This window comes from Aquimarina sp. AU119 (assembly GCF_900312735.1).
Taxonomy (GTDB): domain Bacteria; phylum Bacteroidota; class Bacteroidia; order Flavobacteriales; family Flavobacteriaceae; genus Aquimarina; species Aquimarina algiphila.
Map to the genome: position 1 here is coordinate 57,672 of NZ_OMPF01000031.1, position 52,251 is coordinate 109,922.

Annotated in this window: 40 protein-coding genes and 1 riboswitch (1 of these 41 cut by a window edge); of the genes, 16 read left to right on the forward strand and 24 right to left on the reverse strand. The window is 33.3% G+C overall.

Annotated elements, in window-relative coordinates:
• On the reverse strand, positions 1-194 hold the 5' portion of the coding sequence (locus DK442_RS24480) for an ammonium transporter (RefSeq protein ID WP_109438549.1). 1,090 nt of this gene lie to the left of the window's left edge; the window shows 194 of its 1,284 coding nt (coding positions 1-194); it begins with the start codon at positions 192-194; its stop codon lies beyond the left edge, outside the window.
• Positions 195-239: 45 nt separating this feature from the next.
• Positions 240-578, reverse strand: coding sequence for a P-II family nitrogen regulator (locus DK442_RS24485; protein WP_109438550.1), 339 nt, complete (start codon positions 576-578; stop codon positions 240-242).
• 495 nt (positions 579-1,073) lie between these two features.
• On the opposite strand from DK442_RS24485, the gene gltB reads away from it, so the two are divergent.
• The gene (gene gltB / locus DK442_RS24490; RefSeq protein ID WP_109438551.1) at positions 1,074-5,573 is read left to right on the forward strand and encodes a glutamate synthase large subunit; all 4,500 of its coding nucleotides are present in this window, start codon (positions 1,074-1,076) and stop codon (positions 5,571-5,573) included.
• A 13-nt stretch (positions 5,574-5,586) separates the two neighbouring features.
• The gene (locus DK442_RS24495; protein ID WP_109438552.1) at positions 5,587-7,050 is read left to right on the forward strand and encodes a glutamate synthase subunit beta; all 1,464 of its coding nucleotides are present in this window, start codon (positions 5,587-5,589) and stop codon (positions 7,048-7,050) included.
• A 207-nt stretch (positions 7,051-7,257) separates the two neighbouring features.
• Here DK442_RS24495 and DK442_RS24500 read toward each other — a convergent pair whose 3' ends face one another.
• From DK442_RS24500 to DK442_RS24585, 18 genes are all read right to left on the reverse strand, one after another.
• Complete coding sequence (locus DK442_RS24500; protein ID WP_109438553.1) at positions 7,258-8,724, reverse strand: S41 family peptidase; 1,467 nt, start codon at positions 8,722-8,724, stop codon at positions 7,258-7,260.
• A 201-nt stretch (positions 8,725-8,925) separates the two neighbouring features.
• The gene (locus tag DK442_RS24505) at positions 8,926-11,694 is read right to left on the reverse strand and encodes a M56 family metallopeptidase (protein ID WP_109438554.1); all 2,769 of its coding nucleotides are present in this window, start codon (positions 11,692-11,694) and stop codon (positions 8,926-8,928) included.
• Complete coding sequence (locus DK442_RS24510; RefSeq protein ID WP_109438555.1) at positions 11,694-12,053, reverse strand: BlaI/MecI/CopY family transcriptional regulator; 360 nt, start codon at positions 12,051-12,053, stop codon at positions 11,694-11,696. The genes DK442_RS24505 and DK442_RS24510 overlap by 1 nt, the downstream gene beginning before the upstream one ends.
• A 207-nt stretch (positions 12,054-12,260) precedes the next feature.
• The gene (locus tag DK442_RS24515; RefSeq protein WP_109438556.1) at positions 12,261-13,499 is read right to left on the reverse strand and encodes a glycosyl hydrolase family 18 protein; all 1,239 of its coding nucleotides are present in this window, start codon (positions 13,497-13,499) and stop codon (positions 12,261-12,263) included.
• Between the two features lie 211 nt (positions 13,500-13,710).
• Entirely contained in the window at positions 13,711-14,646 is a 936-nt protein-coding gene (locus DK442_RS24520) for a threonine/serine dehydratase (protein ID WP_109438557.1), read from the reverse strand.
• Positions 14,647-14,727: 81 nt separating this feature from the next.
• A complete protein-coding gene (locus DK442_RS24525) occupies positions 14,728-15,369 on the reverse strand; it encodes a fused MFS/spermidine synthase (RefSeq protein WP_109438558.1) in 642 nt (213 codons plus the stop codon).
• Positions 15,370-15,426: 57 nt separating this feature from the next.
• Positions 15,427-16,386, reverse strand: a complete 960-nt coding sequence (locus DK442_RS24530; protein WP_109438559.1) for an aldo/keto reductase — start codon at positions 16,384-16,386, stop codon at positions 15,427-15,429.
• Between the two features lie 17 nt (positions 16,387-16,403).
• Positions 16,404-17,252 carry an alpha/beta fold hydrolase gene (locus DK442_RS24535; RefSeq protein WP_109438560.1) on the reverse strand — a complete coding sequence of 283 codons (849 nt, stop codon included), beginning with the start codon at positions 17,250-17,252 and terminating at the stop codon, positions 16,404-16,406.
• Positions 17,253-17,254: 2 nt separating this feature from the next.
• Positions 17,255-18,775, reverse strand: a complete 1,521-nt coding sequence (locus DK442_RS24540) for a M20/M25/M40 family metallo-hydrolase (protein ID WP_109438561.1) — start codon at positions 18,773-18,775, stop codon at positions 17,255-17,257.
• A 204-nt stretch (positions 18,776-18,979) separates the two neighbouring features.
• Positions 18,980-20,098 carry a DNA polymerase III subunit beta gene (gene dnaN, locus DK442_RS24545; RefSeq protein ID WP_109438562.1) on the reverse strand — a complete coding sequence of 373 codons (1,119 nt, stop codon included), beginning with the start codon at positions 20,096-20,098 and terminating at the stop codon, positions 18,980-18,982.
• A 124-nt stretch (positions 20,099-20,222) separates the two neighbouring features.
• Positions 20,223-20,798 carry a DUF1572 family protein gene (locus DK442_RS24550; protein WP_109438563.1) on the reverse strand — a complete coding sequence of 192 codons (576 nt, stop codon included), beginning with the start codon at positions 20,796-20,798 and terminating at the stop codon, positions 20,223-20,225.
• A gap of 117 nt (positions 20,799-20,915) precedes the next feature.
• On the reverse strand, positions 20,916-21,947 hold the full coding sequence (locus DK442_RS24555) for an iron ABC transporter permease (protein ID WP_109438564.1): 1,032 nt from the start codon (positions 21,945-21,947) through the stop codon (positions 20,916-20,918).
• Entirely contained in the window at positions 21,948-23,087 is a 1,140-nt protein-coding gene (locus DK442_RS24560; protein ID WP_109438565.1) for an ABC transporter substrate-binding protein, read from the reverse strand. It lies immediately after the preceding gene.
• Positions 23,088-23,219: 132 nt separating this feature from the next.
• Positions 23,220-23,738, reverse strand: coding sequence for an alpha-ribazole phosphatase (gene cobC, locus DK442_RS24565; RefSeq protein ID WP_109438566.1), 519 nt, complete (start codon positions 23,736-23,738; stop codon positions 23,220-23,222).
• Positions 23,720-24,484 (reverse strand): adenosylcobinamide-GDP ribazoletransferase, encoded by a 765-nt coding sequence (locus DK442_RS24570; RefSeq protein WP_109438567.1) that lies wholly within the window; start codon positions 24,482-24,484, stop codon positions 23,720-23,722. The genes cobC and DK442_RS24570 overlap by 19 nt, the downstream gene beginning before the upstream one ends.
• Positions 24,485-24,518: 34 nt before the next feature.
• Positions 24,519-24,842 (reverse strand): hypothetical protein, encoded by a 324-nt coding sequence (locus DK442_RS24575; RefSeq protein WP_109438568.1) that lies wholly within the window; start codon positions 24,840-24,842, stop codon positions 24,519-24,521.
• Positions 24,843-24,909: 67 nt separating this feature from the next.
• A complete protein-coding gene (gene cobT, locus DK442_RS24580; RefSeq protein ID WP_109438569.1) occupies positions 24,910-25,947 on the reverse strand; it encodes a nicotinate-nucleotide--dimethylbenzimidazole phosphoribosyltransferase in 1,038 nt (345 codons plus the stop codon).
• A 12-nt stretch (positions 25,948-25,959) separates the two neighbouring features.
• Positions 25,960-26,472 carry a bifunctional adenosylcobinamide kinase/adenosylcobinamide-phosphate guanylyltransferase gene (locus DK442_RS24585; RefSeq protein WP_109438570.1) on the reverse strand — a complete coding sequence of 171 codons (513 nt, stop codon included), beginning with the start codon at positions 26,470-26,472 and terminating at the stop codon, positions 25,960-25,962.
• 84 nt (positions 26,473-26,556) lie between these two features.
• Positions 26,557-26,853: riboswitch (cobalamin riboswitch) on the forward strand.
• Positions 26,854-26,933: 80 nt separating this feature from the next.
• Between DK442_RS24585 and DK442_RS24590 the strand changes: the two genes are divergently transcribed.
• The gene (locus DK442_RS24590) at positions 26,934-28,856 is read left to right on the forward strand and encodes a TonB-dependent siderophore receptor (protein ID WP_109438571.1); all 1,923 of its coding nucleotides are present in this window, start codon (positions 26,934-26,936) and stop codon (positions 28,854-28,856) included.
• 72 nt (positions 28,857-28,928) lie between these two features.
• Here DK442_RS24590 and DK442_RS24595 read toward each other — a convergent pair whose 3' ends face one another.
• Positions 28,929-30,341, reverse strand: coding sequence for a S41 family peptidase (locus tag DK442_RS24595; RefSeq protein WP_109438572.1), 1,413 nt, complete (start codon positions 30,339-30,341; stop codon positions 28,929-28,931).
• Positions 30,342-30,570: 229 nt separating this feature from the next.
• On the opposite strand from DK442_RS24595, the gene DK442_RS24600 reads away from it, so the two are divergent.
• The 4 genes from DK442_RS24600 (at position 30,571) to DK442_RS24615 (ending at position 32,745) form a co-directional block, all read left to right on the forward strand.
• Positions 30,571-31,080, forward strand: a complete 510-nt coding sequence (locus DK442_RS24600; RefSeq protein ID WP_109438573.1) for an RNA polymerase sigma factor — start codon at positions 30,571-30,573, stop codon at positions 31,078-31,080.
• Positions 31,067-31,504 (forward strand): hypothetical protein, encoded by a 438-nt coding sequence (locus tag DK442_RS24605; RefSeq protein WP_109438574.1) that lies wholly within the window; start codon positions 31,067-31,069, stop codon positions 31,502-31,504. Before DK442_RS24600 ends, DK442_RS24605 begins: the two co-directional genes overlap by 14 nt.
• A 51-nt stretch (positions 31,505-31,555) precedes the next feature.
• Entirely contained in the window at positions 31,556-32,092 is a 537-nt protein-coding gene (locus DK442_RS24610) for a DUF4252 domain-containing protein (protein WP_109438575.1), read from the forward strand.
• Between the two features lie 101 nt (positions 32,093-32,193).
• Positions 32,194-32,745 carry a DUF4252 domain-containing protein gene (locus tag DK442_RS24615; protein ID WP_160114340.1) on the forward strand — a complete coding sequence of 184 codons (552 nt, stop codon included), beginning with the start codon at positions 32,194-32,196 and terminating at the stop codon, positions 32,743-32,745.
• A gap of 77 nt (positions 32,746-32,822) precedes the next feature.
• Here DK442_RS24615 and purB read toward each other — a convergent pair whose 3' ends face one another.
• The gene (purB, locus tag DK442_RS24620) at positions 32,823-34,166 is read right to left on the reverse strand and encodes an adenylosuccinate lyase (protein ID WP_109438577.1); all 1,344 of its coding nucleotides are present in this window, start codon (positions 34,164-34,166) and stop codon (positions 32,823-32,825) included.
• 231 nt (positions 34,167-34,397) lie between these two features.
• Positions 34,398-34,952 (reverse strand): adenylosuccinate lyase, encoded by a 555-nt coding sequence (locus DK442_RS24625; RefSeq protein WP_109438578.1) that lies wholly within the window; start codon positions 34,950-34,952, stop codon positions 34,398-34,400.
• A 179-nt stretch (positions 34,953-35,131) separates the two neighbouring features.
• Here DK442_RS24625 and DK442_RS24630 point away from each other — a divergent pair, with 179 nt between their 5' ends.
• A complete protein-coding gene (locus tag DK442_RS24630; protein WP_109438579.1) occupies positions 35,132-35,668 on the forward strand; it encodes a heme-binding domain-containing protein in 537 nt (178 codons plus the stop codon).
• A 112-nt stretch (positions 35,669-35,780) separates the two neighbouring features.
• Here DK442_RS24630 and DK442_RS24635 read toward each other — a convergent pair whose 3' ends face one another.
• On the reverse strand, positions 35,781-36,464 hold the full coding sequence (locus DK442_RS24635) for an NAD-dependent deacylase (RefSeq protein ID WP_109438580.1): 684 nt from the start codon (positions 36,462-36,464) through the stop codon (positions 35,781-35,783).
• Positions 36,465-36,851: 387 nt separating this feature from the next.
• On the opposite strand from DK442_RS24635, the gene DK442_RS24640 reads away from it, so the two are divergent.
• The 8 genes from DK442_RS24640 to DK442_RS24665 all read left to right on the forward strand — a co-directional run.
• Complete coding sequence (locus DK442_RS24640) at positions 36,852-37,589, forward strand: LytTR family DNA-binding domain-containing protein (protein WP_109438581.1); 738 nt, start codon at positions 36,852-36,854, stop codon at positions 37,587-37,589.
• Positions 37,590-38,018: 429 nt separating this feature from the next.
• Entirely contained in the window at positions 38,019-38,177 is a 159-nt protein-coding gene (locus DK442_RS28380; protein ID WP_160114341.1) for a hypothetical protein, read from the forward strand.
• A 74-nt stretch (positions 38,178-38,251) separates the two neighbouring features.
• Positions 38,252-38,413: a hypothetical protein gene (locus tag DK442_RS28385; RefSeq protein WP_160114342.1), complete on the forward strand. Its 162-nt coding sequence runs from the start codon at positions 38,252-38,254 to the stop codon at positions 38,411-38,413.
• A 157-nt stretch (positions 38,414-38,570) separates the two neighbouring features.
• The gene (locus DK442_RS24645) at positions 38,571-40,613 is read left to right on the forward strand and encodes a sensor histidine kinase (RefSeq protein WP_109438582.1); all 2,043 of its coding nucleotides are present in this window, start codon (positions 38,571-38,573) and stop codon (positions 40,611-40,613) included.
• A gap of 96 nt (positions 40,614-40,709) precedes the next feature.
• Positions 40,710-41,381: a response regulator gene (locus DK442_RS24650; RefSeq protein ID WP_109438583.1), complete on the forward strand. Its 672-nt coding sequence runs from the start codon at positions 40,710-40,712 to the stop codon at positions 41,379-41,381.
• 813 nt (positions 41,382-42,194) lie between these two features.
• Positions 42,195-45,281, forward strand: a complete 3,087-nt coding sequence (locus DK442_RS24655; protein ID WP_109438584.1) for a sulfatase-like hydrolase/transferase — start codon at positions 42,195-42,197, stop codon at positions 45,279-45,281.
• A gap of 832 nt (positions 45,282-46,113) precedes the next feature.
• A complete protein-coding gene (locus DK442_RS24660; protein ID WP_109438585.1) occupies positions 46,114-46,572 on the forward strand; it encodes a hypothetical protein in 459 nt (152 codons plus the stop codon).
• Between the two features lie 10 nt (positions 46,573-46,582).
• A partial coding sequence (locus DK442_RS24665) for a choice-of-anchor L domain-containing protein (RefSeq protein ID WP_200825170.1) occupies positions 46,583-52,251 on the forward strand: 5,669 nt, incomplete at its 3' end.

A 52,251-nucleotide genomic window follows, 5' to 3' on the forward strand; every position in this document is an offset into this window, starting at 1 on the left:
ATAAAATTCTTCATTATTATATTACCAGCGTTTTTAGATCTGGTAAACCCCGTTTCAACTAAGGTAAACCCAGCTTGCATAAAGAATACCAAAATAGCAGCAATGATAATCCATAATATGCCAAGGTCAGCATTGATTCCTTCAACTGCGGCTTCTACTGCTTTTTGAACCTCTTGTTGTTGTATATCGTTCATAAAATTTTATTTTAATTTTTAAGTTGATTATTTTTAAAAGTAAAATTAGGATAAGGTTACCCCACCTTTTTCTGAAGTACGAATTCTGTAGGCTTCATTAACTTCAGAAACAAAGATTTTTCCATCTCCAACTTCTCCGGTTTTTGCCGCTTCTAATATGGTAGCTATTGTTATTTCTTCAAAGTCATCATTTACTATAATAGATAAATATCGTCTTTGGATATCGGTGGTACTATAAGATACACCTCTATAAACGCTTCCTTTTTGCTCGTTTCCTACACCAGTTACATCCCAATAAGAGAAGAATGTGACCCCTTTATCATGAAGAGCTTCTTTTACAACTCTGTATTTGGATCTTCTGATGATTGCTTCTATTTTCTTCATAAAGAATAAAAGTTAAAATTAATGTTAAATCTTTTTCAAAAATATGTGAATTTATTTTTTACATCCAAATTTTGTGGGGTAAACACGTAATTTTTATCATTTTGTGATATTTACCCCCTAAAAAATTAGGGGTACGTATTTTTTTTGAAAAAAAATAGTGATTTGATACCTTGCTGAAAATGATTTTTTACGAAAACGTTTTCATTGTAATTTATTGATAATTAGGTAAGTATGATTTTTTGTAAAACATTGTTTTTATTGGTTTTTCACAAAAAACGCATTATCAAATTCGTAATAAGAAGTCCTTATTTTGTGATTATTTTATCCAATATGGTTTTTTTTTAGTGAGCTCAAAAAAGTGAAGCCGAATGATTCCTTTTTCTTTTCCGTTCCTTAATGATTTGTTAATTTCATCAACTTGAAACATTGTAATCATCTCAATTTTGTAATGGATACTAAATTAATGATGAATTCATAATTAGATCGGAAAACAGTATGAAGAAACAAGGAATGTATTTACCAGAATTTGAGCACGACGCATGTGGTGCAGGATTCATATGCAGTTTAGAAGGAAAAAAGTCAAATGATATTATTCATAAAGCATTAGAGATTCTTGAAAAATTAGAACATCGAGGTGCGGTAAGTGCTGATGGAAAAACTGGAGACGGAGCGGGTATATTGATTGATATTCCTCATGACTTTTTTGTAGAGCATTGTGATTTTGAATTGCCCCAAGCAGGGGAATATGCAGTAAGTAATGTTTTTCTTCCTAAAAAAGAAAACCAACGACAATTCTGCATCGATACATTTGAGAAAAATATAGCAGATCAAGGATTAGTATTATTAGGTTGGAGAGATGTGCCTGTTGATCATATTCATTTGGGTGAGATTGCAGCAACAACAGAACCTTATATTAAACAATTATTTATAGGTAAAGAAAAAAAGGACCAGAGCTATTTTGATTTTAACTTAAAACTATTTACTGCCAGAAAAATTACTGAACATACTATATATAGTTCTAGACTTTCTGAAAATAAATTCTTTTATCTACCAAGTTTATCTACAAAGACTTTAATATTTAAAGGATTATTAATGCCAGAAGATATTAAGTTGTACTATACGGATCTTATGGATCCAAAAGTAGTAACAAGATTAGCTTTGGTACATCAACGATTCTCAACTAATACTTTTCCTACTTGGGATCTAGCACAACCTTTCAGGTATATGTGCCATAATGGAGAGATCAATACGTTAAGGGGTAATGTTACCAGAATGCGTTCTAGAGAGGAATTATTAAAGAGCGATTGGTTTGGAGAAGACATCAAAAAAATACTTCCTGTAGTATTAAAAGGTAAATCAGATTCAGCTTCTATGGATATGGTGGTAGAATTGTTATTAATGACAGGAAGATCACTTCCAGAAGTCATGATGATGATGGTGCCAGAAGCATGGGAGAAAAATAAAGAAATGTCTGAGGCCAAGAAAGCCTTTTATGAATATAACTCTTGTGCAATGGAACCATGGGATGGTCCTGCTTCGATTCCATTTACCGATGGTAATTATATAGGAGCGGTACTGGATAGAAATGGATTGAGACCCTCTCGTTATAGTGTAACTAAGGATGGTTATGTAATCATGTCTTCAGAAACAGGGGTTGTTGATCTGGAACCAGGTAATATTGAGTATCATGGTAGATTAGAGCCAGGTAAAATGTTCCTGGTTAATATGGGCGAAGGAAGAATTGTTAATGATGAAGAGATTAAAGAAGAAATTGCATCGAAACATCCATATAGAGAATGGTTAGATAATAACCTGGTACACCTTAAGGATATTCCTTATAATGATTGTCCTTTGTTTTTGGGAGAAGAAACTATTGCCAAACGTAAAGGAGTATTTGGATATACGCAAGAAGATATCGATACGATTATTGCTCCAATGGGGCAGTTAGGTAAAGAACCAATAGGTTCTATGGGGTCTGATACGCCCATTGCTGTACTTTCTGAACGTCCTCAATTAATTTATAATTATTTCAAACAATTATTTGCTCAAGTAACGAATCCTCCATTAGATGGGATTCGTGAAGAAATGATTACTGATATTAGCTTGACGTTAGGATCTGATCATAATATATTTGATATAGATGAGAAACACTGTAATAAACTAAAAATTCAGAACCCTGTAATATCCAAAGAGGATCTTGACAAAATAAAAACATATACAGAAAAAGGATTTAAAGTAACTTCTATACCTATGTTATATAACATTAATAGAGGGTTAAATGGTCTGGAAGATGCGCTTGAAGCATTGCTTAAGAATGTGTCAGAGGTAATTGATGATGGCACTAATGTAGTGATACTATCCGATAGAAATGTAAGCAAACATAGAGCTCCAATTCCAGCCTTACTTGCTTGCTCCTATGTAAATAGTGGTCTACAAAAATTAGGGAAACGATCAAAAGTTAGTATAATTATAGAATCTGCAGAACCTAGAGAAGTACATCATTTTGCATTGTTGTTTGGATATGGAGCAAGTGCTATCAATCCATATATGGTAAATGAGATTATTGGAGAACAAATTAAAGAAAACAATATTTCAGGGCTTACTTTTGAGGAAGCGATATACAACTATAATAAAGCAGTTGGTAAAGGAATATTGAAAGTGATGAATAAGATTGGAATTTCTACTTTGAATTCGTATAGAAGTTCGCAATTGTTTGAGTGTATAGGGATTAACACCAAAGTGGTAGATCAATATTTTCCAAATACAGCAACACGTATTGAAGGTATAGGTTTGTATGAGATAGAGAAAGAGATCTCAAAGCGCCATAAAAGAGCATATGTAGAACATGAAGTGGCAGCAGATTTAGATTTAGAAATAGGAGGGCAATATAGATGGAGACGTAACGGAGAGAAACATCAATTTAACCCACTGTCGGTGGCAAAATTACAAAAATCTGTTCGTGACAATGATTCTAAAACATATAAAGAATATGCAACATTAATAAATGAGCAGTCTAAAAGTTTAATGACAATTCGTGGTCTGTTAGAATTTTCTAATTATGATCCAATTTCGATAGATGAGGTAGAACCTTGGACAGAAATTGTAAAACGTTTTAAAACGGGAGCAATGTCATATGGATCAATTAGTAAGGAAGCTCATGAGAATCTAGCCATTGCAATGAACCGTATCGGAGGAAAAAGTAACTCTGGAGAAGGAGGAGAAAACCCGTTACGTTTTTATAAAGATGTAAATGGAGACTGGAAAAATAGTGCAATTAAACAAGTTGCTTCTGGACGATTTGGTGTATCATCAAATTATTTGACAAACGCGGCAGAAATTCAAATTAAAATGGCTCAGGGAGCTAAGCCGGGAGAAGGAGGTCAATTACCAGGACCAAAGGTAAATCCAGAAATAGCCAAAACTCGTAATTCTACACCATATGTAGGTTTGATTTCACCACCACCACATCATGATATATATTCTATTGAAGATTTATCACAACTAATTTATGACCTAAAATCGGCTAATAGAGATGCTAGAATAAATGTAAAATTAGTTTCAGAAGTAGGTGTTGGTACCGTAGCGGCTGGTGTGGCTAAAGCCAAAGCTGATGTAGTATTAATCTCTGGATTTGATGGAGGAACAGGAGCATCACCTTTAACTTCTTTAAAACATGCAGGATTACCATGGGAACTTGGTATTGCAGAAGCACAACAGACATTGGTTGGGAATAATTTGCGTAGCCGTATTGTACTCGAATGTGATGGACAATTAAAAACAGGACGCGATGTTGCTGTAGCATGTTTGTTGGGAGCAGAAGAATTTGGTTTTGCAACAGCTCCGTTAGTAGCTTCTGGATGTGTAATGATGAGGGTATGTCATTTAAATACGTGTCCTGTTGGAATAGCAACTCAAAATCCAGAATTGCGTAAAAAATTCAAGGGGAAGCCAGAACATGTAGTTAATTATATGTATTTCGTAGCTCAGGAATTACGTGAGATTATGGCACAGCTTGGTTTCCGTACGATAGATGAAATGGTAGGACAGGTTAGCAAGTTAAATCATAACAAGGCAATAGAACATTATAAAGCAGCTGGAATTGACCTTACTCCAATTCTACATCAGGTAGATGCACCCGAAGGCGTAAAAATTTATAATACAGAAGGACAAGATCATGGTCTTGGAAAATCTATAGATTTCGAAATTATAGAACAGGCTCATCAAGCGCTTTTCCGTAAAGAAAGAATCACTCTCGATTTTGATATTTGTAATACAGATAGAGCAGTAGGTGCTATTTTAAGTAATGAGATTTCTAAAATATATGGAGCTCAGGGATTACCAGATAACACCTTAAAATTAAATTTTACTGGTGCTGCCGGACAAAGCTTTGGAGCTTTTGCTACCAAGGGGTTAACTATGATTGTTAATGGAAATACTAATGACTATTTGGGGAAAGGGCTTTCTGGAGCTAAATTGATTATTAAAGTCCCCGAAGAAGCTACTATTACCCCAGAAAATAATGTGATTACGGGTAATGTTACATTATATGGAGCTACAGATGGAGAGGTGTACATTAATGGAAAAGCAGGAGAAAGATTCTGTGTTCGTAATTCTGGAGCCAAAGCTGTGGTAGAAGGAATTGGAGATCATGGATGTGAATATATGACTGGTGGTGTAGCAGTAATTCTGGGAGAAGTAGGTAGAAACTTTGGAGCAGGTATGTCTGGAGGTATTGCTTATATCTATGATGACAAAAAGACGTTTGAAGCACATTGCAATAAAGAATCTCTTAATCTAGATCCTGTTATAGAACAAAAGGATATTGATGAACTAAAAACGTTAATTGAAAATCATTATAATGCTACTTTAAGCCCGTTGGCACAGAGAATACTTGAAAATTGGGAAAAAGAATTACCAAAATTTATCAAGATTTTCCCAGAGGAATATAAGCAAGCGTTAAAACGATTAGAAGAAGAAAAACTAGCACAAGCATAAAACGATATTGAACATGGGAAAGATAACTGGATTTTTAGAATTTGAAAGAGAAATAGAACAGTACGAACCTGTTAAAGATCGTATAAAAGATTATAAAGAGTTTACTGTGGCAATGCCAGAGAAAAAACTTAAAGATCAAGGTGCGCGTTGTATGGATTGTGGAATTCCGTTCTGTCATAGTGGATGCCCTTTAGGGAATTTGATTCCTGATTTTAATGACGCAGTATATCGTGGTAAATGGGAAAAAGCAGCAAGTATTTTACATGCTACAAATAATTTTCCTGAGTTTACAGGTAGATTGTGTCCTGCACCTTGTGAAGAAGCTTGTGTATTAGGGATCAATGAAGATCCTGTTACTATCGAGAATATAGAGAAAAATATTGTAGAACAAGCTTTTGAAAACGGATGGGTGAAAGCAAATCCACCAAAAGAGCGTACTGGAAAAACAGTGGCTGTAATTGGTTCTGGCCCCGCAGGATTGGCAACTGCACAACAATTAAATCGAGCAGGACATTTAGTGACCGTTTTTGAAAGGGATGAAAAAGTAGGTGGATTATTGCGTTATGGGATTCCTGATTTTAAAATGGAAAAAAATGTAATCGATCGTCGCGTTACTGTTCTTGAAGAAGAAGGAATAATATTTAAAACCAATATTCATATTGGAAAGGATATCAAAGCTGATCAGCTAAAAGAAGATTTTGATGCTGTAGTTTTATGCACAGGAGCAACGGTTCGTCGTAATTTACCTGTAAAAGGAGCTGATTTAAATGGTGTAGTACAAGCCATGGATTTCTTGCCACAAAACAATAGAAGAGTTGATGGGATAAAAGATTTAGGAGAGGAAATATTGGCTACAGGAAAAGATGTTATTGTAATAGGTGGAGGAGATACTGGATCAGATTGTATCGGTACTTCTGTACGGCACGGGGCGACTTCTGTAACCAATTTTGAGATTATGGGTAAAGGGACTACTGAGCGTCCTGCAAATCAGCCTTGGCCATTTTGGCCTATGCGATTACGTACGAGTTCTTCTCATCAAGAAGGTGTAGAACGTAATTGGAGTATTTCTACTAAAGAGTTTTTAGGAGATGAAAACGGAAATTTAAAAGGTTTAATTACGACAGAAGTAGAGTGGGTGAAAGAAAATGGTCGATTTACACTCAAAGAAGTTTTAGGTACTGAGAAGGAGTGGAAATGTGAATTAGCATTATTAGCCCTTGGATTTACAGGATCAGAACCTACCATTGCAGAGCAATTAGGGATTGATATGGATACAAGAACTAATATTAAAGCTACAGAAGATAACTACGCTACAAATGTAAAAGGAGTTTTTGCGGCAGGAGATACACGTAGAGGACAGTCACTAATTGTTTGGGCAATTGCAGAGGGCAGACAAGCTGCTCATCATATTGATAGTTATTTGATGGGAAGTTCTAATTTACCACTTAAAGGTGATGGAGATTTACCCAGAGTTTAAATTAATACTCTCTTTTTAAATATTTTAATTATTGGTGTTAATAAAAGGCTGCTAAAAATGGGAATTAGCAGCCTTTTGTATTTTGCTTTTTTAGAAATACTAATAGATGATTTTTGTATAAATTTACACCTCATTGTTTTGTACCTCATAGCGGCGTTAACAAATAAAAAAACTACTTATACGAGTGTATAAATTGATTTAATGATTTCACATTGTTGGCAATAGTTTTTTAAGTGTAAATTCCAGAACAGCATCATTGTTTTCTAAAATATCCTGTATAGAGTTTGATACATTGTGATCAGGGACAACACTTCTTTTTTGGATATGTTCATCTATTGCATACTTTGCATGTAGTAAAGGTAAATAGATAGCTGTTTCAGTATGATTTCCTTTGACAGAAATTTGACGTACACCATTACTAATACCTGCATATCCATAGGTTTCTGTTCCTACTAAGTTAGCATTTGCATATTTCTTTAATAGACTTGCAGCAATACCTCCAGCTGAAGCTGTACCACCATTGATCAAGACAACCAATCTTCCTTTATATGGGTACTCTTCAATCGGGGCATAATTCATCAAATCACGCAGTAACTCATGTTTTGTTACCCTGAAAGTACCATCTGTTTTTTGCTTTAGACCAAAAGACTCATTCAAATTAATTGTGTCGCCAGTTATTTCCAAAAAGTATTTATCATCTACCAGAGTCACTATTTCTTTTGCAGGAGTTATAGATTGGTCAATGAAATATTGAAGCAAGTAAGCTGCATTGCTTGCTTTTCCACCTCCATTATTTCTTAAATCGATTATTAAGTTTTTAATATTGTTATTAGAAATTTTTTTAAAACATTGTTTATAAAAATCTGGATAGGTATTCTCAGGCTCATCATAACTCTCTTTAAAAAACCTACTTATTTTTAGATAGGCATAGTCATCCTTCTTATTTATATTAAAATTAAATGCTTCTTCAGGTTTTGTTTCTAATGGAATTTTTTTGGATGCCCTGGTTTCATATATTTCTTTTGAAATTGACTTAATTTTTGTTTTTATGATTTTCTTTGTTTTATAGTCCCGATAAACAAGGTTGTATATAGGTCGTTCTCCAAATATTTCTGGGTAGAGCCTATAAAATGATTTGTATGGCCCACCTAACCAATGTTGCATACCGCTGTGACTTTTACCATCAGAAGAATAATGGGCTAAAATTTCAAAAATAATCTCATTACTCAAGTTGCTATCAATAGACAAAATTTCGGACCCCTCAGTGATTTCTAAGGTACTAAGATTTTTTACTATAAAAATACGTTCATCCCGAATATACACTTGAAAGGGAAGTCTTTTTTGATTATGGATAACACTTCCGAGTTTACCGAATGTATATGCCTGTGTATGTCCATCATGTATATTTGCTATCAATTGAAGAACAATTTTATAAAATGCCTTTGCTTCCATCGGTTTAGAGGAACGAAACATCAAATCATTTATCATTTGATCGAACTCCTCATGGGTTTGATGTGTGTAAGTCCCTGGATGAATTTTAGTTAATATTGTTTTAAATTTTTCTAAATCGGCCAGCATTTGTTCAGGTTGGTAAACTAGGTATTCCTGTGCTCTTCCTTTTACTATATACATGCTTAGGAAGCCGATTAGTATTAACCTGAAAATCGTATCCATTTTATTTATATTGTTTTAATACCTGTTATTCTTTGGGTTTACAGTAAAAGTAAATTCAAAGAATAACAGGTATAATAATTGAAAACTCCTAAAATAATTTAGCTCTAAAGATGATGATCAAATTATTACTAATATGAGAATGGAATTAACAACCTTTTCGATTTTTGATTGATTGAATTGATGATTATAGTAGAATCATTTTTAAAAATAAATTTTGATCCTGGTAGCTTGTTCCAATGAAATATTTTTGTCCTTTTCTTTTAATGATTGTACGAATTCTGGAGTAACATTATGGATTTTGAGACCCTTGGCCTGATCTGCAGAAATATTAGAGAATCCGATATCTCTAAATGATTGTACAAACTCTGGAGTAACATTGTGAATTTTAAAAGATACAATCTCATCCAATGGCAGGTTTCCAAATTCAGTCTTTTTGAATTCCTGAATATACTCTGGCGTGACATTATGAATCTTAAGTGATTTTAACTCATCTAGTGGAATATTTTTATATCCTATTTTCTCATATTCAGAAGCAAGTTCTGGACTAATATTATGAATTTTTAATGCTTTGGCATCATCTATAGAAATATTCTTGTATCCAGCTTTTTTAAATGAATTTATAAACTCTGGTGTCACATTATGAATTTTTAAAGCGACTACGTCTTCCAAAGGAATATCTGTATATCCAGCATCATGATAACGTTTTATGAATTCTGGTGTTACATTGTGTATTTTTAAAGAAATCATATCATCTATAGATATATTTTTATATCCCAGAGCAATAAAACCTTTCATGAAGTCGTTCGGATCTTGCTGATCCGAAGACCCATATCCCATACTATTTGTAGAACTAGATTTCTTATTTTTATCTTTATTTTTCGATTTAGAATAATTACTAGCAACTTTTGCTTGTGCAGGTGTTACATTATGAATTTTTAACTTTACGACTTCTTGTAAAGAAATATTAGGTTGCCCAGATTTTTTGTATGCTTTTATAAGTTCGGGGGTTACATTATGAATTTTGAGCTTCTTTGCTTCTTGTAGAGTAATATTGGGGTATCCTAGTTTTTTATAGCTGTCTATAAGTTCTGGGGTAACATTATGTATTTTTAGATTTTGAGCTTCTTTCAAAGTGATATTTTTGTACCCTGCATTTTTATACTTTTGGATATATTTTGGAGTTACGTTATGAATTTTAAGATTTTGAGCCTCTCTTACTGAAACCTGCGAATATCCCGCCTCTTTAAATGAATCTATAAATTCTGGAGTAACCTTATGAATACTTAATTTCATATACTCACTTAGAGATAAAGAATTAATACCTTTTTTCTGATAAGAATTAATAAACTCAGGTGATAGATTGTGAATTTTGGCTTTTGTAATTTGTTTTAGTGAAGTTTTATTTCCTGCCACTTTATTGATAAAATTAATATAGGGTATATCAACATTAAAAAGATTGAGTTTACTGATTTCTTCCATGGTATAGGATTGGTATCCTAGTTTCTCTAATTCTTTTCGATACATTTTTAATTTATCTAAAGGAAGAGATTTATGGATAATATCTTCAAAGTCATCTTGGCTGATGTCTAATTTTTCCTTTTTTAGATATGTTAAATATGTAGTATCAAAATCTGTAAAAAAACAATGTACCATATCACTTTCATCTGCTTGTAAACCATATTGTTTTAATGCCTTATTAAAGGTCATGTCCGGGACAAAAGTATACCTTCCATCTCCAAGACCATTTTCAAATTCACCAATAAAAGTTAATGTTCCTGCTTCTCTTGTTATCACTAATTTTTGTTTGTCACCCTTTGGGAAATTAGCAAAGAAGGACGGTTCGTAGCATCGGGTAGTGGACCAAAAACTTCGTTTTAAAGGCTCAGCACTCCTAAACATGATACATAATTTTCCTCCCCCTACTTCTGCATCCCACACGCCTTTAGTAAAGTCATTCTTTGTTTGAATTTGAATTTTGGTTTGGATCTGATTTTGAATGTTAAGATCGATTTCAGGTTTGGTGTCACTGATTATAGTTTCTTTAGGTTGTATGGGATTAAAAGAAAATACAGTAATTGCCAGCAATGGAATAATGATTAGGTATTTCCAGCCTGATTTTGTTGTTGATTTTTTAGAATTCATCATGAGTATTCGTTTTTTGAGAAATGATTGATTGTAACTTGTTGCCAAACCAGTTGGCATATTTGGAGTGGAGACTTTTAGAAGGTTCATTTGATATACTTCTCTGTCTTCACCTATATTAAGCATGTTGTTATCAGTTAGATATTCTAGGTTATTATCGATTGCTTTTCGGTATAACCATGCAAAGGGATTAAACCATTGTAGCATTACTAATAGTTCGACTAATAACATATCCAAACTATGCTTCCCTTTAATATGGACTTGCTCGTGTTTCAAAATTTGTAAATATGTATCAGGATTGTACTGACTGGGATTCATAAATATTCGATTCCAGAAAGAATAAGGGGCGTGTTTTTTATCGGTTTCAATGATTTTGTAATCATCAACCTCTACTGTAGGGTATTTGATCATTCTATATAGTAATACCCCTAATTGTATTATAAAATGGATTCCAAATACCAATATCCCTAATATATAAATATAGAGTACAATGGATTGCCAATCTAAGGACGTATTAAAAGCTGCTTTATTTGTTGTACTCTCGCTAGCACTAAGATGGGCTGCTTTTTTGGTGATTACATGTTCTTCTTCTAAAGTTTCATAATTAGGAGCAACAGAATGTGGTGGTGTAGTAACTACCTCATCAAACGAAGCACTTTTAAAAGACAGGTGTTCTGGTACAGTTATAAAAGGTAATGTAAATGAAAGTATAATCAAGGATAATAAAACCCATCTATTAAGATGATAAAATGTCTCTTTGGATAAGAAAAACCTATATATGAGATAGGATAATCCGATTAATGCCGAGCTATGAATGATATAGTTCATTATTTTTTGTTTTTTATCAGTTGAATGATCTCTTCTAATTCGTCTGTATTTATTTTCTCCTCTTTAGCAAAGAACTTGACCAAAGCTAATGGTGAATTATCAAAATAGTTATTAACTACTTCACCTAATACTTCTTTTTGATATTCGTCTTTGGATACTAATGGGTAATATTGAAAGCTGTTTCCATAAGCCGTATGGCTTATAAAACCTTTTTCTTCAAGAATTTTTACAATGGTAGCAGTAGTATTATAATGTGGTTTAGGATCAGATAATTCTTCTATAATCTCTTTTATAAAAGCTTTTTCTAATTTCCACAGACTTTGCATAATCTGCTCCTCTCTTTTGGCTAATTTTTGCATGGAATCAATTTTATACAACAAACATAGTACTAATCTATTAGTTTTACAACTAATTTATTAGTAGTTTAACTAATTAGTTAGGATTAAAAGAGCTTAGGATTTGATTTTAAGGGGGATATGAGGAGGTGTTAAAAATTTGATAATGTGGTTTAGAAAAGGAAATTTATGTTAGAAATATTATTTTTGGAGGCTATGATTCTAGGTAGACTATTCTTTTTTTTCTCCAAATTTATTAGCTAATAACTCCCATAATTCAGTATTTCCATGATCATACCCCAAAGCCCATATTCCAATTCCGGATAGCTTTTTACTCTTGATCCAATCGTATTTATGAGATAGTGATAAACTATCTTCAAACCATATTTGTTTTGGTTTACCTTCTTTACTTTTAAAAACGGAGTAGGCACTAGAACTTATAGTATCATACGCTATCCCTAATCGATTAGATTCTAATATTTCTTTAATTCTGGTATAGGAATAGTGTTTAATAAAATGATCTGTCTTGCTGGGAATTGATACAGTTTTGGTTTGCCATTCTCCTCCATAATAAGGGAGTCCAACAATTAGATTATTAGGATCCACACCTTCATTCAAGTAATAGTCTATTGAATGTGATACGCTGTTTTCGCCCCATTGTTTACTACTATTTAATGGAGATATGGGACCAGCCTGATCACTGAAACTTCCATAATAATCATATCCCATCAACGTATATACATCAATATAAGGATTTATTGTTTTGATATCAAAAATCCTGTTTCGGTCAACAGCATATAGCGCTAAAGAAATAGAATATTTAGGATTCGAAGTGTGTAATTTGGTAGATAGATTAATTAAAAAATTACTAAAAGCTTGCTTGTTTTTTTTGGGTACTCCTTCAAAATCTATATTTATTCCATCTGCATCTCTTAATTTCAGTAAAGATGTTAAACTATCTATAAGAGTCTCCTGAGCTTTTGGATTAGATAAAAATTTAGAATTGTTTTTTGATCCAAAATTTGAAACAGAAAGAAACACTTTACATTGATGAACTTTTGCACTATCTATAAGTGCTGTGGTTTTCCATTGATGTATACTTTTATAACTTCCTGTTTCAGGATTAACTTGATAAGAAAAATATGAAATACCCCATAATAAAGAGAAATTGTAACTTTTATAAGCAGAACCACTAGAGTATAAATGCCATCCAAAGGTTTTATATTCTTTACGAAGACGATGTCTGGGTACTGGCTTAGAATGATGTTTTAATTGATTAACACTATCCCACTGAGCTTCTGTTGTAAGATTTAAATTTGAATATATTCCGTTTTTTCTAAAATCAGAAGTAATATACTCTTTAGGTATTTCTGTTGTAGTAGATGTATTGGCTGGCTCTTTTTCTTTTTTGTCATTGCTACATGAAATAATGGTAAGAAAAAGTATGAATAAGAGTAGTTTGTTTTTCATGAAATTAGTGTCAACAGCTAACCAAAAAGGATAGTGTTTAAGGTTTTAAGTTATTTCATACCTAAGATATACAAAAAATAAAAAAAGAGGAGTAGGTATATGCTGTTTTACAACAAGAATAATATGGTTGTTACGATAAACTCAGAGAATAATAAAAAATATTATTTTTGAATGCCTTGTCATAATTAGATATGTTTTATTTCACAATTCTTTAGAATGGTAGATTTCCCAAATCTACATTTCCACCAGAGAGAATAATCCCTACCTTTTTATGTTTGAACTTTTCTTTTTCTCTAAGCAAAGCAGCAAAAGGAACTGCACAAGAAGGTTCTATTATAATTTTCATTCGTTCCCAAATCAATCGCATTGCGTTAATAATTTCTTGTTCTTCAACTCTAATAATTTCTGAAACGTGTTTTTGGATTATAGGAAAATTAATATCTCCTAATTGTGTTTTTAATCCGTCTGCAATTGTATTTATGGTATCATTAGTTTCAATTTTGCCACTTTGTAAAGAACGGTAAGCATCATCAACTTCAAAAGGTTCACCACCAATAACTTTACAGTTATTACCATAAAAATGAGCTGCTAATGCTGTTCCGGCAATAAGTCCGCCACCTCCAACAGGAGTTAGGATATATTCGAGATCAGAGTGATCTTCTAATAACTCTAATGCAGCAGTTCCTTGTCCAAGTATTACGTCCAGATTATCAGAAGGGTGTATAAAAGTGGCTCCTTTTTCTTTTTGAATTAAGTCAGCAGCTTGTTCTCTATCTTCTAGAGTGGGAGGGCACTCAATAATCTCACCTTTATACCCTTTTACGGCATCTTTTTTTACTTGAGGAGCGTTAGATGGCATCACGATATATGCTTTTACTCCTAAGCTCAATGCGGCTAAAGATAATGCCTGGGCAAAATTACCAGAAGAATGCGTGACAACACCTTTGGACTTTTGTGCTTCTGACAATTTTGAAATAGCACTGGCAGCTCCACGCATTTTAAAAGCTCCCATTCTCTGAAAATTTTCACATTTAAAAAATAGTGTTGTTCCAGAAATTTCATTTAGTAATCTCGATGTAAGGACAGGAGTTCTATGAATATAGGGTTTAATAGTATTGTGACGATCTTTTAACTTTTGTTTGGTCATTATTTTGTCATAGTTAGCATCTAAAATTATGGTTTTGCTAGAAGTATAGAAAAATATATTGATTTTTTTAACGTTTAAAAATCACTTCTTTTCTCCTATAAGTAATGTATTTGTTCCTTGTACATTGTTATATTGAATGAACTCAATTTGAGATTTGAATTTTGATTTTAGTTGTTTGATTTTAGTATTTTCTTTCAGATTAATCCCAGCATTAAACACCACTTTTCCTTTGGGAGGTATTAAATCAATTATTTTTTTCCAAAATTCTTCTTCGTAAAATGGTTCAGGGACCTGGTTATCAATAAAAATATCAATGATTATGATTTCGAATTGTTTGGTACATTGATTAACATAGTGGAGTGCATCATCACATATAATTTCAAGAGTTGAGCTACCAGTAATATCAAATTCATTTTTTGCAATTTTTATGATGACTTCGTCAATTTCTACCGCAGTGATTTTTCCTTTATGATTGAACTTTTCTTGCAAAGGGTGTATGATACTTCCTCCCCCAAGACCTAATAATAGAATTTGACTATCCTCAGGAATATCTATTTGTGATAGCCCATAAGTAAGTAATTTTTGTAATGTACCATAAGAATAATTAGCATTTTGACTGTCTAATACCTTTTTTCCATTCATCAAAGTGATCTCTAAAGTACCATTAATTTTAGAGGGAATTTCTTTGGTAAACGGAAGTAAATAACTTAATAATTTTTTCATGTTATATGTCGAAAATCTAATGTAGGTCAGCTAATTTATATGTTGTCAAACAAAAAATTAATTCCATGATAACTTTTTTCGCTCAGACCAATATTGAATTGGTTGTGATTTGAAAGACCGTAGACCTTCTATTTCTTTTGAATCAAGTACAAATGTTGTACTTTTAAGATTATCATTGACATGAGATTGATTTGAAGCCCCACTAAGTACTTTGTAAGGATCCACAGTATCAATACAAAACCGTAAAGCTATGGCATCAATTCCAACTTGATATTTATCTGCAAGTTCTTGTAAAAAAATGTACAATTTTTGATAATTTGGATAGCTGTTATTCGGGAGTAGACGTCCGTTAGCCAATGCTTCTTTTATGACGATTTTTTTATTTTTTGTATGTATTGTTTTTATGATATTCAATAAACTCTGATCAAGAATATTATAAGTGATCTGAAATGCATCAAATAAAGAATGTCCTTCAACTTCAACTTCAAGTGCTTTTTGTATAACTTCTAGTTGATTAGCACCAGAAGTGGTAACTCCAATCATCAGATTATGTTTTGATTTTAGTTGAGCTAATCTTTTTAAAACAACCTCATTTTCTAAAACACCAGATTCAAATGTTGCAGAATGAATCTGATACATTTTTAAATAAGGAAGTATCTTTTTAGACTGTTGCCACTGTTCGTTTAATTTAGAAATACTATGTTCCTTTATCTCATGTTGTGTGGCTTTAGGATCAAAGTTTGCGGTATATGTGTATCCCCATTTTGTTGCTATTTCAATAGTCGAATCATTTTTTGAAGAGACCCAATCTATAAGCAATTCTTCTGCTAATCCATATCCCGGAGCAGTATCAAAATATCGAATTCCGTGTTGATATGCATATTCTAAGGTTTGCCAACTTTTTTTTCGAAAATCTTCTAAAGTAATAGGCGTATTTTCTTCTCTTCTTATATTAATATATTGTGGTCTGCCAATAGCAGCTGTTCCTAGTCCGATTGACGAATAGGTGTTATCCATTTGTTTTAATATTTATATTATAAGTTATCAAACCATTTTACTGTCTTTATCCAAAGAGTTTCCTTAAATTTTCGTCTAAAAAATCCAAAATGACCAATTTTATCGGTTAAAATCTCTTCTAAACGAATAATTTCAATCTCTTTTTGATTTGATTTAAATAGATTATGTATTCTTTTTATTGCTTGTTCTGTTCCTATGGGATCATCTTCTATGCCTAAAGTAAGCAATTTTGATTGATAGGTATTATAAAATAATTTCACACCATTATTTTCTAGTTGTTTTTTTATATCGGTATGCTTTCTTCTATTATGCCACTGATGTATCACTCCCTTTGGAACATCCTCGAGCATTCCAAGTTTTTTACCTGGAAAATAACCAACAACATTGGTAATCCAGGGAAGTATAATATGCCATAAGAAATAAATCTTAGCTCTTTGCTTCTTTGGCCAATCTTTATAATATGCAGTTTGTGCTCCAACAGTTATTACTCCACTGATTTCAGTGTTTTTTTCTGTCATACCGATAATAGTACCTCCAATACTATGCCCTAGAGTAAGAATTTTTTGATTTGGAAATTCTTTTTTGACGTAATTTATGACTCCTGCAAAATCTTTATCACCCCAATCCAGGAAAGTAGCCTTAAACCCTCTCAGTTTTTTTGGTCTTGACGCCGCAATACCTCTATAATCATATGTAATTACATGGTATCCATGCTCTGCCATAAAAGTAGCATAGTGATGATATAATTTTCTACTGACTGCTGTTGCAGAATTTATAATTAAGACTTTATTATTTGTAACTTTTGATGAAGGAGTATATAATTGCCCCATAAGCTGATATCCATCTTTTGCGGGAATGGTTATCATTTTTATAACTTTTGAGTTAATATTGCTGTAATGGTTTTGATACCGTCTATATAGTTTCCAACTCGAATATTCTCGTTTGGACTATGTTGATTATTATCTTTATTTACGGTGGGAACGATAACCGCAGGAATGTTTAGGGTATTCACAAATGGTGAAATAGGAATGGAACCACCACCAGTTCGTATTTGTATGGGAGATTTACCAAAAGCTCTTGTTATAGCATTTCTAAGCCATTGTCCAATTTCAGTATTAAAATCTGTTCTAAAAGCATCATATGCTATTTGATGATTAAAACGAATGATTTTTTTGTATTTCATACGTTCTTCTTCAGTAGGGACGCTATCTATAATATGATACCCTTGATTTACAATATGATTTTTCACCAAATCTACCATATGTTTAGCATTAGTTTCTTTGACTAATCTAATATTCATTTCGGCAATTGCACTTGAAGGAATAATAGTTCTTCTTTTTGTGCCAACCCACCCAGATTTTATCCCTAGGATTCCTAACGATGGATATTGTATTGATTCCTGATAGGTCTCTGCGATATTATCAATTGAGGCAATACCTAATTTTTTTCTCATCGTTTGTTCATCATCCGGAACTTGATTCAGTATCTTTTTTGTTTCTTCAGAAATTTCTATTCCGTCATACCACCCCGGTATAGCTACGCGACCATCATCTTGCATCATAGAGGCTAATAATTGTGAAAGGCGTAATGCTGGATTAGGAACATAATTACCATAATGGCCACTGTGTTGAGGTGCTCTGGGACCAAAGACCTCAAGAGATAACGTTGTTATTCCTCTTGCTCCATAAGCTAATGTGGGTTTGTTAGAAATATGCATTGGACCATCAAAAATTACTAACATGTCCGAAGCTAATTGATCTTTATAATCGAGTACAGCCTTAGGTAATCTGGGCGAACTAATTTCTTCCTCAAAGTCCATAATCACTTTAATATTGAAGTCGGGCTCATAGTTTAGGTCATTTATAATATCCATCGCTTTTAGAAACATGACTACAGGACCTTTTGCATCAGAGGTAGACCGAGCAAAAATCCTCCAATCAGGATTAATGGTGTCTTTTAATTGACTTAATGAAATTGTATTCCATGATTTATCTTGATCATTAAATTCTTTTAATGTGGCTCTATAAGGATTATCCTGAAACCATTTTGTAGTATCCACTGGTTGTCCATCGACCTGAAGATAAACCAAAACCGTTTTCTTTGCTTTTTTATAGTTTTTGCTAGCTAATAATAATGGGATTTTTTTTGTTGTGAGTTGTTGAGTAGAGAATCCTCTATCTGTAAACGCTTTTTTACACCATTTAAAGTTTTTTTCGATGTCTTTAGGGAAATGTGCATCATTGGGTAAACTTAGGAGATCAACAAGTTCATCAAATGATGTTTTGGCATAAGTGAGAGACAATTTATTTAATTCCTGATCTGTTATACTTTGGGCAATAGAGTAGGAGGTAATGAATAGAAAAGCGATGGTAGTTAGATACTTTGTCATAATCAAATACGTTGAATGGTTGTTTGTGATTATGGTAAATGTATATAAAAGATTGATTTTTATCTTTTTATTTTAAATAACCTTAACAGGGATTTTTTGTTATTGAATTATTATAATTGATCTTTATTTTTAAATTAAAATATAAAAAAATCCAACCACAATAATATGGTTGGATCTAAATATAGTGGTTATTTAGCTAGTGTATTAGTTATTTAGCATTACAGGCATTACTAACATTGTTACATGTTCTCCCTCGTCTAATCCATCAATTGGAGTAAGGATTCCTGCACGGTTAGGAAGTGACATTTCAAGTTGTACTTCATCAGCATTAAGGTTATTCAACATTTCACTAAGAAAACGAGAATTGAATCCTATCTGCATATCGTCTCCTTGATAGTCACATGTTAAACGTTCTTCTGCTTTATTAGAGTAATCTATATCTTCTGCAGATACATTTAACTCTGCTCCAGCAATTTTTAAACGGATTTGATGTGTTGTTTTATTAGAGAAAATAGATACCCTACGAACTGAATTTAAGAACTGCGTTCTTGCAATTGTTAATTTGTTAGGGTTTTCTTTTGGAATAACAGCCTCATAGTTTGGATATTTTCCATCGATTAATCTACAAATTAATTGAGTCTCATCAAAAGTGAATTTTGCATTAGCCTCATTATATTCTATTAATACTTCTGTGTCACTACCAGCCAAAATTCCTTTTAATAAATTTAAAGGTTTTTTAGGCATAATAAACTCAGCAGATTGAGAAGCTTTGATATCTTCACGAGTATATTTAACTAATTTATGAGCATCTGTGGCTACAAAAGTGAGCCCTTCTGTCGAAAATTGAAAAAACACACCACTCATTACAGGTCTAAGATCATCATTACCAGTGGCAAAAATAGTTTTGCTTACCGCAGTAGCGAGTACATCACCCAAAATATTAGTAGCACTAGGATCTTCTAATTCTACAGCTTTAGGGAATTCTTCACCATCTGCATAAGCCAATGCATATTTACCATGATTAGAACTAATTTCTATAGTGTTATTATCTGCCACAACAAAAGTTAATGGTTGCTCAGGAAAAGTTTTAAGTGTTTCCAATAATAATTTGGCAGGCACAGCAATGGTTCCCTGATCTGCAGATTCTACTTCTAATTTTGCAGACATTGTGGTCTCAAGATCAGATGCAGAAACCAATAATGAATTATTGTCTAATTCAAATAAGAAGTTATCTAAGATCGGTAAGGTATTGCTATTACTAATTACACCACCTAATACCTGCAGTTGCTTAAGTAAGTATGAACTAGATACTATGAATTTCATGTGTGATTTATTATGTACGGTTTTGGCAAATATAATCGTAATCTACAAGGATTTCGATATGCAGAAAACCATAGTTATTAACAAACCAATGGGAGTTATTGACTATTTTTATGAATTCCCAATTCTAATTTGTATCGTCCTCCATCAGCTTATCAGTGTAATGTGCTTTATGCTTGGGATTAGCAAATCGTTTTTCATTATATACCGAAGATTCTCCTTTTGGAATAGAGAGACTTTGCCATTGTTGTCCTGTAATCATTTTTCCTAAAAAAACAATTTGACCGATATGATATGAATAATGCGCTAATTGACGATTGATTGCTTCAGTGATACTGTGTTCTATATTTCGAACATAAATGGGTTGATCAAAATTATCGTCATTAATACTCTCCAAAGCTTCAAAAAGACATTTCCATCCATCATGCCATTTGATTAAAAGTTCTTCTTTTGTTTTAATGTCATTAACAAACTCAGCATCACGTTGCCTCCATTTTTTTTCGCCATCTTCTGTTAAAAAATTTGTCCAACGAGATTTCATATTCCCCCATAGATGTTTGACAATAATTGCAATACTATTACTATCATCATTATATTGCCAAAAAAGTTTTTCTTCTGGTAACTGTGCTATCGTCTTTTTGCCCAATGATTGATAATACTTAAATTGTTTTTGGATTCCTTCTAAGTATTCTGATGCATTCATTATTAGATGTTTTCTTATAAAAATACAACTTTATAGGATACTTATTCTATTTCAAATAAATATGATTTTTGAATATCATTTTATACTAATGTTATTAGTACCTAAATATGAATAGTTTTAGAACAGCATTTTTCTTTTTCGAACCAATAGCCAGATCACTACAGGTGCCCCTATTAAGGAAGTGATAGCATTAATTGGTAAAGTGTATTCACTAGTTGGTAATTGAGCTATACTATCACAAACCAGCATAATAATGCTCCCAAGTAATACTACTGCCGGAATCAATGTTTTGTGATCTGAAGTATGAAATAATTGACGAGTAAGGTGCGGTACGGCTAAACCAATGAATGCAATTGGCCCTGCAAAAGCAGTGATGCTACCGGCTAGTAAACCTGTAGCTGCAATGATAAGAAAACGACTGGCTTTTATATTTAAACCAAGACTTCTCGCATAATTTTCACCTAATAGTAATGTGTTTAATGGTTTTATGGCGAGTATGGATAATAACATTCCTAAGATTGATATCCCAGAAAAAATAAGTAGATCATTCCAGGAAAGATTTCCGAGGCTACCAAATTCCCAGAAAACATATTGTTGTAATTGATCAGCAGGAGCAAAGTAAGAAAGTACACTTACTATCGCAGAAGTAATGCTACCAAACATAAGTCCGATAATCAAAATAGCCATGGTATCTCTAACTCTTGCTGAGACCACCATAACGGCAAATAAGACGAGTATACTTCCTAAACTGGAAGCAATAATTAATCCCCATTTTGAAGTTAAGAAAATAAATGTTGTTCCTCCAGCCAAAGCACTTCCCAAAATTAAAATAGCAACTCCAAGTGTTGCTCCAGAACTAATACCAAGAACAAAAGGTCCAGCCAACGGGTTTCTAAAAAGAGTTTGCATTAATAAGCCCGAAACTCCTAATCCACTACCTACAATAATTGCAGTAATCGCTTTTGGCAACCTATAATCAACAATAATATGCCTCCAGGATTCCTTGTCAACCGGACCGTTAACCAAACTACTTAAGGTGTCTAGCCAGGGAATAAAGACAGAACCCAGGCTGATGTTAGTAATAAAACAAACAATCAGGAGTAAAACAATACCAATAAAAACGCGCTTATATGATTTGTTGGGAATCAATTAATTAAGTTTTTCGAAAAAATAAGGTTCGTAATTGGTTAATACTTCAGGGTGTGCGATATGAATAATGTCTTTTAAAATTAAATCCGGACGCATTGGTCCTAATTCATAGTAAATAGATCCTCCTTTACTACCCATTTTTAATGTTGAAGAATATACGGTTTTATTTTTAAATGCATCAAATAATGCATATTGATGATTCTTTCCTTTGAGTTCTGATAGTGATTTAGAACTCCCTGATCGTATCCATAAATCGGCATGTTGACCTTTATCCAAAACACTTTCAAAACTTAACGTCAAACTTCCTGATTTATTGATATCTGACCACAAATAATTTGTGTTAGCATCTTTTAAAATCTTTGCAAAATAACTATTTCCACCAGGAATATACCATACATCCTTAAACATACTACCGGATATAACAGTAGGTGCATGTGTTACATCTTGAGCAAGAGTTACGGCTTTATTGTAGTCTTTTTTAATTTTTTGAAATCGTTCTTCTGCAGCCGCTTCTTTTCCGAAGAATGCTGCTACAAATTTTATCCATTCTGCTCTGCCTAAAGGATGTTGCTCCATCCAGGAGCCATTCATGACTACAGGGATTCCGGTTTTTTGAATCAGATCATATGCTTTTGTATCTCCGGTGGCCGAAAATCCTATGATTAATTCTGGAGAGAGCTCAAGTACAACTTCAGTGTTTAGATTATATTCTTTGCCTAGTTCTTTAATAGTGCCATTATCTATCAAAGCACGGGTTTTTTCTGAAGAAATGTAATCAGTATGAGGAAATCCAACTAATTTTTGCTCAAGATTAAGATATTCTAACATCGGTACATCTGTAGTAGAAGTAACCACAACTCTTTCTATAGGGACTTCTACAAATACAGTATTTGCAGCTTTAAATGGTTTTTCTGTTCCTTTAGGATATAGAATATATGTTAGCTCTTCTTCTGCATCTGGCCAAGGAGTTGTAACCTTGATTTCTTTATAGTTTTCCTTATTTAAAATAGTAAATCCAGAAGCATATTCTAATGTTTGTGGCGCCAGATACATAACGGTAAGTGGCTTGGTTTCATCAGGTGCTTTTTTACAAGAAGATTGTAAGGTAACTACCAATATCAGAATAAGAATAGTACGCATAAAGATCGTTTTTGTAAAAATAATTAAATCAGAATAAGTATAAACCTAAAATATCTTTTAATTGAATGTTTATAATCTATACCATAATTCATTGAGAAATGTCTTAAACTGTTTCAAAAGATTACACCAGGTCTATATCACAACCACTTCTCCGTATGCTATTTTAATATCAAAAGAATCTTTAAGTTCAATGTTTCGTAAATACGCTAATAATGCTCGTATTGGACCAGCATGCGAGACAATAATATTTTTTGCATCAGAAGTAGTATCTAAAGAATTAAAGAATTCTACTACTCGTTTTTGAAGCATGATATAAGATTCGCCATTGGGAACAGTAACATTAACAAAATCATTCATCCATGGATCTAATACTTTACTATGGATAGAATCCCACAGTTTTAATTCCCAATCTCCAAAGTTTAATTCTTTTAATCGGTCATCAATAGTTATCTCTTTTTTAAAAGTTTCTGCTAATAACCTGCACCTTTGTAAAGGGCTACTATACACTTTAGAAACTTCAGAAATGGGTATCTTTTGATGTATTTTTTTTACTTCAGAAGGAAAGGAATCTGTAATACCAATATCACTTTGACCATAACATATACCTTTTTCTATATTCGGAGTTGTATGTCTTACCAGATATATTTCCATAGAGCTATTATTGTGAGATAAAATACCACTTCACTTAGTTGTTGTACAGCACCGGCACAGTCTCCTGTTTGACCTCCAATCCATTTTTTGAACTTATATGCAAGAAACATTTTGGAGACATACATAGGGATCAATGTAAGAAATATCCATGGGTTTTTGAAAAAAAACAATGGAGCAATTCCAAAAATACTACTTATTATTAGCATAGAAATGGTCATGCTTTTTGCGGCAGGTTTAGCTTTACTGTCTTCTGCGTCTCGTACATAGGGATGGGTGAAAATTAGGGTTGTAGCAATAAACCGACTTAGACTATGTCCCGAGATAAGTATCAATGGGATATATGATGTATTGGTTTCTCTTAAGGCAGCAAATTTTACTCCAAGAATTAATAATAATCCAACAGTACCATAAGTTCCCAATCGAGAATCTTTCATAATTAGAAGAATCTTTTCTTTGGTCCATCCACCGCCAAAACCATCACAAACATCTGCAAATCCATCTTCATGAAATGCTCCTGTAGCGTAAACAGTAGCGAATATGGATAATAATAATGAGATTTCTGTTGAGAAAAGAAAAGAAGCGCCATAATAAATCAAAGCACCAATGCTACCTACAATAATACCGATTAGAGGGAAGTATTTTGAACTAAGTCTTAAATATTGAGGGTCATGATTCACCCATTTTGGACAAGGAATACGCGTAAAAAACATTAATGCTGTGAAGAAAATATAGATTTCTTTTTTCATGATAGCTATTGTTTTTTTATTCTGAAATTGGAGTTTATGGATTAACAGGTGTTTTAAAACGAAGATAGTATTCGCAAAGCGGAAGAAATGAAATAATGATAACAATAATTGATAAGATAATACCGGTTATTGCAATCTTCTTTTTGTTTTTCATTGAAATTACGCCTAAATAAAGCCCCAATAAACCAATACTAACGGTCATAATTTTATAAACATTACCAAATGTATGTAATGAGAATTCTGAAACATTTGTTGTATCTGAAGATAAAATAATAGTTTCACAAATACCACGATTAAACCAGTATACAAAATAGATTCCCATCGTAGCAACAATAACAGATAATATCCCTTTTTTCATTACGCTAAATTAATTCGATCATTTTGCTGTTAGGTTTTTTTCCGGATCGTTTTTGATAGAAAATATGTTATTCATTACCAGAAACCCCTGCACTCTCAAAACTAGCCATGTTATTTAAAAAAGCTACTGCCGATTTGATGATAGGATAAGCAACCGCCGCTCCAGTTCCTTCTCCTAATCGCATATCGAGATTAAGTATGGGTTCTTTTTGTAAGAATTCAAGCATTTTTTTATGTCCCTGTTCTCCCGAGGTGTGTGTAAATATGCAATAATCCAAAACCTCGGGATGTATATCATAAGCAGCAAGAAATGCAGCTGTTACTATAAAACCATCGATCATTATTGTCATTTTGAGTTCTGCAGCTTTTAAAATGGCACCAACAATCATAGCAATTTCGAACCCCCCAAAAGCTGCTAATGCTTCAAGAGGAGAAGAAGGTGTATATTCTTGGTAAACTTTAGATAAAATTTGTTGTTTGATTTTAATAGCTGAAGTGTCCAACCCTGTTCCAGAACCTACACATTCTGTCACTGGAATCTTTGTGAAATATGACATCAATAATGAAGCGGCAGATGTATTTCCGATTCCCATTTCGCCAAAACCAATACTATTACATCCAGTAGCATGAGTATCTATGACAATATCAGCGCCTTTTTGTATCGCCAGACTGCATTGTTCTGCATTCATGGCGGGTTTGTCTTGGTAATTTTTGGTTCCAAAATCAATTTTAGCATCAATTAATCCAGGAGTAATTCCAAAATCGTGATTTACTCCTGCATCTACGATTTTAAGATCGATATTATTTTGTTTACAAAATACATTAATGGCAGCACCTTGGTTTAAGAAATTATAAACCATTTGTGCAGTAACTTCTTGTGGATATGGATTAACTTCACCTTTCTCAGCAATACCATGATCCCCAGCAAAAACAACAATTGTAGGGTTTTTTAAATTAGGTTGATCTGTATTTTGAATCATACCTATTTGTAAAGCTATTGTTTCCAGTGTTCCCAATGCGCCAATAGGTTTTGTTTTGGTATTAATTTTATTTTGCAGTATTGCTTCAAGGTTGTTATTGAAGATAGGTTTTACATCAAAATTCATAGTATATTTAAGTTATTTAGAACCTTTAATTTCGACGGGAATCCCCGAAACCATTAATATGGCTTTATCTGCATGTTTGGCGATATGTTGATTCATCCAACCTTGCAGTTCTGTGAATTTTCTGCCAACTTCGGTTGTGGCATGAACCCCCATTCCTATTTCGTTAGAAATAATGAGTATTGTGGCTTCAATTTTTAAAAGCTTATCAAATTCTGCTTTTGCTTGTGCTAGTGATAATTCGATATTATTTTCTGTATCCACAAAAAAATTGGTAAGCCATAAAGTTACGCAATCAATAACCACTACACTAGAACTTTGAATTACTTTAGAGAGTTCTTTTTCTTCTTCAATGGAGATCCAACGTTCATCCCGATCTGCTACATGTCGATCTATACGTTGGCGATGATTGTCATCCCAAATACGAGATGTAGCTAGGTAATACGGGTTGTTAGATAACTGTAACGCCAGGTTTTGGGCATAGTTGCTTTTACCAGAACGTTCTCCTCCTGTAATGTAATATAGCATTGTTAAAATTGGTTTTTAAGAAGGCAAAGGTAGGTGAATACATATTTATTCGCTAAAGTAATCCGAAATTCCAGAAAATATAATACTTTCGCCCAGAATTCTGGTTCTGATACTCTATTCAAAGAGTTGAAGATTAAAAGGGAATTAGGTGCATTAATTCTGATTTTAGAGTTAATAATTCCTGAGCTGTTCCCGCAACTGTAAACTTTGTCCTTTAAAAAAGGATGCTTGTTGTTAATTCTTTATAAACCACTGCTTGTGCCGAATTTGTTTCAGCATCTTTTTAATCAATTTAAAAGAAACTGAAACGAGTTCAGTTCAAACGGGAAGGTAAACAACAAGACGTGAGTCAGGAGACCTGCCTTTATTCAGCATAAATCAAACTTTCGGGACAAAGGTTTGGGTATGGGTAAACTACATACTTTTTTCCGGTTATTGTAAAAAAATAAAGTATTTAAGTAATGAACAAAAAAATGTTTTTTGGAGCAGCATTTCTATTGCTGGGGTCCTATTTTGCAATTGGACAAGAAATTCAAGAAGACGAAAAGGTAAACGAATTGGAAGAGGTTTTTATTTCTGATTCTAAATTTGGTTTAAAAAGAGAGCAAATTGGTAAGGTGATTACCAAAATTACTGCCGAAGAATTAGAACGCAGTCAAGGGCAATCTGTGGCTACAATACTTAGCAGGGCTGCAGGAGTAATAATTAATGGTAATGGGAGCGCAGCAGGTCAGGAACGAGGAGTTTCGGTTCGTGGAGGACGAAATCGTCAAGTAGTGATTAGAGTTGATGGGATAACAGTTAGTGATCCTTCGGCTATATCAGGAGATTTTGATTTAAGGTTATTATCAGTCAATCAAATACAAGAAATAGAAATTCTTAAAGGAGCCTCAAGTACTTTATATGGCTCTGGTGCATCAGCTGCAGTGATCAATATCATAACAAAAACAGAAAGTAAGAAAAAGATTTCGGCAAATTTTCAATCAAGTATCGGTACAAATCAATCTCAAGATGATCAGGATTATGATATCAATGATTTTGTGAATTTAGCTTCTGTTAATGGAACAGTTGGTAAGGTCAACTATTTGGCAAGTTTGAGTAATCAATTTACAGATGGATTATCGGCTGCAGAAGCAGAAGGAGCAGAAAGTGATGCGTTTTCAAAGTTTAATGTATATGCAAAATTAGGGTATAAGTGGGATGATAATTTTAAGTTTCATTTTTTTGGGAATTTAGATCAATATAAAAATGATTTTGATGTGGCTGCAGGAATAGATGGTGACAATCAATTCGAGAGTCAACAGCTACGAGCTGGATCTTTCTGGGAATTCAAGTACCCTAATGGTAGTTTTACATTTACAAACAGTATAGCAACACTGGAAAGAGATCTTACTGCATCTGGTTTCCCATCAAAATATGAGAGCGATGTATTTACTTTTGATGCATATAATAAATATAACTTTAATAACACTCTATATACTGTGGTGGGGGTAAATGGGTCATATAGTGATTTTAATCTTTTAAGTATTCCTTTTGGGAGTTCTGGTTTAGAAGAAACGATAAGTGATAATGAAGCAGAATTTGATATTATTGATCCTTATATTAATGTTGTGTACACTTCTGAGTTTGGTTTGAATGTTAATGCGGGTGCAAGACTAAATATTCATAGTGTCTATGGTAATGAGATGGTATATAATGTGAACCCTTCATATACGTATAAATTTGGTGATAATTATATTAAAGCATTGTCTTCATATAGCACAGCTTATATTACCCCGTCTTTATTTCAGTTGTATGATGTTGCATTTTTGAGTGGTAATCCTGATTTATCACCAGAAGAAAGTACTACTATAGAAGGGGGTGTAGAATTATCGCACGAGAATAAAGCCAGAGTGAGTGTAGTTTATTTTAATCGCGAATCAGAGAATTTTATCACTTTTGATCCTACTACTTTTGTAAATATTAACTCTGTTGATGATATTAAAGTAGATGGGGTAGAAGTAGAAATATCGGCAAAAACAGTAGAGGATAAATTATCTGTAAATGCTAATTATACGTATACCAATATTGATAAATTAGATGATAATATTCGAATTCCTGAGCATATGGTTAATGCAAGTGTTGGATATCAGTTAAATAAAAAGACTTATACTTCAATACGTTATCAATATAATACAGAAAGATCGGATACTGATTTTGCTACGTTTACTCCTGTTACTTTAAAAGAGTTTGGGCTGTTAGATTTTTATATTAGTCACAAATTGATGAATAATTTGACCGTATATGCAGCAATGAATAATATTACTAATGAAGATTACCAAGAAGTTTTTGGATTTAGTACAAGAGGAAGAAATGCCAGAATAGGATTTGATTTAAAATTTTAAAAATAAATTAATAATCCATAAAAAAAGCTCTCAATCTAGATTGAGAGCTTTTTTTTAATTTAAAAATAAATGTTATTCTGTTTTAGACAAATCTATATCTCGATACATGCGTTCATAATTAGCATCATACATATTACTATTTCCAACGCTTTCTAATCGAATACTATGATAGCTTTTTGCACTTCTGGTTCCTAATATATTATCCAGAGCAGCTTTTAATAATGGCTCATTTTCATTACCCAAAGTTCCTAGATTTGTAAAATCTTCTTCGATTTCTATCTCTGGAGTAAAGCCATCAAAATAATCTGTAAAACCTACAGAATTAATTGATTTAAGGACTAAGGGTTGCATAGCATATGTATGTCCGGGATCGGCACCTTGTCGTCCAAAATTGTCTGAATCATATAGTGTGATAGAAGCCTGAAACTTTCCTCTAGAGGTAGATCCAACTTGTACTACATTAATATAAGGATCAAGACCATTAATAACTAACTCACTTGCAGAAGCAGAACTTCTGGTCGTTAAAATATATACTCTAGTCAAATTAAGGTTATTAATAGCTTCTCCTGTACGTATTTGATTATCAAAACGATTAACACTACCAAATTGATCCTGTCGATCTGCGTTCCATTCCTCTGTGGTAAAGATCTCACCATTAAATTGTCCGGTAATCATGCTAGAGAGATCAATGGCACTTGCCACAGATCCACCACCGTTGTACCGTAAATCTAATACCAAATCAGTAATTCCATCGGCAGAAAACTGTGCAAAAGCAGCGTTGAGTTGTGTGTCAAAATCTGCAGTAAAAGCATTATACATAAGATATCCTACCGGGCTACCACCCACATCTATTGTATTAGCAATAAAAACAGGATTCTCGGTATATTGAACCTTAGTAAGAGAAACAGAAGTACTTGTTGGGGTTATATCAGTTCCATCATAAGTTGCTAACCCAATAGTATAGGTATCGGGATCCAATAATTCTCTAAAGTTACTTCTGGTGAGTTGAGTACCATTTACAGTATTAAAGACATCACCTCGTTTTAATCCTTTTGTTTCAGCATCAGTACCAGGAAGGATATAACGCACATATCCGAAAACATTGTTAGCGTCATTTGGATAACCCACCAAACCGAATTCCATACCATTATTCCTTGTGATACCATCAAACGCTTGTTCTAATGCTACATAATCATCAACCAGAAAACTAAAATCATCTACATTAGATTGCAATGCATCAAAAATAGCTTGCGGAGAAGAAAACCCTTGTAAGAATTGAGTAAAGTCTTGATTAGAAGGAAAGCGATTATCTGCCAAATCAGGAACATCTGCTTTATACAAATAAAAGACATTCATGCCTTTCCAAATATAATCATTGATTTCTAAGGTGCTAGATACTTGCTGTACATCATCATTGTCATCAAAACATCCTGTAAGTACATTTCCGAAGAGTAATAATAGAGCAAAATATTTTAGGTACTTCATGTATTTCCTATTTTTTTGTTTTTTGTATCAAATACAAAATCACAATAATCATTCCGATTACAGTAGACATATACTAAGGAATGATATATTACATTTGGATCTGATACAGTATATAAGCGTTAAATGTAACGACTTTATTATAATTTTAAAAAAGAATGTAACAAATTACATACATAGTCGTCTCCCTAATATAAAGCTGACAAAGTTTTATACAAACCAAACCACCAAAATGAGAGAAGGAGCATTTATAACGCTTACAAACGGATTTAAGGATAAACTTTTTAGGTTAGCCAAGCGTTTACTTGTAAGCAATGAAGAAGCAGAAGATGCTACACAAGAAGTATTGCTGAAACTGTGGAAGAATAAAAGTAAAATGGCTGAATATAAAAATGTAGAAGCTTTTGCCATGACAATGACCAAAAATTATTGTTATGATAAACTTAAGGCCAAAGAAACCGGAAACCTGAAGATTGTTCATAGTAATTATAAAGATGAGCAACCTTCGTTACAAAGACAAGTAGAAGCTAGAGATAGTCTCGATTGGGTTGGTAAGATTATGGATAATCTGCCAGAACAACAAAGAATGATTATTCAGCTTAGAGATATAGAACAATACAATAATCCAGAAATAGCAGAAATGCTAGGAATTAATGAAACGGCAGTGAGAGTTGCCTTATCAAGAGGAAGAAAAAAAATTAGAGAAGCATTATTAAAAAAACACAATTATGGAGTTGTCTAACATAGAAAAATTATTAGAAAAGTATTTTGAAGGCGAAACGACCATTTCTGAAGAAAAAGAATTAAAGGTTTATTTTACCAGAGAAACTGTGCCGGAGCACCTGGAGAGATACAAAGATCTATTTCAATTTTTTTCTCAGGAGAGTACCATAACCGCTACTAAGGATCTAAAACTAAACACCCGAAGAAAAACCAGGTATGCCTGGGTTGGTGTAGCCGCATCTGTAGCTTTGATTGCAGGAATATTTTTAACAAATCAGCCAACAAAGCCGGATAAAAACTTAGGAACGTATGAAGATCCAGAAATAGCATTACAGGAAACCAAAAAAATCCTCAATATGGTTTCACAATATATGAATGAGGGTAAACAGGAATTAGTGTACCTGAAAGAATTTGAAAACACTAAAAATAAATTTATAAAATAAAAACAACAACAATCTCGAATGACATCGGGTTAATAATTTAAATTAAGTGATATGAAAAAGTTAGCAATTATATTAGTACTGGCTGTTTTACCATATGTATCGAACGCACAAAGTAATTTTGATAAGTACGAAAACATGAAAGATGTAACCTCTATGGTTATGACAAGCAAGATGTTTAAACTACTTAGCAAAATTGATTTTGAAAGCTCAGATAAAGAAACACAGCAATACCTTAATCTGGTAGAAAATATTAATAATATCAAAGTATTTGTTACTGATAATAAAGAAGTAAGCCAAAAAATGAGAAGTGATGTTGATAGTTACCTTAAAAATTCTTCTCTGGATGAGTTAATGCGAGTAAAGAGTGATGATGGCGAAAACATTAAGTTTTATGTAAAACCAGGAAGCAGTGAGGATTATGTAAAAGAATTGTTCATGTATCTGGAAGGAAATGATAATCATGACGGGCCAGGAACTGTTATACTTACTATTACGGGTAATATAGATCTAAAGCAAGTATCTAAACTGGCAAATGATCTTAATATTCCTGGCGGAAAAGAATTGAAAAAAGTAAAGAAAGGAAACTAATCAGGTTTTAATAATATAATAATCATGGTACTTCTAATCATTCAATTAGAAGTACCATGATTAAACATCAATCAAAACAATCAACCAAAAAAATCAAAGAAATGAAAAATGTATTTAAAATTTTAGGGATCGTTTGCATATCGCTGCTTATGAGTTGTAATAGCGAACCATCACTACAGAAGTATTTTGTGGATCACCAGGGAGATGTAGATTTTATTGCAGTGGATGTACCTTCTAGTCTTTTGGATAAAGAAACGGTAAAACTTAATGAAGAGGAGAAAGAAGCACTGGAGAGTATTAAAAAAGTAAACTTTTTGGCATTACCACTTAATGATAATAATGAAACAAGATTTGAAGAAGAAAGTGTAGCTATAAACAAGATTCTTAGTTCTGAGAAGTATGAAACGTTAATGCGATTTGGATCAAACGGAGCTAAAGTAGTATTAAAGTACCAGGGAGAAGAAGATGATATTGATGAGGTAATCGTTTTTGCTACAGATCAGCAAAAAGGATTGGCATTAATACGTGTATTAGGAGATAATATGAGACCAGAAAAAATGGTTAAACTAGCACAATCTGTAGAAAAAGGTAAAATTGATCTTGATGCATTCAAAATGATAGGAGAAACTATCAGTGATAACATTGGTGATTAATATATAGTTATGTTATACAAAAAAGCGTTGATATAAATAATATCAACGCTTTTTTTATTATTATATCTAATCACAGATTATATCCCGGTATAATTTGAAGGCGTAATCTGTTTTAATTCTGTTTTTATCGTATCAGAAACATCAAGGGTTTCAATAAATTCTGCAATAGAATTTTGATTGATCTTTTCATTGGTGCGAGTAAGCCCTTTTAAAGCTTCATATGGATTAGGATAGGCTTCCCTTCTTAGTATGGTTTGTATAGCTTCTGCGACTACAGCCCAATTGTTTTCAAGATCTTCGGCAAATTTTTCTTCATTTAAAAGAAGCTTGTTTAATCCTTTTAAAGTAGCCTGAAAAGCAATGACTGTATGTCCAAAAGGAACGCCTACGTTTCTTAGTACTGTACTATCAGTAAGATCACGTTGCAATCGACTTACGGGTAATTTTGCAGCAAGATGCTCAAACAATGCATTTGCGATCCCCAGATTACCTTCACTATTTTCAAAATCGATTGGATTTACTTTATGTGGCATAGCAGAAGATCCTACTTCTCCTTTTTTGATTTTTTGTTTAAAATAATCCATAGATACATACGTCCAGATATCACGATCAAGATCTAATATAATCGTATTGATTCGTTTGAGACCATCAAATAAAGCAGCCATATGATCATAGTGCTCGATTTGTGTTGTTGGAAACGAGTGGTGTAGTCCTAATTTCTCTTGTACAAATCGAGTACCAAACGCTTTCCAGTCAATATCTGGATAGGCTACTTTGTGAGCATTATAGTTTCCTGTAGCACCACCAAATTTTGCAGCACTCGGTATATCATTCAATAAATCAAACTGTGCTTCTAATCGCGTTACATATACCTGAAACTCTTTACCTAAACGGGTAGGAGAGGCTGGTTGCCCATGTGTACGAGCTAACATAGATATTTCTGACCATTCACCAACCAAAGATGTTAGTTTGTCTTTTAATTCTAAGTATTGCGGAATATATACTGCTCCTATGGCTTCCTTAATACTTAACGGAATAGCAGTGTTATTAATATCTTGCGATGTTAATCCAAAATGAATAAATTCTTTGTATTGTTGTAATCCAAGAGCATCAAATTTTTCTTTGATAAAATACTCAACCGCCTTTACATCATGATTGGTTACTTTTTCAATATCTTTTATAGCCTGCGCATCTGCTGTAGAAAAAGAAGTATAGATTTCTCTCAGTTTACCAAAAACAGAAGTGTCTATATCTTGTAATTGAGGTAATGGAATTTCACATAAAGCAATAAAATATTCTACTTCTACAAGCACTCGATACTTAATTAAAGCCTCTTCACTAAAAAATGGACTAAGGGATGTAGTTTTTGAAGCATAACGACCATCTATAGGAGAGATAGCTTGTAAAGGAAATACAGACATAATTTTCTTTTTTGAAGCTGCAAAGATAAAGTTTATGTTTTGATTTTTGATTTACGATTTACAATTTTTTGAGAAGCTAGAAATTGAAGTTTTAAAGTCAAGAGCCAAAGGTCTATCAGAAAGATATTGCAGAGATAAAGCTTAGATCTCTCCCGACTTCAGTCTTCTAACATCCAACTCCCGACTTCCATCTTCTGTCTTCCGTCATCTAACATCTGACTTCTAACTCAACTACAACAACTTCTTTAATATCATTCTAGATCTGGCTTGATATGCTGCACTTCCTTCATGATAATTATTTTCCAAAATGATTTTAAGTTCGGGGTGGATCCAGTCAAATTCTTTACCTAATAAATATAGAGAAGTCATAGCATATGCCTTTGGGGCAACTTTTTGATCTGTGATCAGCCAATCAAAACAAATCTCTGTAATTTTTTCTCTATGCGATTCAGTTAAAAATTTTTGTACAGGAGTATTTTTCTTTTGGTAGTATGCTACAATAAGATATTCAAATATTTTAGCCATAGGTCGCACTGCAGGGTGCTGATGTACTTTAGGAACAAGGACCATGAGTTGATCGAGATATGGAAAAACCTCTTTTAGATTTTGCTTGCACAAAAACTCTAATCCCCAGGAGGCTCTGCAAGAAATTTCATCATCAACCCGAGCACAAATCGTTAATAGCTCTGGTAATAATTCTGGATGATCAAGAATCAAATATGCAAAATATTTCCTTTTTTCTCGTGAGTGATTAATAGTATTTAATACATTTTCAAGGGATATCATAAGGCAGTATACATAATACTAAACAGTGTTGTGATTAGGGTAAAAAATAGGTCTTTGCAGTAAATATTCAAAAGTAAATAAATAATAATTAGGTGTTAAAATCGTTATCTCTATCAATTACAGGTGATTATGATGTGTGTCGGGTTGTATTATCAATAATTTCATTAAAAAATAACACAATGATCAAAAGAATATTTTTACTATTATTTTTTGTTTTGGTGATTTCTCAGTTTTTAAGACCAGATAAAAATCAGGGCAGTTATGATAGCATAGCAACATTCGAAGCTGCTGCAGAAGCTCCTGTTGAGGTAAAGACCATTTTACAAAGTAATTGTTATGATTGTCATAGTAATACTACCAGATATCCATGGTTTATGGAAGTAAGCCCTATTACGCATTGGATGTCCTATCAGATTGATGAGGGAAAAGAACATTTTAATGTATCAGAATGGGACTCCTATACAGACAAACAAAAAGATCATAAGCTAGAGGAATTTATAGAGATGATAGAGAAAAAAGAAATGCCTTTAAAGCCTTATACCTGGATTCATGGAGAACTATCTGGTCAGGATGCAGAAACCTTAGTGAATTGGGCAAAAGTTGTTCGCTCTGGGATAGGAAAAACAGAGGAAGCTCCACAAACCAAAGAAGGAGATTCGTTACCCATAAAAGAATCTGATAGTACAGCAATAGAAGAAGTAACCGCAGAGGAGTAGTGTTCTATAATCGTATTTTTGTCATTCCAGCGAAGGCTGGAATCCATTTAGGCACAAAAGGTATAGATTCCAGCTTTCGCTGGAATGACATTAATGATATCTATGTATATTGTTAATTTTGTTGTAACAACTCTTCCACAACTTTAGGAACACCAGTCGTAGCATTCTCTGCTAGTATGGTGAGATGAGGTTGAGGTGAAATTGATGGTTTTGGGTCAATAAAATAAACAGGTGTTTGATGCTTGGCATATTGCAGTAATCCTGCAGCAGGATATACTTGCATCGATGTACCAATAATAAGTACTATATCTGCTTTTTCTGTAATCTCGATAGCGACATCCATCATAGGTACTGCTTCTCCAAACCATACAATATGAGGGCGTAGTTGAGAGTTATGTTCACAATGATCTCCAAGGTATAAATCCTTCTCCCAGTCTAAAACCAGTTGTTCATCAAACTGGCTTCTTACTTTTAATAACTCACCGTGCAAATGGATAATATGACTGCTACCAGCACGTTCGTGCAGATCATCTACATTTTGAGTAATTATGGATACATTGTATTGCTTTTCTAGTTCAACAAGAGACAAATGCCCCATATTAGGAGCTACAGTATGGAGTTGACTACGTCTTTTATTGTAAAAATCTAATACCAGTTCTGGATTATTCCTCCACCCAATAGGAGATGCAACCTCCATAATATCATGCCCTTCCCATAGACCATTGGCATCTCTAAACGTGTTTATACCACTTTCTGCACTAATTCCCGCTCCGGTAAGAACCACTATATTTTTCATTGTATTTTTTTCTAAAACTAGGTATAAAACTATTTAAAATAATTGAGTGACAAAGGAGAACAAATATAGATTTTTGTGATTTGTACAATATAAAGCCATAGTCTTAAGTTATTATTAGGACTTTTTTAACCCAAATAAGTTGTTTTTGACATTTTTTTATAAAATGACATACTTATCTCCAGATGAACTCGTTATGTGTTTTAGTGCATTTTTATCGATTAAATGTAAATATTAAACGATGATTAACACAATGTTAGCTCTTGTGGTTAGCGGGTTTCCGCAATAATATTACGGTTTTACCGTACAGAAAAAATAGCCAAATGAACTATCTTGTAATTATGATAATTTGATGTTTATAACCAACTCTAATTTTTTAACTCATACCCTATGAAATATCCTTATGTAATTATTGACAATGATCAAAAAATTGCAGATTCTATTCAAATTTCTTTAGAAGATCAACCAGATTATATCTGTACAGGAATCGCTAAAGATGAGCATGATGCGTTGGATTTAATTTTAGAGAGAAGACCTCGGATTGTTTTTTTAGAACCAGAAGTACCAGGAATACATTGTGATAAAACACAATATAACCTGATGACAGAACTTGCTAAGTATATGTCTAGGCTACCAGAGTTTATTGTAATTACCAAAACATCAGATTATGCAATAGAAGGAATACGCAATAGAATTCTGGACTATATCCTTAAACCATTTAATAAGGGGCAAATTAATAGAACATTAATGCGATTTGTAAAAGACTTTGATCAGGTAGAAGATAATACCTTATGTTTTAAATCCTATGGAGACTATAGATTTGTAGATGTTGATGAAATATTATACCTCAAAGCAGATAATAATACTACTGATTTTATGATGAGCAATGGTAACAAGGTAGAAGCATTTAAAACCTTAAAACATTTCCAGCATTTATTACCCGACCATTTTGTTAGAATTCATAATAGTTATATTATCAATACGCACTATGTGTCAAGAATTCATTTTGGAAAAGCCAAATGCGCTATAAAAAATACAGATGATTTAATCCCATTCTCCAAATCATATAAAAACAATGTAGAGGAGATTAAAGATACTTTAGCCAAAAAAAGTCTAATTTATATATAAGATTTTATAGGCTTATACTACTATAAAAACCCGATAAACATATAGCGTTTATCGGGTTTTTTGTATAAAAACAATGGGTTTTTAGGTTGTCATATTCTTAGTACTTCCTTTCCTACAAATAGGGGTGTTGTTAAAAATCCGTCTATCTACTCGTATAATCGGTCAATGTACTTCTAATAGAGGCCAAACTACTAAAGACACCTTAATATATTGGGCGCGAGGAGGGAATACAACTACATTTGTAGTGTACAATTAGAGATACAAAAACAAATAAAAATTAAATAGAGTACTCTAGTAAAATAAACGTCGTTTGCGCAGCGACAACCCCGAAATTAAAAACGAAAAATTGAATACCCCCTAAAGATTTCTTAAAAAAGATCTTTATCAAAAAAACAAAGTATTAAAACTAAAAGACTAAAGACTAACATTATGAAAACTATAAAAACATTATTCGCTATATTATTTTTAAGTACATTTTTTATCGCTTGTGAAGCAGACTCAGTAAATGATGAGGCTGGGATTGAGGATATTGAAACAGTTGGAACTGAGGAAGTTCATGAGCCTATCGAGCCATCAACAAGTAATTAAACTAAAAAATATCGATATATCAAAAATTGATGTATTAATGCCAAAATTAAAACTACAATTTTAAAACTAAGATTATGAAAACTATAAAAACTCTACTCGTTATATTATTTTTAGGTACATTATTTGTTGCATGTGAAGCAGATTCAGTAAATGATGAAATAGGAATTGATGGAATTGAAACATTTGGATCAGAAGAGGCGCACGATGCAATTCCTCCAACTGAAGGAGAGGGATAATAATAGTATTAAACATTCTAAACTTAATCATTAAGTTACAGTAATAGTATAAAATCAAAAAAACCTTATTAAACATTTAATAAGGTTTTTTTGATTTTAAGTAAAAAGTTTATATTTTTTTATTACATTTTGTTATTAATAACTTTCATTTAAATTAATGAACATTCTAAGATTCAAACTTTTATTTTTAGTATTTATCATTTTTGGAGTAACTATTTGTTGCTCAGATGAAGAAACTATAGTTTTAGATTCAAATTATAATGAAGCAGAAGAAATGATGAATAATTATATAGTAAAATCAAAAGATAAAACTAGATCGATGGAAGATAGGATTATGGATGCAAATAATGCTTTGTATTGGTGTTTGAAATTACCAGAGAGTGAAGAGAGGAAAAAAAATATGTCTTCGATAGGACTAATTTTCTATTCATTAAAAGAGTACGGGAAATTTAAAAAGGTAAACGATGATGTTTTAGTTTTTTCTAAAAAGATACGAGATTCTTCAAGTATAGCAAAAGCCTTTAGTAATATAGGATCATATTATAACGTAGTAAACATAAAGGATAGTGCTTTTTATAATTTTTTTAATGCTGAAAAAATGTATAGCCAATTGAAGATCAAAGAGCCCACGGAGCATGGCAAGGTATTATACAATATGGCCTTTGTACAGAGATATTTTAAAAATTATGTAGGTAGCGAGGCTAATACTATAGAAGCAATCGAAGAATTTAAAGAGTCAAATAGTAATTTATATTTATATTATTGCTATAATCAATTAGGGGTCTTATCTAAAGATTTGGGGAGGTATGAAGAAGCAATTAAAAATTATCAAAGCGCTTTGGAATATGCAAAAAAAATCGAGAATGGTAAATATAGAGAAATTCAAGCCCTTAATAATATAGGAGTTATTTTTAAAGATCAAAAATTATATTCTAAAGCTATAGAATATTATACAGAAGCGCTTAGTTATGAAGATATTCTGAAGAAAAATAAAAAATTCTATGCTTTGTTATTAGATAACATTGCTTACGCTAAATTTTTGTCTGGTGAAAGAGATGGTATTTTATCAGCTTATGAGGAACCAATGAGAATAAGAGATAGTATAGATGATAAACAAGGACTTATTAGCAATAATATTCATATTGCAGAATATTATAATTCAAATAATCAAGATAGTATTTCTAAAATTTTCGCTTTAAAATCAAAAAGTATTGCGGAATCAATAGATTCAAAAAAAGAAGTGCTAAATGCTTTGTTATTATTGAGTGAGGTTTCTAAGGAAAAAGAAGGATTACAATATGCAAATCAATATATTAAACTTAACGATAGTTTACTAAATCAAGAACGAATTAGCCGTGACAAATTTGCTCGTATTCGTTATGAAACCGATGAAATTGTAGAACAAAATCAACAAATCAGTCGAGAAAATGAAATCCTGATCATTGCGATTTTGGGATTGACCGCGCTATTTTTATTAGGGTATATCATATTTAGGCAGCAACAGAGTAATAAAGAATTACTATTTGCGCAAACCCAGCAGGAGTCTAATGAGGAGATTTATCGTTTATTCATTAATCAACAGATTAAACTAGAAGAGGGTCGACAACTAGAGCAGCAACGTATGTCAGAAGAACTACATGATGGGGTATTAGGTCGATTGTTTGGCGTGCGATTGAGCCTCGATGGGATCAACCAGCGTGCCAATGATGAGTTTACAGAATCAAGAAATAAATATATAGAAGAGCTTAAAGCCATAGAAAAAGAGATACGACTGATCTCTCATGATCTGGGTGCAGAAACCTTACCGTCTGATGTGGCCTATATTGATGCGGTAGAAAACCTGATCAAAGATCTGTGCGAAGTGCATAAGCTAGAGTTTGAGTTTAATAATGACGAGGATATCGATTGGGAGGAGATTGATGATCAGAAAAAGGTAAATTTCTTTAGAATTTTACAAGAGTCGATGCAGAATATTTTTAAACATGCGCATGCAGATAGTATAAAAATAAACTTTGATTATGTCGAGGATAAAATAAATCTTACTATTTTAGATGATGGAATAGGGTTTAGAGAAAATAAGGTTAAAAAAGGAATTGGTTTAAAAAACATTACTTCGAGGGTTAGTCAGATGAGTGGAGTAGTTAAGTTTTTGAGTGAAGTAAACTCAGGAACTACCGTATCAGTAAGTGTACCGGTGTAAAACTAATAGATAGAATAGATACATACTATTTTTTCTTTTGCCGAGTTAAATTATAATACGGTATTATTTTTAAAACCTAAACAACAATTTTTAAAGATGAAGAAAAAACTAAAAGTTCTTATGATCGATGATCATCCCATGATTATCGAAGGGTATAAAAATACCTTGTTAGGAGAAAATCAAAAAGAGTATCAAATTAAGATTGATATTGCATCCAACTGTGATGATGCATATGCAAACATCGTAAAATCTTCTGAGACGGTGCCTTATGATATGCTTTTTATTGATATCAAATTACCTCCTTCTTCAGACGGAACGATTACTTCTGGTGAGGATTTGGCAAAACATGCCAAAGAATTGTTGCCAAAGTCAAAGGTGATTATTCTTACCATGCATAGAGAAGATCATAGAATACATAACATACTTAAAAACATTAACCCGGCGGGATTCTTAATTAAGAGTGATCTTACGTCTAGTGAACTGTTATTGGCATTCAATAACATTGTAAAAGGTAAAGCCTATTATAGTGCCACGGTAAATGATCATTTTAGAAAAATGATGACCAATAAGTTTTCTCTGGATGAGAAAAATCTTAAGATTTTGTATCATCTGTCTCGGGGTGTAAAAACGAAAAACCTTCCTAATTATGTGAGCTTATCACTAAGTGCAATCGAGAAAAGAAAAAATCAGATTAAAGAGATGTTTTCTATTGCCAAAGCTGATGATCAAAAATTATTAGAAGAAGCTCGCAAAAGAGGTTTTATATAATCTAATGTGTTGATATTTAAGATGTTTTAAATTTTTATAAAATATACAAGTATAAAAAAAGGCGATCCATATTGGATTGTCTTTTTTTATATAATTCATAAGGGTTAATAGGGTTTTTACGGTTTTAACGTATATATTTTGATGTTTTGCACTGATGATAATTAAAGTTTTATGTCTACTTTTATAATGTTAAAGAAAACATAAAGTAAACACAATATTTTTTACGATTATTTATAGAAGGAAACTACACTAGACATTTTATTTTCTTACCTCTACTTGTCATCTGTGTCTTTTTTAGATAGTTACTCACAATCATATTTGTCAAAATCATAAAGAAGGTATGCTTATATCCTCAATGGGATAAAAGTATATGAACATTATGATGTTCTGGTAAAAAATGGGAATAAACAATATACAATAAGAAGGTATTAAGCTGATACATCAGAGATACAATAATTAACTATTTCTTCTGAGAAACAGCTTGTGAAAATAACGCTGCAAAATTGTAAAACTTTGGCGAGCCAGCAATTGCAGTACTGAATAACGAGTAATTTAAAAATAAAACCAATACATATGCCCAAATATTTTCGAAAAAATGATCGCGAAGCTACTTTGCTTTGTAGACAATACTATGCCAAATCCAAATGTAAAACGGCATCTCTAGTATACAGTATCAATACAGAATAACAAAAGCAAATTTTATAAAACCCTAAGTATACCCGAATCGATATTGTCAAAAACAATATAAATAAAGAATAACTAAATAATCAGTGTAGTACGCTACATCAACATGTAACCTTAATCTATTAATCTATGAAAACAACAATTAAATTTTTAACGCTACTGCTCGTTTTTGGAGTTGGTGGTTCAATCTATGCACAGTCTCCTAACATCGTGGTGATCATTGCCGATGATATGGGGTGGTCTCAAGTGAGTACAGGGCTAACAAATCTTAATAATCCTAGTGATTTCTATGAAACTCCAAGATTAGAAACGTTAGCGATAGAAGGTATAGCATTTGATAATGCATATGTAAACGGAGCGAATTGCGCACCTACAAGGGCAGCTATTTTAAGTGGTCAATATGCATCAAGACCTGATAATAATGTATTTGCGGTTAATGGATTAAATAGAGGAGGAAATTCTACATTGTTGGTAGGCCCAAGTCAAGGAATCTCAAATGGAGAAGACGAAATCCCCGCAAGTGCGATTACTATTGCAGAAACAATAAAGACAGCTGGATATACAACTGCGCATTTTGGAAAATATCATTCTGGTGGAAGTCTAAATAATTCACCAACTGATCAGGGATTTGATTTTAATTATGGAGGAGGATCAGATGGTGCTCCAGGATCTTATTTTGCTGCTTTGTCAGGAAGTAACTGGGAGTTTCATCCAAGAATTGGCCCAGAACTAGATGTGTATGCTTCGCCATATACTGCGGCAGAATCATTAGCTCTTGCGGGTGATAATTCACTAACAGGTACAGCCAAACATGTAACAGACGCCATGGCAGATGCAGCAATTGATTTTATGAATGCAAATAACAGTTCTCCATTTTTTATGCATTTTAGCAACTTTGCAATCCATGGACCATGGGGGCAAGCTAATGCAAGACCAGATCTGTATGCTAAATACGTAGCAAAAAATAATACTAATCCTAGTCAGATGGGACATACCAATATCGCTCAGGCAGCTATTGCAGAAGGAATGGATCAGACCATAGGTAGACTTATAGATTATTTAAAAACTACTCCAGATCCGAGAAATGTAGGTCAAATGCTTTCGGCAAATACATTAGTGTATTTTATTTCTGATAATGGAGGTGCAATAGGTACCGAAGATAATGGTCCATTACGAGGTATGAAAGGTGAACACTATGAAGGAGGAGTACGATCTATTACCATGGCTTGGTCAGAAGGGCTGCTGGCAAACACAGGAACTATAAATAGTACTCCTGTTGTAGCTTTTGATTTATATCCAACACTAGTTGAAGCAGCTGGAGGAACATTACCGGCAGGATACGAAATAGATGGAGTAAGTCAGTGGTCAATGCTAACAGGTACTAATCCAAACTTAAACAGAGATGCAATTTATTGGCATTTCCCGGGATATTTAATAGATTCTAAGAGAGATCAAAGACCAGTTTCTATTATAAGAAAAGGAGATTATAAACTGATTCATAATTTTGAAACAGCATCATATGAGTTATACGATTTGATAAATGATATTAGTGAATCAAACAATTTGTTGTCAGGAAGTCCAGATGTTGCCACATTAACCATCGGAAATGATTTAAGTACAGATCTTCGTAATTACTTGATTGATATATCGGCTCCTTTGCCAACATTTAGAAGTAGTGGTGCTACAGTTCCTTTACCAGAGATTATTGAAATTACGACACCTCCTCCAGGAGGATGTGGAGCTCCCGATTCTTATATTGCATTTTGGAATTTTGACGGTGTAAATGGAGCTAATGATGCATCTGTAAATAATAATGATCCTCTTTCTACTATAGGAACACTAACTTATGATACTATAGATTTTAAAGAAGGAGACCAGTCTTTTGTGTTTGACGGAGCTACAAAAATACAGTATAGTCAAAACCCAGGACCGTTTATGATTTCTTCAATGACTCAGAGAAGTGTCGCTATGTGGATAAAACCAACGGCATTATCAGGTATCCAGAATCTTTTTGAAGAAGGTGGAGGAATTAGCGGAGTGGTTCTGCGATTAAATGGAGCAAATCTGGAATCAATAGTACGAAATAGTTCTACTGTTGCTGATACTCGTAGTGCAGCATTCCCAAATGATGGAGATTGGCATCATATTGCAGTAACCTATAATGGTGGAGCTACAAGTCATGAATTATATATCGATGGCGTTTCTGTTTCATCTAGTGCAGCTGCTCCAGGTTCTGTTCCTACTCATATTGGATCAGGAGGTATAGGCGGGGTTCAAAAAAAGGATAGTTTTGGCGAAACTGCTGATAATTTCTATACCGGGAAAATGGATGCAGCAGCAGTTTATGATGTTGCACTTTCGACAGCGCAAGTAGTAGAAGCTGCCTGTGTAGATGATACATCACCACCGCCACCACCAGTATGTACCTATTCTGTAATTAATTCAGAAGATTTTGAATCTGGTTTGGGAATTTGGATAGATGGTGGAGCTGACGCAAGAAGAAGTTCAAGTGATGCCGCATATGCAAATGGAACCTATTGTGTGAGATTACAAGATAATACATCTACATCAGTGATGACGACAAGTAATCTGGATCTAACAACTTATGAAGAACTTACCATTGATTTCTCATATTATTGCAGAAGTATGGATAATAGTAATGAAGATTTTTGGCTTCAGATTTCAACAGATGGTGGAGCAAGTTTTGCTATAATAGAGGAATGGAATCAGGGAGATGAATTTGTGAATAATCAACGTTATAATGATCAGGTGGTAATAGCTGGACCTTTTACTGCGAATACGCAAATTCGATTTAGAGCAGATGCTTCTGGTAATCAGGATTGGGTATATATAGATGATGTGGTAATTAATGGATGTACAACCTCTTCGGCAAGAGCAAATGAAATGTTGGTTGTTCATGAAAATGTAGAAACAGAAACACAGGCAGTGACAGAAGAAGAAATTGTTACCAAGGGAGATGAAAATTTTGTGTATCCAAACCCATTTAATAATCAAATTAATATAACCATAAAAGGAGGGAATTACCAAAATGCAGAAGTAGAGTTATTTAATAATCTGGGACAATCTTTATTTTTAAAATCATATCAAAAAGAAGAAAGAATAAAAGTGTCCACTCAGGATTTACCTGCAGGTCAGTATTTTGTTAAAATAAATATCGATAATAAGATAACAACAAAACGATTAATAAAAATGTAAATATCATCTATGCAATAGGTATGATATAACACATATTAATATATCCAAATGAGTAAATTATTTAGTTTACTCATTTGGTTTTTTTATAAGTACTCTTCTTCTATACGTTTTAATTCCTTTTCTTAGATATATGGGTATAATTTACAGTCATAGTACAAAGATGTTATTACGATAAATTAGAGATTGAATTTCAGTATTAAATGCAGATTTTATCGATTAATAACAATATTAATCTCTTTTTTTAAGGTCAAAACCTCTTTTTTTATACGTTTATATCAGTTTTTTGTAGAAAATAGACTACAAAGTGTTTCTGTTTTGTAGTAATTTAAACTCCTTTTTCATTGATAATCAGTGGTTTAATTGTTTAATTGTGGTTTAGCCGTAATTATTTTGATGTTTTAAATTATTTAGAATCAAGCTTTTATGTATAAATTTATAATGTTAAAAAAAACATAATGTATGTTTTGCTAGTTATAATGTTTATTTGTCCCATAAATGTTATAAGTATTGAACTTAACCTGTAAAATAAATTGCCTGTGGAAAGCATTATTTTTATCTCTTTAATGAAAAAATGACGGTTTTTTATCGTCACGATTTTTGTTGTCTAAATATGTATAAATCGTATTCTGAAAATTGTTTTTTTTATACAGTTGCAGAGTAGTGATTATATAATAACGAATAGGATAAAAATATAGATTGAATTCATATTGTTTTCCTTAAATAGTATATAATGATAAATAGTTAAAATCATAGTATAACAATAACAATCTCACTGTTGTAAAAGTTTTGGCGAGCCAACGATAGTAGAGATCTGAATAACGATAAATTTAATATGAAATTAACCATGACAAGGTTTCATTTTTCTACACCCAAAGTTGTATCAAAACATCTTTCTGCAAAAGATAATATATCTAATTATACCACAATAATTTTAATAGGAGCAATGACTCTTTTATTAGGAATTTATTCTTTTGTGGCATACTCCTTTTTAACAACTTCCTCTTCATTATTGATTGAAGACTATTCTTTTTTACCTACCACTATAACCAGTCAAAACAAACAAACTAACCAATTTTTTTCGCATCATAAAGTAACTATAAATGATAATGTATTGATAAATAATGAGGCTATTGACTCACTTCCTATTTCTACTTTTTTAAAAAATCATTTAGAACAGATCCCTAAAGATCACCCATTACAGAGGAGTAGATCTATGCTTTGCATCTCAGAAATAATAATAGAAACGGGTTTTTCTGAATCCTTTCAAAAAAATAATAAAACAGTTTCATAATAGATAGCTTATGAAAATTTATACTCAATTCCTATTTCTAATACGAGACATACTAGCCTGGATGTATAATTTTTTGGGCTTTTGCCAGATAAGAAAAAACACTTTTGGTAGTAGAAAAAAAGATTACACCGTTCAAAAAACAAGAAGTAATTTATCTCTTGTGTTTATAATTGTAGTAATGTTTATAGGCTCTGTTGTACATGGGCAATTTAGCTGTTCTTCTGTTTTTTATCAGATTATAGATGGTGAACTTAGAAGTTATGATCCTATTACAGGAGGGTATTCAAGTCCTATTAATACTACACCTCGATATAATGCAGTTGGTTATAACAGAATAGATAATTTTGTATATGGTATAGGAAGAGCAGGTGCTATAAATCGACATTTAATTAGAATTGACGCAGACGGTACATTTGAGGACCTAGGTGAATTAACCAATATGGGAACTGGAGGAATATCGGGAGATGTAGATGATAGTGATAATTTATGGATTGATCGTGGTTCAGAATATGATAGAATAGAAAATTTATCTACTCTTGTTGCAGGAGGTTCACCGGCAGTAGTCACTGTAAATTTTACAGGAGGAAGTGCTGATGAAGCAAATGACGCTGTATTTATTAATGGAAACTTATATGGAGTGAGTCAAACTCCAAATTTATTGATTTGGAATCTTACTACATTGACAAAAACCGAAGTACCTCTTTCTGGTATTCCAACGGCAATTGGGTATGGAGCTGCATTTACAGATTCGGCAGATCGTTTATATGTATCCTACAATGATGGAGGTTTATATCATATTGATGATTACAATACGGGTACTCCAATAATTTCTTTTTTAGGTTCTACTATAGCTACAACCAGTAATGATGGTTTTTCGTGTCCTACAGCATCTTCTGCGATTGATCAGGATGGGGATAATAATTTAAATCCGTCTGATTTGGATGTGGACGGAGATGGTTTGAGGAATACGGATGAATCCCCATCAGATCCATTTGCTGATGTTGATGCTGATAATGTATTTGCCTATCTGGATGATGATGATACTATGGGAGCCATTGGAAACCTCGATGGAGTTGTTGAAGCTATTTTTGATACTGATGCCGATGGAATCCCGGATTTCTTTGATTTAGATAGTGATAATGACGGAATTTATGATGTTGTAGAAGCGGGACATGGATTACCACATACCAATGGAAGAATCACAGGACATGAAACAGGATCAGGAACCAATGGACTTTTTGATGGAGCAGAAAGCGCTGCCGATTCGGGAACTCTTGGATATACAATTACAGATACAGACGGCTTAGGAAATCCCAATTTTCAGTCTTTAGAGTCAGATGGAGATGTATGTAATGATGTAGTAGAAGCTGGTTTTACTGATGGTGATGTTGATGGAGTTTTAGGGTCTTCACCAATTACAATTGATGAGAATGGAGTTGTCACTAGTGGAGTCGATGGATATACAGCTCCGGGAGGAGATTATTTGGATGATCAAATATCCACTGCTTGTGTATTAATTCCGTTTAATTGCCCACAAACATTTTATCAAATTATTGCAGGAGAATTAAAAAGCTATGATCCTATAACAGGAGAATATTCTGACCCCATTAATATTACCCAATTTTATAATGCAACAGGATATAATACCTTAGACGATTTTGTATATGGTATTGGTAAAGGAGGAGGTTCGAGCCCAATTAATAATCACCTTATTAAAGTAGGAGTTAATGGAGCTATAAAAGATCTTGGTCCTTTAGGTGGAGGTTTTGCAGGAGGGGGTATTTCTGGAGATGTAGATGATAGTGATAATTTATGGATTAATAGAGGAAATCATTATGATCGAATAGCAAATGTATCAACATTACCAGAAGGAGGAAATCCAGTCGTAATAACAGTAACATTTACAGGTCCCGGAGGAACTGCAGTACCTAGTCAAAGAACAAATGATGTCGTTTTTATTAACGGTAAACTATATGGGGTTACTAATGCAAGTGAATTAGTAATATGGGATCTTACTACCTTAGAAAAAACGGTAATAGGTGGTTTAGCAACACCTACAGCAACTAATTTTGGAGCCGCATTTACCGATGCAGAAGATCGCCTATATGTATCATATAACGATGGAGGCATGTATTTAATCAATGATTATGATACTGCTACTCCAACGGCTTCTTTTTTAAATTCTACAATATCTACCACAAGTAATGATGGGTTCGCTTGTCCAGATGCAACTTCTGCTTTTGATGAAGATCAGGACTTAGTACTTGATCCACTAGATTTGGATGTAGATAATGACGGTATTCCTAATGTAGATGAATCTCCAACCGATCCTTATGCAGATGTAGATACCGATAATGTTTTTGCATATCTGGATGATGATGATAACAACAATTTAGTAGGAAATGATGATGATGCTATTCAGGCTAGTTTTGATACCGATGGGGACGGTGTACCAGACTTTTTTGATTTGGATAGTGATAATGATGGGATTTATGATGCAGTAGAAGCCGGTCATGGGCAAACAGTGGGAACAGACGGGAGAATAACTGGTGCCAATACAGGGTCAGGGGATAATGGTCTTTTTAATGCGCTCGAAGATGTGGATACAGATGCGGCAGTGCTAAATTACACAATTGCTGATGCAAATGTTGCAGGAAATCCAGATTTTCAATCAATTGATAGTGATGTTGATGGGTGTAGTGATGCTAATGAGGCCTATGCTAACCCTAATGCAGATGGAGGAGATGGTGGAGTATATAACCCGGGAAATACAGCAACCGAACCATTAACAGTAGCGAATGCTACTGTAAACTCTAAAGGAATAGTAGTAGCAGCTCCTTATAATACAGGAATAGTTGCTGCTGTAACTAATGATGCTATTGCAACTGGATGTGATGATGGAGATGGTATTCAGGGAACCGAAGAGAATCAGGGACCTAATGGAGGTGATGGTAATGGAGATGGTATTTTAGACTCTTTACAAGGTAATGTAGCTACTTTGCTGATTGCAGACGGAACAGGGTTTGTTACAGTGGAAACGACAGGAGATTGTATACAGATTACGAGCATAGACACAGTATTAGAGTCTGAATTGGGAGCAAATGATACTGGATATAATTATCCTTTTGGGTTGATTGATTTTACATTGACCTGTGTCAATGCAAATGATGATGTAACCGTGACATATTATTGGCATGTAGCTAACTCTTTATCAGGATATACATATCGTAAATATGGTCCGGCTAGTCCAGGAGGATTGACTGATATATTCCAAAACTTCGCCACTACATATAACACTAGTGTTATTGGGTCAAATACAGTTCCTACAGCTTCATATGTGCTTCAGGATGGTCAACCTGGTGATGATACAGTTTCTGATGGACAAATTATTGATCCGGCAGGACCAGCAGTATTAACTATAAACTCAGATAATGATAGTGTAGCCGATAGCGATGATAAAGATGATGATAATGATGGAATCCCAGATATCGAAGAATGTGATTTTGGAGGTGGTTCTTTTGGAATTGAATTAGTTGATGATGCAGATACAAATTTTGAAATTACTGCTGAGGACAATTCAATAACATTAGCAAATCTATTATTCGCTCCAAACTCTGATCTTACTCTGGTTTCTTCAACTGTTAATGTTGGTAATGGAACAGTACCGCAAATTGGAACATTTGATGACGGAGACCAAATAACAGATAGTGGTGGGAGTCCTAATGCATTCGTAGGATTTGATAAGGGAATTATATTTTCTTCAGGGAATGTCCTCGAATTAGATGATAATTTGTCTAACCAATTTTATGAAGATGAACCAACACCTCCATTCTCTACATTTGGACCTGCTTTAGGATTTAATGGAAATGGAACTGGAGTTGCAGGAGGAGGAACTGATTCAGATTTTGCAGGAGGTAGTAGTACAGAGTTTGATGTCGCTAGTTTAGAAGTTGTTGTTAATGTTCCGACTGAAACAACAATTATCGGTGAGTTTGTATTTGCTTCAGAAGAATATAATGATTTTGTGAATACGGGTCTAAATGATGCCGCCAAAATATTTGTAAATGGAACCAATGTAGCGCTAACACCTTCAGGATCGCAAATAAGTATAAACACGGTAAATAATACCACTGATAGCGCATTTTTTATAGATAATGAAACTGATCCTACAGCAGTAAATATTGAAGCTGACGGATTTACAACCACAATAACATTTTCAGCTGTACTTACTGCTGGAGATAATACAATTAAGATTGGTGTAGCAGATAATGGAGATAATGTTTTTGATTCCTGGTTAGTTTTTAAGGCAAATTCATTCGAATTATGCTATGATAGAGATTTTGATGGTGATGGAATTGTGGATCGTCTTGATTTGGATAGTGATAATGATGGGATTTATGATGCTGTAGAAGCTGGACATAATCAAGCTCATGTTAATGGAGTAGTATCGGGTGCAGTAGGAGCAGATGGTATTCCAGATGCTGTTCAAGGGTCAGGAAATGAGGATAGCGGAACAATAAACTATGTTCTTGCAGATAGTGATACCGATGATAATGATAATTTCTTAGAATTAGATAGTGACAATGATGGATGTAATGATGTCACCGAAGCAGGGTTTACCGATGGAGATAATAATGGATTTTTAGGAAGTGGTACGTTTGGTGCTGGTCTTACCGTTGATGGGAATGGAGTAGTTACTTCTGGAACTGATGGGTATACAGGTACAAATGCAAATGTGACCACATCTGGTGTTTCACCATCAATTACTACACAACCATCTAATGCAATTATATGTTCAGGAACAAATACTACGTTTACTGTAGTTACTTCTGATGCAGATACATATCAATGGCAAGTTGATTCCGGAAGTGGATTTGTTAATATTGATCCTGCAAACATAGGTGATATTTATAGCGGAAGTGATACTGCAATATTGACTTTAACAGGGCCTACAACATTTGACAATGGGAATCAATATCAAGTTATTGTTACTAGTTCTACATATATATGTAGCTCGGTTACTTCAGAAATAAGAACATTAACCGTTACAGCGGCACCAACGGCTGGGACTTTATCGGGTACTACCGAAGCTTGTGCAGGAAGTACGACTACTTTTAGCTCTACAGAGGCCGGCGGAAGCTGGAGTTCGGCAAACACATCAATCGCAACGATTAATTCAAGCACTGGACTGATTACCGGAGTAGCAGCAGGTACGGTAACGATGACCTATACAGTAAGTGGTACAGGGGGATGTCCTGATGCTACTGCGACAAGGGATGTAACCATTACAGCTGCACCAGTTGCTGGAACCCTATCGGGAACTCAGGAAGCCTGTATCGCCGGTACGACTACTTTTAGTTCAACAGAGGCAGGAGGAAGCTGGAGTTCAGCTAACACATCAATCGCAACCATCAACGCAAGCACTGGACTGATTACCGGAGTTGCAGCCGGTACGGTGACGATGACCTATACAGTAAGTGGTACAGGGGGATGTCCTGATGCTACTGCGACTAGAGATGTAACCATTACCGCACCACCCACAGCAGGAACTTTATCCGGAACTCAGGAAGCCTGTATTGCCGGTACGACTACCTTTAGTTCAACAGAGGCTGGAGGAAGCTGGAGTTCGGCCGATATTACTATTGCAACGATTAATTCAAGCACTGGACTGATTACGGG

Excerpts from the sequence above, each read along its gene's own strand:
- DK442_RS24485 (WP_109438550.1), bottom strand. The coding sequence starts at position 578 with ATGAAGAAAATAGAAGCAATCATCAGAAGATCCAAATACAGAGTTGTA.
- gltB (WP_109438551.1), top strand. The coding sequence starts at position 1,074 with ATGAAGAAACAAGGAATGTATTTACCAGAATTTGAGCACGACGCATGT.
- DK442_RS24495 (WP_109438552.1), top strand. The coding sequence starts at position 5,587 with ATGGGAAAGATAACTGGATTTTTAGAATTTGAAAGAGAAATAGAACAG.
- DK442_RS24500 (WP_109438553.1), bottom strand. The coding sequence starts at position 8,724 with ATGGATACGATTTTCAGGTTAATACTAATCGGCTTCCTAAGCATGTAT.
- DK442_RS24505 (WP_109438554.1), bottom strand. The coding sequence starts at position 11,694 with ATGAACTATATCATTCATAGCTCGGCATTAATCGGATTATCCTATCTC.
- DK442_RS24510 (WP_109438555.1), bottom strand. The coding sequence starts at position 12,053 with ATGCAAAAATTAGCCAAAAGAGAGGAGCAGATTATGCAAAGTCTGTGG.
- DK442_RS24515 (WP_109438556.1), bottom strand. The coding sequence starts at position 13,499 with ATGAAAAACAAACTACTCTTATTCATACTTTTTCTTACCATTATTTCA.
- DK442_RS24520 (WP_109438557.1), bottom strand. The coding sequence starts at position 14,646 with ATGACCAAACAAAAGTTAAAAGATCGTCACAATACTATTAAACCCTAT.
- DK442_RS24525 (WP_109438558.1), bottom strand. The coding sequence starts at position 15,369 with ATGAAAAAATTATTAAGTTATTTACTTCCGTTTACCAAAGAAATTCCC.
- DK442_RS24530 (WP_109438559.1), bottom strand. The coding sequence starts at position 16,386 with ATGGATAACACCTATTCGTCAATCGGACTAGGAACAGCTGCTATTGGC.
- DK442_RS24535 (WP_109438560.1), bottom strand. The coding sequence starts at position 17,252 with ATGATAACCATTCCCGCAAAAGATGGATATCAGCTTATGGGGCAATTA.
- DK442_RS24540 (WP_109438561.1), bottom strand. The coding sequence starts at position 18,775 with ATGACAAAGTATCTAACTACCATCGCTTTTCTATTCATTACCTCCTAC.
- dnaN (WP_109438562.1), bottom strand. The coding sequence starts at position 20,098 with ATGAAATTCATAGTATCTAGTTCATACTTACTTAAGCAACTGCAGGTA.
- DK442_RS24550 (WP_109438563.1), bottom strand. The coding sequence starts at position 20,798 with ATGAATGCATCAGAATACTTAGAAGGAATCCAAAAACAATTTAAGTAT.
- DK442_RS24560 (WP_109438565.1), bottom strand. The coding sequence starts at position 23,087 with ATGCGTACTATTCTTATTCTGATATTGGTAGTTACCTTACAATCTTCT.
- cobC (WP_109438566.1), bottom strand. The coding sequence starts at position 23,738 with ATGGAAATATATCTGGTAAGACATACAACTCCGAATATAGAAAAAGGT.
- DK442_RS24570 (WP_109438567.1), bottom strand. The coding sequence starts at position 24,484 with ATGAAAAAAGAAATCTATATTTTCTTCACAGCATTAATGTTTTTTACG.
- DK442_RS24575 (WP_109438568.1), bottom strand. The coding sequence starts at position 24,842 with ATGAAAAAAGGGATATTATCTGTTATTGTTGCTACGATGGGAATCTAT.
- cobT (WP_109438569.1), bottom strand. The coding sequence starts at position 25,947 with ATGAATTTTGATGTAAAACCTATCTTCAATAACAACCTTGAAGCAATA.
- DK442_RS24585 (WP_109438570.1), bottom strand. The coding sequence starts at position 26,472 with ATGCTATATTACATTACAGGAGGAGAACGTTCTGGTAAAAGCAACTAT.
- DK442_RS24590 (WP_109438571.1), top strand. The coding sequence starts at position 26,934 with ATGAACAAAAAAATGTTTTTTGGAGCAGCATTTCTATTGCTGGGGTCC.
- DK442_RS24595 (WP_109438572.1), bottom strand. The coding sequence starts at position 30,341 with ATGAAGTACCTAAAATATTTTGCTCTATTATTACTCTTCGGAAATGTA.
- DK442_RS24600 (WP_109438573.1), top strand. The coding sequence starts at position 30,571 with ATGAGAGAAGGAGCATTTATAACGCTTACAAACGGATTTAAGGATAAA.
- DK442_RS24605 (WP_109438574.1), top strand. The coding sequence starts at position 31,067 with ATGGAGTTGTCTAACATAGAAAAATTATTAGAAAAGTATTTTGAAGGC.
- DK442_RS24610 (WP_109438575.1), top strand. The coding sequence starts at position 31,556 with ATGAAAAAGTTAGCAATTATATTAGTACTGGCTGTTTTACCATATGTA.
- DK442_RS24615 (WP_160114340.1), top strand. The coding sequence starts at position 32,194 with ATGAAAAATGTATTTAAAATTTTAGGGATCGTTTGCATATCGCTGCTT.
- purB (WP_109438577.1), bottom strand. The coding sequence starts at position 34,166 with ATGTCTGTATTTCCTTTACAAGCTATCTCTCCTATAGATGGTCGTTAT.
- DK442_RS24625 (WP_109438578.1), bottom strand. The coding sequence starts at position 34,952 with ATGATATCCCTTGAAAATGTATTAAATACTATTAATCACTCACGAGAA.
- DK442_RS24630 (WP_109438579.1), top strand. The coding sequence starts at position 35,132 with ATGATCAAAAGAATATTTTTACTATTATTTTTTGTTTTGGTGATTTCT.
- DK442_RS24635 (WP_109438580.1), bottom strand. The coding sequence starts at position 36,464 with ATGAAAAATATAGTGGTTCTTACCGGAGCGGGAATTAGTGCAGAAAGT.
- DK442_RS24640 (WP_109438581.1), top strand. The coding sequence starts at position 36,852 with ATGAAATATCCTTATGTAATTATTGACAATGATCAAAAAATTGCAGAT.
- DK442_RS28380 (WP_160114341.1), top strand. The coding sequence starts at position 38,019 with ATGAAAACTATAAAAACATTATTCGCTATATTATTTTTAAGTACATTT.
- DK442_RS28385 (WP_160114342.1), top strand. The coding sequence starts at position 38,252 with ATGAAAACTATAAAAACTCTACTCGTTATATTATTTTTAGGTACATTA.
- DK442_RS24645 (WP_109438582.1), top strand. The coding sequence starts at position 38,571 with ATGAACATTCTAAGATTCAAACTTTTATTTTTAGTATTTATCATTTTT.
- DK442_RS24650 (WP_109438583.1), top strand. The coding sequence starts at position 40,710 with ATGAAGAAAAAACTAAAAGTTCTTATGATCGATGATCATCCCATGATT.
- DK442_RS24655 (WP_109438584.1), top strand. The coding sequence starts at position 42,195 with ATGAAAACAACAATTAAATTTTTAACGCTACTGCTCGTTTTTGGAGTT.
- DK442_RS24660 (WP_109438585.1), top strand. The coding sequence starts at position 46,114 with ATGAAATTAACCATGACAAGGTTTCATTTTTCTACACCCAAAGTTGTA.